Source organism: Nonomuraea sp. NPDC048881 (assembly GCF_040649795.1).
Lineage (GTDB): Bacteria > Actinomycetota > Actinomycetes > Streptosporangiales > Streptosporangiaceae > Nonomuraea.
In genome coordinates this window covers 845,179-902,306 of the sequence record NZ_JBEZGC010000001.1, presented here as the reverse complement: position 1 = coordinate 902,306, position 57,128 = coordinate 845,179, and the positions used below count along the sequence as shown (strand labels likewise).

51 protein-coding genes (2 of these 51 only partly in view) are annotated in these 57,128 nt (G+C 70.8%); 15 read left to right on the top strand and 36 right to left on the bottom strand.

Annotated features, from left to right (window positions below):
* The 3 genes in view from AB0C33_RS04240 to AB0C33_RS04230 are tightly spaced (each overlapping or abutting the next) and all read right to left on the bottom strand, a layout consistent with a single transcriptional unit that may run on beyond the window.
* Window positions 1–98: the start of a histidine kinase gene (locus AB0C33_RS04240; protein WP_358283453.1), read on the bottom strand. Its footprint begins 1,072 nt before the window's first position; 98 of the gene's 1,170 nt are visible here — the first part of the coding sequence; the start codon lies at window positions 96–98; its stop codon lies beyond the left edge, outside the window.
* Window positions 99–1,208, bottom strand: a complete 1,110-nt coding sequence (locus AB0C33_RS04235) for an ABC transporter permease (protein ID WP_358283451.1) — start codon at window positions 1,206–1,208, stop codon at window positions 99–101.
* A complete protein-coding gene (locus tag AB0C33_RS04230) occupies window positions 1,205–2,101 on the bottom strand; it encodes an ATP-binding cassette domain-containing protein (protein WP_358283449.1) in 897 nt (298 codons plus the stop codon). Before AB0C33_RS04230 ends, AB0C33_RS04235 begins: the two co-directional genes overlap by 4 nt.
* Window positions 2,102–2,228: 127 nt before the next feature.
* Between AB0C33_RS04230 and AB0C33_RS04225 the strand changes: the two genes are divergently transcribed.
* Complete coding sequence (locus AB0C33_RS04225) at window positions 2,229–2,819, top strand: cob(I)yrinic acid a,c-diamide adenosyltransferase (RefSeq protein WP_358283447.1); 591 nt, start codon at window positions 2,229–2,231, stop codon at window positions 2,817–2,819.
* Here the strand turns inward: AB0C33_RS04225 and AB0C33_RS04220 are convergent.
* The 19 genes from AB0C33_RS04220 to rpmE form a co-directional block, all read right to left on the bottom strand.
* Entirely contained in the window at window positions 2,816–3,196 is a 381-nt protein-coding gene (locus AB0C33_RS04220) for a DUF2550 domain-containing protein (protein ID WP_358283445.1), read from the bottom strand. The genes AB0C33_RS04225 and AB0C33_RS04220 overlap by 4 nt on opposite strands.
* Window positions 3,197–3,225: 29 nt before the next feature.
* Window positions 3,226–3,627, bottom strand: a complete 402-nt coding sequence (locus AB0C33_RS04215) for a F0F1 ATP synthase subunit epsilon (protein WP_080042501.1) — start codon at window positions 3,625–3,627, stop codon at window positions 3,226–3,228.
* A gap of 68 nt (window positions 3,628–3,695) precedes the next feature.
* On the bottom strand, window positions 3,696–5,144 hold the full coding sequence (gene atpD / locus AB0C33_RS04210) for a F0F1 ATP synthase subunit beta (RefSeq protein WP_358283443.1): 1,449 nt from the start codon (window positions 5,142–5,144) through the stop codon (window positions 3,696–3,698).
* A gap of 1 nt (window position 5,145) precedes the next feature.
* Entirely contained in the window at window positions 5,146–6,048 is a 903-nt protein-coding gene (locus AB0C33_RS04205) for a F0F1 ATP synthase subunit gamma (RefSeq protein ID WP_358283441.1), read from the bottom strand.
* Between the two features lie 3 nt (window positions 6,049–6,051).
* Window positions 6,052–7,701, bottom strand: coding sequence for a F0F1 ATP synthase subunit alpha (gene atpA / locus AB0C33_RS04200; RefSeq protein WP_358283439.1), 1,650 nt, complete (start codon window positions 7,699–7,701; stop codon window positions 6,052–6,054).
* Window positions 7,702–7,741: 40 nt separating this feature from the next.
* Window positions 7,742–8,551: a F0F1 ATP synthase subunit delta gene (locus AB0C33_RS04195; RefSeq protein ID WP_358283437.1), complete on the bottom strand. Its 810-nt coding sequence runs from the start codon at window positions 8,549–8,551 to the stop codon at window positions 7,742–7,744.
* Window positions 8,551–9,102 carry a F0F1 ATP synthase subunit B gene (locus AB0C33_RS04190; protein WP_352320415.1) on the bottom strand — a complete coding sequence of 184 codons (552 nt, stop codon included), beginning with the start codon at window positions 9,100–9,102 and terminating at the stop codon, window positions 8,551–8,553. Before AB0C33_RS04190 ends, AB0C33_RS04195 begins: the two co-directional genes overlap by 1 nt.
* 33 nt (window positions 9,103–9,135) lie before the next feature.
* On the bottom strand, window positions 9,136–9,366 hold the full coding sequence (gene atpE, locus AB0C33_RS04185; RefSeq protein WP_132595523.1) for an ATP synthase F0 subunit C: 231 nt from the start codon (window positions 9,364–9,366) through the stop codon (window positions 9,136–9,138).
* A gap of 69 nt (window positions 9,367–9,435) precedes the next feature.
* On the bottom strand, window positions 9,436–10,233 hold the full coding sequence (gene atpB, locus AB0C33_RS04180; RefSeq protein WP_358283435.1) for a F0F1 ATP synthase subunit A: 798 nt from the start codon (window positions 10,231–10,233) through the stop codon (window positions 9,436–9,438).
* Window positions 10,234–10,300: 67 nt separating this feature from the next.
* Window positions 10,301–10,516: an AtpZ/AtpI family protein gene (locus AB0C33_RS04175; protein WP_229824207.1), complete on the bottom strand. Its 216-nt coding sequence runs from the start codon at window positions 10,514–10,516 to the stop codon at window positions 10,301–10,303.
* A gap of 65 nt (window positions 10,517–10,581) precedes the next feature.
* Entirely contained in the window at window positions 10,582–11,004 is a 423-nt protein-coding gene (locus AB0C33_RS04170; RefSeq protein WP_352349999.1) for a hypothetical protein, read from the bottom strand.
* A gap of 131 nt (window positions 11,005–11,135) precedes the next feature.
* The gene (locus AB0C33_RS04165; RefSeq protein WP_358283433.1) at window positions 11,136–12,425 is read right to left on the bottom strand and encodes an MraY family glycosyltransferase; all 1,290 of its coding nucleotides are present in this window, start codon (window positions 12,423–12,425) and stop codon (window positions 11,136–11,138) included.
* A gap of 57 nt (window positions 12,426–12,482) precedes the next feature.
* A complete protein-coding gene (gene glyA, locus AB0C33_RS04160) occupies window positions 12,483–13,748 on the bottom strand; it encodes a serine hydroxymethyltransferase (RefSeq protein ID WP_358283430.1) in 1,266 nt (421 codons plus the stop codon).
* A 206-nt stretch (window positions 13,749–13,954) separates the two neighbouring features.
* On the bottom strand, window positions 13,955–14,329 hold the full coding sequence (locus AB0C33_RS04155; RefSeq protein WP_352349993.1) for a hypothetical protein: 375 nt from the start codon (window positions 14,327–14,329) through the stop codon (window positions 13,955–13,957).
* The gene (locus AB0C33_RS04150; protein WP_358283428.1) at window positions 14,329–16,779 is read right to left on the bottom strand and encodes a hypothetical protein; all 2,451 of its coding nucleotides are present in this window, start codon (window positions 16,777–16,779) and stop codon (window positions 14,329–14,331) included. Before AB0C33_RS04150 ends, AB0C33_RS04155 begins: the two co-directional genes overlap by 1 nt.
* A gap of 88 nt (window positions 16,780–16,867) precedes the next feature.
* On the bottom strand, window positions 16,868–17,524 hold the full coding sequence (locus AB0C33_RS04145; RefSeq protein ID WP_357971048.1) for an L-threonylcarbamoyladenylate synthase: 657 nt from the start codon (window positions 17,522–17,524) through the stop codon (window positions 16,868–16,870).
* Between the two features lies 1 nt (window position 17,525).
* Window positions 17,526–18,380, bottom strand: a complete 855-nt coding sequence (gene prmC, locus AB0C33_RS04140) for a peptide chain release factor N(5)-glutamine methyltransferase (protein ID WP_352320399.1) — start codon at window positions 18,378–18,380, stop codon at window positions 17,526–17,528.
* Entirely contained in the window at window positions 18,377–19,429 is a 1,053-nt protein-coding gene (gene prfA / locus AB0C33_RS04135; RefSeq protein ID WP_358283426.1) for a peptide chain release factor 1, read from the bottom strand. The genes prmC and prfA overlap by 4 nt, the downstream gene beginning before the upstream one ends.
* A gap of 85 nt (window positions 19,430–19,514) precedes the next feature.
* Window positions 19,515–19,733 carry a 50S ribosomal protein L31 gene (gene rpmE, locus AB0C33_RS04130; RefSeq protein ID WP_352320396.1) on the bottom strand — a complete coding sequence of 73 codons (219 nt, stop codon included), beginning with the start codon at window positions 19,731–19,733 and terminating at the stop codon, window positions 19,515–19,517.
* Window positions 19,734–19,953: 220 nt separating this feature from the next.
* Between rpmE and AB0C33_RS04125 the strand changes: the two genes are divergently transcribed.
* Window positions 19,954–21,027, top strand: a complete 1,074-nt coding sequence (locus AB0C33_RS04125; protein WP_358283424.1) for a hypothetical protein — start codon at window positions 19,954–19,956, stop codon at window positions 21,025–21,027.
* Window positions 21,028–21,067: 40 nt separating this feature from the next.
* Here AB0C33_RS04125 and AB0C33_RS04120 read toward each other — a convergent pair whose 3' ends face one another.
* The 5 genes from AB0C33_RS04120 to thrC all read right to left on the bottom strand — a co-directional run bounded on the left by AB0C33_RS04120 (window position 21,068) and on the right by thrC (window position 27,607).
* Complete coding sequence (locus AB0C33_RS04120; RefSeq protein WP_358283423.1) at window positions 21,068–21,703, bottom strand: response regulator transcription factor; 636 nt, start codon at window positions 21,701–21,703, stop codon at window positions 21,068–21,070.
* 10 nt (window positions 21,704–21,713) lie between these two features.
* The gene (locus tag AB0C33_RS04115; protein ID WP_358283422.1) at window positions 21,714–22,979 is read right to left on the bottom strand and encodes a sensor domain-containing protein; all 1,266 of its coding nucleotides are present in this window, start codon (window positions 22,977–22,979) and stop codon (window positions 21,714–21,716) included.
* 143 nt (window positions 22,980–23,122) lie between these two features.
* Entirely contained in the window at window positions 23,123–25,144 is a 2,022-nt protein-coding gene (rho, locus tag AB0C33_RS04110) for a transcription termination factor Rho (RefSeq protein WP_358283420.1), read from the bottom strand.
* Window positions 25,145–25,598: 454 nt separating this feature from the next.
* Window positions 25,599–26,504, bottom strand: a complete 906-nt coding sequence (gene thrB, locus AB0C33_RS04105) for a homoserine kinase (RefSeq protein WP_358283417.1) — start codon at window positions 26,502–26,504, stop codon at window positions 25,599–25,601.
* 44 nt (window positions 26,505–26,548) lie between these two features.
* A complete protein-coding gene (gene thrC, locus AB0C33_RS04100) occupies window positions 26,549–27,607 on the bottom strand; it encodes a threonine synthase (protein ID WP_358283415.1) in 1,059 nt (352 codons plus the stop codon).
* Between the two features lie 236 nt (window positions 27,608–27,843).
* On the opposite strand from thrC, the gene AB0C33_RS04095 reads away from it, so the two are divergent.
* Window positions 27,844–29,232 carry a glycosyltransferase gene (locus tag AB0C33_RS04095; protein ID WP_358283413.1) on the top strand — a complete coding sequence of 463 codons (1,389 nt, stop codon included), beginning with the start codon at window positions 27,844–27,846 and terminating at the stop codon, window positions 29,230–29,232.
* Window positions 29,233–29,310: 78 nt separating this feature from the next.
* Here AB0C33_RS04095 and AB0C33_RS04090 read toward each other — a convergent pair whose 3' ends face one another.
* Both AB0C33_RS04090 and AB0C33_RS04085 read right to left on the bottom strand, forming a co-directional pair.
* Window positions 29,311–30,966 (bottom strand): glycosyltransferase, encoded by a 1,656-nt coding sequence (locus AB0C33_RS04090; protein WP_358283411.1) that lies wholly within the window; start codon window positions 30,964–30,966, stop codon window positions 29,311–29,313.
* Complete coding sequence (locus tag AB0C33_RS04085) at window positions 30,963–32,033, bottom strand: family 2 glycosyl transferase (RefSeq protein ID WP_358283410.1); 1,071 nt, start codon at window positions 32,031–32,033, stop codon at window positions 30,963–30,965. The genes AB0C33_RS04090 and AB0C33_RS04085 overlap by 4 nt, the downstream gene beginning before the upstream one ends.
* A gap of 235 nt (window positions 32,034–32,268) precedes the next feature.
* On the opposite strand from AB0C33_RS04085, the gene AB0C33_RS04080 reads away from it, so the two are divergent.
* Genes AB0C33_RS04080 through AB0C33_RS04065 form a run of 4 tightly spaced genes read left to right on the top strand, consistent with a single transcriptional unit; the run spans window position 32,269 to window position 37,974 of the window.
* Window positions 32,269–32,706, top strand: a complete 438-nt coding sequence (locus AB0C33_RS04080) for a hypothetical protein (RefSeq protein ID WP_358283409.1) — start codon at window positions 32,269–32,271, stop codon at window positions 32,704–32,706.
* Window positions 32,703–34,199, top strand: coding sequence for a glycosyltransferase family 2 protein (locus AB0C33_RS04075; protein WP_358283407.1), 1,497 nt, complete (start codon window positions 32,703–32,705; stop codon window positions 34,197–34,199). The genes AB0C33_RS04080 and AB0C33_RS04075 overlap by 4 nt, the downstream gene beginning before the upstream one ends.
* Complete coding sequence (locus AB0C33_RS04070) at window positions 34,196–36,289, top strand: glycosyltransferase family 2 protein (RefSeq protein ID WP_358283405.1); 2,094 nt, start codon at window positions 34,196–34,198, stop codon at window positions 36,287–36,289. The genes AB0C33_RS04075 and AB0C33_RS04070 overlap by 4 nt, the downstream gene beginning before the upstream one ends.
* Complete coding sequence (locus AB0C33_RS04065) at window positions 36,286–37,974, top strand: glycosyltransferase (RefSeq protein ID WP_358283403.1); 1,689 nt, start codon at window positions 36,286–36,288, stop codon at window positions 37,972–37,974. Before AB0C33_RS04070 ends, AB0C33_RS04065 begins: the two co-directional genes overlap by 4 nt.
* Window positions 37,975–37,990: 16 nt before the next feature.
* Here AB0C33_RS04065 and AB0C33_RS04060 read toward each other — a convergent pair whose 3' ends face one another.
* The 4 genes from AB0C33_RS04060 to AB0C33_RS04045 form a co-directional block, all read right to left on the bottom strand.
* Window positions 37,991–39,280, bottom strand: coding sequence for a homoserine dehydrogenase (locus tag AB0C33_RS04060; protein ID WP_358283401.1), 1,290 nt, complete (start codon window positions 39,278–39,280; stop codon window positions 37,991–37,993).
* On the bottom strand, window positions 39,277–40,617 hold the full coding sequence (gene lysA / locus AB0C33_RS04055) for a diaminopimelate decarboxylase (protein ID WP_358283916.1): 1,341 nt from the start codon (window positions 40,615–40,617) through the stop codon (window positions 39,277–39,279). The genes AB0C33_RS04060 and lysA overlap by 4 nt, the downstream gene beginning before the upstream one ends.
* A 163-nt stretch (window positions 40,618–40,780) precedes the next feature.
* Window positions 40,781–41,413, bottom strand: a complete 633-nt coding sequence (locus tag AB0C33_RS04050) for an anticodon-binding protein (protein WP_358283399.1) — start codon at window positions 41,411–41,413, stop codon at window positions 40,781–40,783.
* 16 nt (window positions 41,414–41,429) lie between these two features.
* Window positions 41,430–43,241 carry a hypothetical protein gene (locus AB0C33_RS04045; protein WP_358283397.1) on the bottom strand — a complete coding sequence of 604 codons (1,812 nt, stop codon included), beginning with the start codon at window positions 43,239–43,241 and terminating at the stop codon, window positions 41,430–41,432.
* Window positions 43,242–43,357: 116 nt separating this feature from the next.
* On the opposite strand from AB0C33_RS04045, the gene AB0C33_RS04040 reads away from it, so the two are divergent.
* Both AB0C33_RS04040 and treS read left to right on the top strand, forming a co-directional pair.
* Window positions 43,358–44,980 carry an asparagine synthetase B family protein gene (locus AB0C33_RS04040; RefSeq protein WP_358283396.1) on the top strand — a complete coding sequence of 541 codons (1,623 nt, stop codon included), beginning with the start codon at window positions 43,358–43,360 and terminating at the stop codon, window positions 44,978–44,980.
* 264 nt (window positions 44,981–45,244) lie between these two features.
* Window positions 45,245–46,939, top strand: a complete 1,695-nt coding sequence (treS, locus tag AB0C33_RS04035; protein ID WP_358283394.1) for a maltose alpha-D-glucosyltransferase — start codon at window positions 45,245–45,247, stop codon at window positions 46,937–46,939.
* 18 nt (window positions 46,940–46,957) lie between these two features.
* Here the strand turns inward: treS and AB0C33_RS04030 are convergent, their stop codons facing one another.
* Genes AB0C33_RS04030 through AB0C33_RS04020 form a run of 3 tightly spaced genes read right to left on the bottom strand, consistent with a single transcriptional unit; the run spans window position 46,958 to window position 50,456 of the window.
* Window positions 46,958–49,228, bottom strand: coding sequence for an FtsX-like permease family protein (locus AB0C33_RS04030; protein ID WP_358283392.1), 2,271 nt, complete (start codon window positions 49,226–49,228; stop codon window positions 46,958–46,960).
* Window positions 49,225–49,953: an ABC transporter ATP-binding protein gene (locus AB0C33_RS04025; RefSeq protein WP_352349946.1), complete on the bottom strand. Its 729-nt coding sequence runs from the start codon at window positions 49,951–49,953 to the stop codon at window positions 49,225–49,227. Before AB0C33_RS04025 ends, AB0C33_RS04030 begins: the two co-directional genes overlap by 4 nt.
* Complete coding sequence (locus AB0C33_RS04020) at window positions 49,950–50,456, bottom strand: PadR family transcriptional regulator (RefSeq protein WP_358283390.1); 507 nt, start codon at window positions 50,454–50,456, stop codon at window positions 49,950–49,952. The genes AB0C33_RS04025 and AB0C33_RS04020 overlap by 4 nt, the downstream gene beginning before the upstream one ends.
* Window positions 50,457–50,586: 130 nt before the next feature.
* Between AB0C33_RS04020 and AB0C33_RS04015 the strand changes: the two genes are divergently transcribed.
* From AB0C33_RS04015 to AB0C33_RS03990, 6 genes are all read left to right on the top strand, one after another.
* A complete protein-coding gene (locus tag AB0C33_RS04015; RefSeq protein ID WP_358283388.1) occupies window positions 50,587–51,834 on the top strand; it encodes an ABC transporter substrate-binding protein in 1,248 nt (415 codons plus the stop codon).
* An 8-nt stretch (window positions 51,835–51,842) separates the two neighbouring features.
* On the top strand, window positions 51,843–53,171 hold the full coding sequence (locus tag AB0C33_RS04010; protein WP_358283386.1) for an ABC transporter substrate-binding protein: 1,329 nt from the start codon (window positions 51,843–51,845) through the stop codon (window positions 53,169–53,171).
* 12 nt (window positions 53,172–53,183) lie between these two features.
* Window positions 53,184–54,557: an ABC transporter permease subunit gene (locus AB0C33_RS04005; RefSeq protein WP_358283384.1), complete on the top strand. Its 1,374-nt coding sequence runs from the start codon at window positions 53,184–53,186 to the stop codon at window positions 54,555–54,557.
* On the top strand, window positions 54,554–55,453 hold the full coding sequence (locus AB0C33_RS04000; RefSeq protein WP_358283382.1) for a carbohydrate ABC transporter permease: 900 nt from the start codon (window positions 54,554–54,556) through the stop codon (window positions 55,451–55,453). Before AB0C33_RS04005 ends, AB0C33_RS04000 begins: the two co-directional genes overlap by 4 nt.
* A gap of 81 nt (window positions 55,454–55,534) precedes the next feature.
* Complete coding sequence (locus tag AB0C33_RS03995; RefSeq protein ID WP_358283380.1) at window positions 55,535–56,908, top strand: M1 family metallopeptidase; 1,374 nt, start codon at window positions 55,535–55,537, stop codon at window positions 56,906–56,908.
* Window positions 56,909–56,977: 69 nt separating this feature from the next.
* A protein-coding gene (locus tag AB0C33_RS03990; protein WP_352320349.1) for a uracil-DNA glycosylase crosses the window boundary here: on the top strand, window positions 56,978–57,128 show its start. The gene runs 527 nt beyond the window's last position; 151 of the gene's 678 nt are visible here — the first part of the coding sequence; its start codon is at window positions 56,978–56,980; its stop codon lies beyond the right edge, outside the window.

Genomic DNA, 57,128 nt, shown 5'->3' with positions numbered 1-57,128 from the left:
CTGAACACGGTCGACGCGATCAGGAAGATCCACATGATCACGAGCGTCGAGTTCAGCATCCGGCGGGCCAGCCGCCGCGCCCGCGTGATCGCGTCCATCTAGCCCGCGCGCAGCACGTCGCCGAGCTTCAGCCGGGCGCCCGTGCGCAGCACCGCCCGCTCGTAGACCTTGGCGCCGAACGACAACACCGCCAGCACGGCCACGGCCATCGCCGCCATGGACGCCGCCACCTGCCACATCGGCACGTCGGCCGCCGCCATCCGGACCGGCATGATCATCGAGGAGAACGGCGGGATGTAGGACATCACCGTGGCCAGCGTGCCCGTGGGATCGTTGGTGGCGTAGAAGGCCACGAAGTAGGTGACCATGATGAGCATGGTCAGCGGCGACATCACGCTGCTCACCTCCTCCTGGCGGGAGACCAGCGAGGCGAACGCGGCCGCGAGCGTGGCGAAGAACGCGTACCCGAGCACGAACCAGACCAGGACGGCGACCACCAGCCCCGGCACGCCCGGCGGGAAGTCCGCGGCGAACCCCGACACCGACGTGGCGACCAGGCCGACGGCGAGGATGGTGAGCAGATTGATCAGCCCGAGCACGCCCAGCCCGACGATCTTGCCGCCGAGCAGCTGCCACGGGCGCACCGCCGCGAGCAGGATCTCCACGATCCTGCTGCCCTTCTCCTCCACCACGCCCATCGCCACCATCATGACCTGGCCCATGAGCAGCATGAACAGGACGAGCACCAGCACCACGGCGATGCCGGTCTTGGCCGCCTGGTAGCGGGTGTCCACGCCCACGGAGACCATCTGCAGCGGCGGGATCGTCACCCCGGCCGCGCCGAGCCGCATCTCCCGGTTGGTGCTCTGCATGAGCACGCCGAGCTTGCTGTCGATCTCGCCGTCGGTGAGCACCTTGTCGCCGTTGACCAGCACCGCGTCCACGTCACCGGCCAGCACGGCCTTCTTGGCCGCGGCCTCGTCGGGGAAGGAGCGCCACTCGAACTCGGCGTCCGGCGCGGCGGCCTTCAGCGGGAGCTGCTGGGAGTTGACCGTGCCCAGCGTGTACGAGTCGTTCCCGCTCATGATCTTCGGCGCGAAGGAGACGGCCGCCACCAGCAGCGCGGTCACCAGCAGGCCGACCAGGAACGTCTTCGTGCGCACCTGCGTGACGATCTCGCGGCGGGCGACCAGCATCAGTCCGTTCACGCCACGGCCTCCTTGAAGATCTCGGTGAGGGTCGGCTGCTCGACCCCGAAGTGCTCGACGCGGCCCGCCTTCATCGCGCGGCGCAGGATCTCCTGGTCGTCGCCCTCGGTCGTCCGCAGGGTGTGCAGGTCGCCGTGGACGGTCACCGTGCCCGGCAGGCCGTCGGCCCAGCCCGGGGCGGGGTCGCGGACCTCCACGCGCAACGTGTCGCCCTCGGCGGCGCGCAGCTCGGCCACCGTGCCCGTCGCGACCATCCGGCCGCCGGAGACGATGCCCACCGAGTCGCACAGCCGCTCCACCAGGTCGAGCTGGTGGCTGGAGAAGATCACCGGCACGCCGCTCCTGCAGCGTTCCTGGAGCGCACCGGCCAGGGCGTCCACGGCGAGCGGGTCGAGCCCCGAGAACGGCTCGTCCAGGACCAGCGCCTCCGGGTCGTGCACCAGCGCCACGGCGAGCTGCACGCGCTGCTGGTTGCCCAGCGACAGCGTCTGCACCGCGTCGCCCCTGCGCTCGGTCAGCCCCAGCCGCTCGACGAGCTCGTCGGCGGCCTTCTTCGCCGCCGCCGGGGCGAGCCCGTGCAGCCGGCCGAAGTACTCGATCTGCTCGCTGACCCGCATCTTCTGGTACAGCCCGCGCTCCTCGGGCATGTAACCGAACCGCGTGCGGTCGTCGTAGCCCAGCGCGCGGTCCCGCCAGCGCACCGAGCCGGAGTCGGCCTGGAGCACGCCCATGACGATGCGCATCGTCGTCGTCTTGCCCGCACCGTTCGCGCCCACGAAGCCGTACATCTCGCCCGGACGTACCGTGAAGCTGATCCCGTCCAGGGCGACCTTGCCGCCGGGGTTGTCGGGACCGCCCGCGAAGCGCTTGCGCAGCTCGCTGATCTCGAGCATCAGGTCCTCTCTCTCGTCATGGGTAGATTGTGGCTTTGGCGGCGTTCGCCCTGGTAGTCGTGGAAATCATGGACGCGACATGGAAAGCGCGTCCCGTTCGGATGACATTTGTCATTACGCTGGGCTCATGACGCGTGCCGACAAGGACAAGCCCGTCGTCCTCTCCCGCATCTACACCCGTACGGGCGACGACGGCACCACGAACCTGAGCGACATGAGCCGCGCGGCCAAGACCGACACCCGGCTGGCCGCCTACGCCGACGTCGAGGAGGCCAACGCCTGCCTGGGCCTGGCCCTGTCCCACGGCACCCTGTCCGCCGACCTCGTGGCGCTCCTCGTGCGCATCCAGAACGAGCTGTTCGACGTGGGGGCCGACCTCGCCACACCGGTGGTGGACGAGCCGGAGTTCCCGCCGCTGCGGGTGGAGCAGTCCTACATCGACCGGCTGGAGGAGCAGTGCGACCGGCTCAACGCCGAGCTCCAGCCGCTGCGCAGCTTCATCCTGCCCGGCGGCGACCCGGCCACGGCCGCGCTGCACCTGGCCCGGGTGACGGTACGCCGGGCCGAGCGCACCACGTGGGCGGCGCTAGAGGCCCACGACGACGTCAACCCGCTGACCGCCAAATACCTCAACAGGCTCTCCGACCTGCTCTTCATCGCCTGCCGGATCGCCCACGGCGGCAACGAGATCCTCTGGAAGCCCGGCGGCACCCGCTAGGCGACGTCGAGGTACGCGCTGGGCGGCGCCGACTCCAGCCAGGCGAGGAAGCCGGTGAGGGCGTCGGCGCTCATCGCCAGCGACAACCCGCGCGTCGTGCCGCCGCAGTCGACGGCGTAGAGGCCGCCGTCGATCTCACGCCGGGCGGAAACGACGAGGCCGCGCCTCGCGATCGCGTGGCGCGGCCTCAGTCGGACGCCCATGAGCGGAATCCAGTGGAGCTCACCGTCGGCGTAGCGGGCCACCCCGCTCTGCCACCCTCGGCTGCCCACTTTCAGCCGGCAGGGTACGCTGCCGCGCGAACGGGCCAGCGTCACCCCTCGAAGGACCACGAGGGCGACCAGCAGCAACAACAACACCGAAACCGTCGCCACCATGGCCGCCCCCCTGAATCCCGTTGTATGTATTAAACCTCTTCGCCCGCCGCGCGCAGCCGGGCCCTGGCCCGCTTCGCCTCGATCGCCGCGTCGGCGTCCTCCTGGTTGGCCTCGATCGAGGCCTGAGCCCGGTCGAGAGCGTCTCGGGCGGCCGCGACGTCGACCTCGGAACCGAGCTCGGCGACCTCGGCGAGCACCGACACCTCATCATCGGCCACGGAGATGAACCCCCCGTGAACGGCCGCGACGAGCTCGGGCTCACCTTCCCGCTTGACGCGCAGCACGCCGCCCTCGACGAGGACGCCGAGCACGGGTGCGTGTTGCGGCATAATACCGATCTCGCCGTCAACGGTCTTGGCAATCACCATGTCGGCCTCGCCCGACCAGATCTCACGCTCGGGTGAGACAACCCCTACGCGTAGCTTCGCCACTTCGTCAGGTTCCTTTCCGATCAGGTAGCGGCACGGGTTCTCCCACCCGTGCCGCTACCGTAGGGCGATCAGCGACGCTCGAGTTCCTTGGCCTTGGCCACGGCCTGGTCGATGCCGCCGACCATGAAGAACGCCTGCTCGGGCAGGTGGTCGTACTCGCCGGCGCACAGGCCCTTGAAGGAGGCGATCGTCTCGTCCAGCGGGACGTTCTCGCCCGGCTGGCCGGTGAACGCCTCGGCGGCGTACATCGGGTGCGACAGGAACCGCTCGATGCGACGGGCCCGCTGCACGGTGACCTTGTCCTCTTCGGACAGCTCGTCGATACCGAGGATCGCGATGATGTCCTGGAGCTCGCGGTACTTCTGCAGGATCCGCTTGGTCTCCTGGGCCACCCGGTAGTGCTCCTCGCCCACGACCTGCGGGTCGAGGATCCGGGAGGTGGAGTCGAGCGGGTCCACCGCGGGGTAGATGCCCTTCTCCGAGATCGGCCGGGACAGAACGGTCTGCGCGTCGAGGTGCGCGAACGCGTTGTGCGGGGCCGGGTCGGTGATGTCGTCGGCGGGCACGTAGATCGCCTGCATGGAGGTGATCGAGTGACCGCGCGTCGAGGTGATGCGCTCCTGGAGCACACCCATCTCGTCGGCCAGCGTCGGCTGGTAACCCACCGCGGACGGCATGCGGCCGAGGAGGGTGGAGACCTCCGAGCCCGCCTGCGTGAAGCGGAAGATGTTGTCGATGAACAGCAGCACGTCCTGCTTCTGCACGTCGCGGAAGTACTCCGCCATCGTCAGCGCGGACAGGGCCACCCGCAGACGGGTGCCCGGCGGCTCGTCCATCTGGCCGAAGACGAGGGCGGTGTCCTTGAGGACGTCCGCCTCCTCCATCTCCAGCCAGAGGTCGTTGCCCTCACGGGTGCGCTCGCCGACGCCGGCGAACACCGAGGTGCCACCGAAGTTGCGGGCGACACGGCGGATCATCTCCTGGATGAGAACCGTCTTGCCCACACCGGCGCCACCGAACAGGCCGATCTTGCCACCCTGCACGTACGGGGTGAGCAGGTCGATGACCTTGATACCCGTGACCAGCATCTCGGTACGGGACTCGAGCTGGTCGAAGGGCGGGGACGGCCGGTGGATGCCCCACTTCTCGGTGACCTGGAGCGACGCGGTCGGCACGTCGAGCGCCTCGCCGAGCGCGTTCCACACGTGACCCTTGACGACGTCGCCGACGGGCACCGAGATCGGGTGGCCGGAGTCGGTGACGGCCGTACCGCGGACCAGGCCGTCGGTGGGCTGCATGGAGATGGCGCGGACCAGGTTGTCACCCAGGTGCTGGGCGACCTCCATGGTCAGGGTCTTGGTCTCGCCGCCGAGGGTCACCTCGACGTTGAGCGCGTTGTAGATGTCGGGCATCGCCTCGACGGGGAACTCCACGTCGACGACGGGCCCCTTGACGCTGGCCACACGACCGGCACCGGCCGACGTGGGCTCAACAGTCTCAACAGCCTCTGCAGTCATTTCACTCTTTCCCCGCTGCGGCGTCAGCCAGCGCGTTGGCGCCACCGACGATCTCGCTGATTTCCTGGGTGATCTCGGCCTGGCGAGCCTGGTTCATCTGCATGGTGAACACGCGGATCAGCTCGTTGGCGTTGTCCGTGGCGGACTTCATGGCGCGGCGGCGCGCGGCCTCCTCCGAAGCAGCCGACTGCAGCAGCGCCGTGAAGATGCGGGACTCCACATAGCGCGGCAGCAGCGATTCGAGGACATCGCCCGCGGTGGGCTCGAACTCGAAGTACGGCGGGATCGTCTCGCTGGCCGTCGCCTCGGTCTCCTCGACCTCCAGCGGCAGCACGCGCTTGACCACGACGTTCTGGGTCAGCATCGAGACGAACTCGGTCGAGACGATGTGGATCTCGTCGATCCCCGCCTCTTCCTTGAAGGAGTCGATCAGCGTCTGCGCGATCTCCTTGGCGTCGGCGTAGGCCGGCTTCCTGGAGAAGCCGACCCACTGGCCGCCCATCGTACGGTTGCGGAAGGTGTGCCAGGTGACACCCTTCCGGCCGGTGACGAACGGCACCACCGTCAGGCCACGGCTCTCCAGCAGCCCGCGCAGGGCCTCGGCCTCGCGCAGGACGTTGGCGTTGAAGCCGCCACAGAACCCGCTGTCGCTGGTGACGATGAGGACGCCCGCCTTGGCGGGGTTCTCCTTCGCCACGGTCAACGGATGGTCGACGCTGGCCGCGTTGCTGACGACGCCGGTGACGGCGCGAGTGATCTCACGCTCGTACGGCAGCGCCGCCTGCATCCGCATCTGCGCCTTCACGATCCGCGAGGAGGCGATGAGCTCCTGGGCACGCGTGATCTTGGCGGTCGACTTGACCGACTTGATCCGCCGCCGCAGCAGCCTTAGCTGGGCACCCATGAGCTACTTCTCCGTCGCCGGACGGACGACCTTCTTGATCTTCTCCTGGCCGACCTCGCCGGCTTCGAGCGGCGCCACCGGCTCGTCCTTGACCAGGAGCTCGCCCGAGGAGGTGGTGAAGCCCTTCTTGAACTCCGTGACGGCGTCCTTGAGGCTGGTCACCGCGTCGTCCGACAGCTCGTTGGTCTCACGGATGCTGTCGAAGATGCCCTTGTGGCTGCTCTGCAGGTAGTCGAGGAACTCCTGCTCGAAGCGGCGGATGTCCTCGACCGGAACCTCGTCGAGCTCACCCGTCGTGCCCGCCCACACCGACACGACCTGACGCTCCACGGGGAACGGCGAGTACTGCGGCTGGATGAGCAGCTCGGTCAGGCGCTGACCGCGCTCCAGCTGGGCGCGGGAGGCCGCGTCCAGGTCGGAGGCGAAGGCCGCGAAGGCCTCCAGGTCGCGGTACTGCGACAGCGACAGACGCAGCGTGCCGGCCACCTTGCGCATCGCCTTGATCTGCGCCGAGCCACCGACTCGGGAGACCGAGATACCGACGTTGATGGCGGGACGGATACCGGCGTTGAAGTAGTCGGTCTCCAGGAAGCACTGGCCGTCGGTGATGGAGATGACGTTGGTCGGGATGAACGCCGACACGTCGTTGCCCTTCGTCTCGATGATCGGAAGACCGGTCATCGAGCCGCCGCCCATGTCACTGGAGAGCTTGGCGCAGCGCTCCAACAGGCGGGAGTGGAGGTAGAAGACGTCACCGGGGAACGCCTCGCGGCCCGGCGGGCGGCGAAGCAGCAGCGAGACGGCGCGGTAGGCGTCGGCCTGCTTGGTGAGGTCGTCGAAGATGATGAGGACGTGCTTGCCCTGGTACATCCAGTGCTGGCCGATGGCCGAACCGGTGTACGGGGAGATGTACTTGTAACCAGCCGGGTCGGAGGCCGGGGCGGCGACGATCGTGGTGTACTCCAGGGCGCCGGCCTCTTCGAGACGGGAACGCACCTGGGCGATCGTCGAGCCCTTCTGGCCGACCGCGACGTAGACGCAGCGCACCTGCTTCTCGGGGTCGCCCGAGAGCCAGTTGTCGCGCTGGTTGATGATCGTGTCCACGGCGACGGCCGTCTTGCCCGTGCCACGGTCACCGATGATCAGCTGGCGCTGGCCACGGCCGATCGGCGTCATGGCGTCGATCGCCTTGATGCCGGTCTGCAGCGGCTGCTTCACCGGCTGCCGCTGGACGACCGAGGGGGCCTGCAGTTCGAGGGCGCGCAGGCCCTCGGCCTCGATCGCGCCCTTGCCGTCGAGGGGGTTGCCGAGCGGGTCGACCACGCGGCCGAGGAAGTTGTCGCCGACGGGCACGGACAGGACCTCGCCCGTCCGGCGGACCGTCTGGCCCTCCTCGATGTGGCTGAAGTCGCCCAGGACCACGACGCCGATCTCTCGGGGGTCGAGGTTCAGGGCCAGGCCGCGCGTGCCGTCCTCGAACTCGAGCAGCTCGTTCGCCATCGCCGAGGGAAGGCCGGAGACATGGGCAATGCCGTCGCCGGCGTCGACGACGGTCCCGATCTCCTCGCGCGCGGCGCCTTCCGGTTCGTACGCCTGGACGAAGCGCTCAAGCGCGTCCCGGATCTCGTCCGGCCGGATCGTAAGCTCCGCCATCTCTACTCTGTCTCCCTATTCATTCGGCGCTCACTGCGCCTCAGCCGGCCAACCGGCGGCGGACTTCTTCAATTCGTCCCACGATCGTGGTGTCGATCATCTCGTCGCCGATGCGGACCGAGAACCCACCGAGCACTCGCTTGTCCACCTCGACGTTCAGGTGCACGTCACGACCGTAGGAGGTGCGCAGCCAGTCGGCCAGTCGCTGCTTCTGCGCGTCGGACAGCTCGACCGCGCTGCGCACGACCGCCACCAGGCGCCGGCGCTGCTGGGCCACGAGCTGGCCGAACTCCTCCAAGCCCGCTTCCAGGCTACGCCCTCGCGGGTGCACCGCCAGCTGCGTGATCAGGCGCTGGCTGGTGGGGGCCACCTTGCCACCGAGCAGGTCGCTCAGCAGCTGTCGCTTGCCCTCCGCGGGCGCGGCCGCGTCGGCGAGCGCGCGTCGGAGGTCGGGGTTGGCGGCGACGATACGGCCGAAGCGGAAGAGCTCGTCCTCGACGTCGTCGAGCCTGGACTGGCCCTCCGCCTCGGCGGCGGCGGCGACGACGCCGAGCCGTTCGAGCGAGTCGGCCAGGTCACCCGCGCGCGACCACCGGACCGAGACCGCGGCCTCGGTCGTGGCGAGGGCCGCCTCGGAGACCTTGCCACCGAGCAGGGCGCGGACGGTGCCCGCCTTCTGCTCGGCGGCCCTGGCCGGGTCGGACAGCGCGCGGCGCAGGCCGTGCTCGCGGTCGAGCAGATCCGCGACGGCGAACAACTCGTCGGAGAGCGCGCCGAGGTCGGCGCTGCCCGCGACCGCGTTGAAGCGCTCCTCGACCTCTGCCAACGAGGTCCTGCTCAGACCTCGCATTAGCGCACCGCCTGCGCGTTGCTGCTCTCAAGCTCGTCGAGGAACCTGTCCACGATCCGGCTCTGGCGGACCTCGTCCTCCAGGGACTCGCCGACGATGCGGCCGGCCAGCTCGGTGGACAGACGGCCGATCTCCGTGCGGAGCTGCGCGAACGCGGCAGCGCGGTCGGCCTCGATCTGGGCGTGCGCGGCCTCGACGAGACGACGGGCCTCGGCCTGCGCCTCCTCGCGGAGCTCCGCCTTGATCTGCGCGGCCTGCTCGCGAGCCTCTTCACGGAGCCGGCCGGCCTCGCGGCGGGCCTCCTCAAGCTGCTGCGCGTACTGCCGCTGGAGGTTCTGCGCCTCGGCCTGGGCCTCCTCAGCCCTCTTGATGCCACCCTCGATCGCGTCGGTCCGCTCGGCCAGAGTCTTCTGGATGCGCGGAACGAGAATCTTGCCGACGACGAGGAGGACGACGAGGAACGAGAAGATACCGACGACGAGCTCGAACGTGTGCGGAAGGAGCGGGTTCGCACCCTCCTCCTGCGCGAGGAGCGTAGCTGCCTTAATCATGGGTGCAGCCTTTCGTCAGGGATTCTTCTGGTCTTAGATGGCCTGGAAGATGAACGGCGCGACCAGACCGATCAGGGCGAGGGCCTCGGTGAGGACGAAGCCGAGGAGCATGTTCTGGCGGATCAGGCCGTAAGCCTCGGGCTGACGCGCGATGGCCTGCACGCCCTGACCGAAGATGATGCCGACGCCGATGCCGGGGCCGATGGCGGCGAGACCGTAACCGATGGCGGTGACGTTGCCGGAGACCTCAGCGAGAACGCTCATTGCTATTTCCTTTACTGGACGGCCGGTGAAGGGAGTCCCACCGGTCATGGATATTCCGGTATGTGGTTCTCAGTGATCCGGGTGCAGCGCGCCGCCGATGTACATCGCCGCCAGCATCGCGAACAGGAACGCCTGCAGGAACTGGATGAACATCTCGAACCCGGTCAGGATGATCGTCATGAGCACGCCCACCACGCCGACGGGTGCGCCCAAGGGCGTCAGCTTCTCGAACAGGAACCAGAAGCCGACCATGCTGAAGAACGCGAGCAGCATGTGACCGGCGAACATGTTCGCGAACAGTCGGACAGCGTGCGTGAACGGCGCGATGATCATGTTCGACAGGAACTCGATCGGCGCCAGAAGGAAGTAGATCGGCTTGGGCAGGCCGGGCGGGAACATCATGTTCTTGAAGTAACCGATGCCGCCCTGGTGCTTGACGCCCAGGTAGACCTTGATCGCGTAGATCGAGAGCGCGAGCACGGCCGGGAACGCGATGTGCGAGGCGACCGGGAACTGCGCGAGCGGGATCACGCCGAGGATGTTCCAGAACAGGACCAGGAAGAAGAGCGTGACCAGCAGGCCCATCCACCGATCGGCGTCCTTGCCGAGGAACGGCCGGGCGATCTGGTCACGGACGAACATGTAGCCGTACTCGACGACGTTCTGGGTGCCCCTCGGCACGAGCTTCGGCTTGGCGAAGGCCACCCAGCACACGGCGATCACCACGAGCGCGCTGAGCATCGCCAGCAGCACCGGCTTGGTGAACCAGGTCACCCCAGGGATGATCGGCGTGAACGAATTGAACAGCTCATCGGGCGATGGCGCCCGGAAGTTGTCTTCGGGGGCGAGGACCGTCAGCGCAATCACGCGGCGTTCCCTTCAACGTCGTAGTGGATCACAAGGGTTTCCTCAGCGAGGCGATCGCTGCGTCGGGTTAGCGACCGAACTTCCGGTAGACCGCGTAGCCGCCGAGCACGACCCCAAGGACCACGCCTATGGGGAAGAACGCGGACATGTCGAGCCACCGGTCCAGCAACCACCCGAGACCGCCATAGACCGCCATCCCGGCGAGCAGATAGCTGGGGACTGACCACATGGCATCGGAGAAGTCGCGACCGTCGTGTTCCGGCCGGCGTTCCTGTGCGCTCATCGCGGCCCCGACGATAGCAGGCGAGTGGAGGACTAGTCATATCGGACCCCATCCCTTTACCTGCCTCATGAGTCGCCCTTTCCGGGGACCGAGGCTTCGGGGTCGACGTAGAGCATCTTGGTCTTCATGAACGCGCGGACCTCGAATCCGGTCCAGACGAGCGTGCATCCGACCACGGACCACGCGAAGGCCTGGGTGTTCCAGGCGGTGGTCTCACGGAAGGCGGACAGCACCACCATGATGGCGACGACTTTGACGAGGTAGCTGACCATCGCCGCGATCGCCATCATCTGCGGGGAGACGCGTGCGGCATAGGAGACCGCTACCACGCTGATGCTGAAGAAAACCCCGACGAGCAAGGTGCCGAGGGCCGCGCCGAGCGCTCCCTTGCCGCCCGCCAGGAGGAACGCCACGATGACCGCGACCACCCCGACCGCGAAGGTCGGAACAGCGGCGCTCTTGAGTACGCGCACGTCGTTGGCCTGCATCGGTGCTCCATCAGCATGTTGTCAAGCGAGCGTTTGCTACCTCCAGAACATGTGCGTCTGGAGGTCCCTGCTCGTGAAAGATATCACAAGCTCACGGAAGACCGCTTTTACCTGCCGTTTCTAGTTCCCGATCACGGACGGCTCGGAAATGCAGGAATGACCGGTTTGCCCTCGGCACTCGCGCGTTCCTGCGCCGAAGGGCCGCCCTGCGGCGGCATCTGCCGCCTGACCTGGGTGTCCGGGCCGATCGGCGGCATCGGGCCGGTGGGCGGGCCGTCGTCGTCGGGCTGCTTGTCGCGCGTGGCGGCGTGCGCGCCGCCCCTCCCCCGCCACCGCGGCGCGGCCATCAGGACGAGCACCGCCAGCGCCAGCACGATGACCACCACGAACAGCAGCACCGGCACGCCCTCGCGGGACATCGCCACCAGGCCGAAGGCGAACAGGAACGCCCACGCGTACATGATCAGCACCGAGCGGCGGTGCGAGTGGCCGATGTCCAGCAGCCGGTGGTGCAGGTGACCCCGGTCGGGCGCGAACGGCGACATGCCATGGGACGTGCGCCGGACCACGGCGGTGATCAGGTCGATCAGCGGCAGGACCAGCACCGCCGCCGGCAGCATCAGCGGCAGCAGCACCGGGACCTTGTTCATGTCCTCGATGGCGGCCGGGTCGAGCGGCGTCACCGTGACGATCGAGGAGGCGAGCACCAGCCCGATCAGCATCGCCCCGGTGTCGCCCATGAAGATCTTGGCCGGATGGAAGTTGTGCGGCAGGAAGCCCAGGCACGTGCCGATGAGGACGGCCGCGATGGCCGCCGTCGTGGTGATGTTCCCCACGCTCATGCTCTGGGCCAGCAGGATCGAGTACGCCCACGTGGCCATGGCGGCGATGCACACGATGCCGGCCGCGAGCCCGTCGAGGCCGTCGACGAAGTTCACGGCGTTGATGGTGACCACCACGATCATGATGGTGATGATCGTGCTCAGCGTGTAGTCGAGGCTGGTGGAGCCGCCCCAGTCCTTCGGCAGCGGGATGTAGAGCAGCCGCAGGTCGAAGTAGACCAGCACGCCCGCCGCCGCGATCTGCCCGCCGAGCTTGATGAAGGCGTCCATGCCCCACCAGTCGTCGAGGAAGCCGGTGAGCGTGATCAGGCCGCCGGCGACGATCAACGCGGTGACGGCTTTGCCGTCGTACTCCGACAGCGCCGCGCCCGTGTGTTTCAGCTGGCTGGCGACCAGCAGGCCGACCACCAGGCCGCCGTACATGGCCAGGCCGCCGAGCCTCGGCGTCGGCGTGGTGTGCACGTCGCGCTCGCGAACCTCGGGCATGGCGCCGATGCGGATGGCGAAGCGGCGCACCAGCGGGACCAGCAGATACGTCACCGCTGCCGAGATGAGCGCCATGAACAGGTATTCGCGCACGGACCTAGTTTCCCGGATGCTCCGGCCAGCTGTGACCGGAAACCGACACAGACCAGCTTAATATTCGCTGAGATATGGCTGATGGATGGCGAGAAGCGCCGCCACTCTTTCCCTGACCTCGGGCGCTACGTCCGGGTCGCGCACGGACATCGACAGCAGACTTCCCACCTCTTCCATCTCCCGCGGGCCCATGCCCTGCGTGGTCACGCACGCCGTGCCCACCCGGATCCCGGAGGTGACGGCCGCCGGCTCCGGATCGTAGGGGATGACGTTGCGGTTGAGCGTGATGCCGGCGGCCGCGCAGCGCCGTTCGGCCTCGGCGCCCGAGACGCCCAGCTCACGCAGGTCGATCAGGGCCAGGTGGGTGTCGGTGCCGCCGGTGACCGGACGCATGCCCGCCCCGTCCAGCGCGCCGGCGAGCGTGCGGGCGTTGGCGACGACGCGGCCCGCGTACTCGGCGAACTCCGGCCGCAGCGCCTCCCCGAACGCCACCGCCTTGGCCGCCACCGCGTGCATCAGCGGCCCGCCCTGCACGAACGGGAACACCGCCCGGTCGATCTTGCCGGCCAGCTCCTCCGTGCACAGGATCGCGCCGCCGCGCGGCCCGCGCAGCACCTTGTGCGTGGTCAGCGTCACGACGTCCGCGTACGGCACCGCCGACGGGATCACCCCGCCCGCCATCAGCCCGATCGGGTGCGCCACGTCGGCCAGCAACCACGCGCCCACCTCGTCGGCGATGCCGCGGAAGACCGAGAAGTCGATCAGCCTCGGGTACGCCGTCGCGCCGCACACGATCACCTTGGGCCGGCGTCGCAGCGCCAGGTCGCGCACCTCGTCGTAGTCGATGAGCTCGGTGTCGCGCCGCACGCCGTAGGAGGCGACGTCGAACCATCGTCCCGAGAAGTTCGCCTTCGAGCCGTGCGTGAGGTGGCCGCCGTGCGGGAGCGCCATGGCGAGCATGGTGTCGCCGGGCTGGAGCAGGGCGGCGTAGGCGGCCAGGTTGGCGCTCGCGCCGGAATGCGGCTGGACGTTGACGTGCTCGGCCCCGAACAGCCTGCGCGCCCGCTCCACCGCCAGCCGTTCGGCCCGGTCGACGACCTCGCAGCCGCCGTAGTAGCGCCTGCCGGGGTAGCCCTCGGCGTACTTGTTGGTGAGGGTGGAGCCCAGGGCGGCCATGACCGCGGGGGAGGTGAAGTTCTCGCCGGCGATCAGCTGGATGCCGGCGCGTTCGCGTTCGAGCTCGTCGAGCAGCACCTGCGCCAGCTCCGGATCCTGCCGCCGCAACCGCCCGAAGTCGGGCCCGTAGTACGGCTCCCCACCCATTTCTCCACTGTACGACCGCATGTCCGTTTTGCCCAGAAAGCCGCGCTGCGAGGGCGGTCGCTTGCGAGGGCATGGGATCCGTGCCGGTCAGGAGCCATGAGGGCGTTCACCTGCGAAGGCCAGAGGGCGGCGACCGCGAAGCTCCGAGAGCGCGAACCTCACTGACCGCGAAGCGCCGGAACCGCGAAGCGCCGGGAAGGCGGAGGTCAGGGGAAGGCGTGTGGTGCGCCGGTCTGGCTGGGGATCCACCTCGGGGTGTCGTCGGCCTGATCGCTGATCGCGGTGAGCACGGCGTGACGGTAGAGAGCCAGCTTCGACCGCCATTCCCGGATGTCCTGCACATATCGATCGCCGACCGGCGCGTCCCAGGTCTGCGGGCTCTTGGCCAGCGCGTACGCCTTGTCGAGGGCCGTGCTGAGCTTCTCCAGCATGGGCATGACGGTGTTCCAGGCGGTGACGAGACGTTCGTAGTCGGGGTTGAACTCGTAGGCCAGCGGCTGGTTGTCCAGCGGGCCCGCGGCGGTGACGGGCGGCATCTCGTCCCTGCTTCTGGGCCTGGGCGCGGGCGGGTCGACGTACATCACACGCTCCTTCCCGACGTCCCGGGATCGGCCTCACCCGATGGACCGTCCGGCCTGATGTCCCTGGGCGCCCAGTCACCCTCGCCGTACTCACCGGGCGGAACCTCCACGGACGGCATGTCGAGCGGCTGAATGTCGCGGACATCGTCGATCAAAGTCCTGATCGCCTCCGGCCCGGCCGCGGACACATCCACAGCCACCACCCCGTCCCCTTCATTCACCCACTTCCCACCGGCGCCCCCGCCGTCCAAGCCCTGCGCCCCGCCATCACCATGACCTCCGACACCATGCCCCCCGCCGCCGTAAACAGCCGCGCCATGACGCCCTGTATCGCCACCACCAGCCGATACGTCCCCTCCAGCAGAGACGTCCCCACCAGCAGATACGTCCCCACCAGCAGAGACGGCCGCCCCTCCCCCAGGCGCCGTAGGCGGAATCCGCACCCCAGCAGACCCGTCACCCCGCCCCGCCGCTCCACCGTCCGCACCGGCCCGACCGGCGTCCGCCACGCCACCATCAGCACGCCCGGCATCAGCGGCCCCACCGCCGGTCCCTACATCGGCACGCCCGTTACCCCCGCCCCCATCGGCACGTCCGTTACCCGCGCCGCCATCAGCACGCCCACCATCTCCGTACCCGCCATCGCCGTACCCGCCACCGACGTCACGACCACCGTTCACGGCACCGCCATCAGCCCGACCAGCATCAGCCGCGCCACCACCGGTCCCCACGCCGCCACGCCCGCCGTCCGCGCGCCCACCATCCGCGCGCCCACCGTCGGTGTTGCCGCCGGTGCCGCTGCCGGCGTCGCGGCTGCCGTTGGCGGTGTCCGCGTCGGTGCGGGTGCCGTTCGTGGCCTTGTCGTCGGCGCAGGCGGTGCCGTCAGTGCGGCCGGTGTCCGTGGTGCCGCCGTCGGAGCGGCCGGTGTCGCTGTTCGCGCCGCCGCTGGGGCCGTCGGCTCGGCCTGTGCCGGTGTCCGTGTGGCCATTTGCGCCGTCGGCCCGGCCGGTGTCGCCGATGGGCTGGGTGCCGGTGCCTGTGGTGGCGTCGGGGCGGGTCGGGGTGGAGGAGGCGCCGTCGGCGTGGGTGCCGTGGGTGTTGCCCGCGTCCCCTGGGGTGCCCTGGTGGGCGCCTGTGTCCCCGGTGGGGCCGCGGTAGGTGTCTCCGGTGGTGCCGGAGTGGGTGGCCGCATCGCCTTGGGTGCCGTTGTGGGAGGTCGTGTCGCCTGCGGTGCCGAAGTGTGCGCCCGTGCCTTCTGACGTGCCATAGGGGTGACCGGCGGCCGTTGCAGCGCCGTAGGGGTGACCGGTGGCGGTTGCGGTGCCGTACGGGTGGCCGGTGGCGGTTGTGGTGCCGGGGTGGTGGCCGGTGGTGTTGCCTGAGGTGGTCGTCGAGGGGTCGGTGCCGCCCTCTCCTGTCGGCACCGACAGCCCTTCGCCTCCGCCCGCCGTCGCCGCACCGCCGTCGGCGTGCACGGTCGGCATGTCGGCGGGCTGCACGTTGTCGACGTTCTTGAGCAGGGACTCCAGTTGTTCGGCCGTGGGCGGGTCGATGGGGACCTGGAGGACCTTCACGCCGTCGACCACCACGACCTGGGGCTTGTGCGGGTCGTCCGGCTGATCCTTCGCGGGGACGTCGGTCGTCCCGGTGTCGGCCTCCGCTCCCCGGTCGCGTCTGCTGTCCTGGTCGGGAGCCTTGGGGTCGTCGGTGCTGCCGTCGCTGCGGCCGTCTGTGCGGTCACCGGTCCGGTCGTCGGTCCGGTCGTCGGTACGGTCGTCGGTCCTGGTGTCGTTTCCGCTGGTCCCGGTGTCCTTGTCGGCGCCGTCGCACGCCTTCCCGTCGCCGTCGGCCTTGGCACCGTCGTCGCCGGTCTTGCTGTCGGGGTCCTTGGGCGTCGGCGGATCCGTCGGCTTGGGGTCGTGGTCCCTCGACGCGGGTGGGTCCGTCGGCTTGGGGTCGTGATCTTTCGACGCAGGCGGGTCCGTGGGCTTGGTATCGGGGGTTTTCGGGGGTGGGTCGGTGGGTTTCGGGTCGTGGTCCTTCGGGGTGGAGGGGTGGGTGGGCTTCGGGTCGGCGGGGTGTGCGGGGTGGGCGGGGTCGGTGTGCTTGGGCGGGTCGTCGGCGCGGGGGTTGCCGTACTTGTCGTCGCGGCTGCCCGGCGACTCCTTGGGCTCGTCGGCCGTGCCGCCGCCGCCCGTCTTCGACGTGTCGCCCAGCTTCCCGTCGGCGCGCTTCTCCAGAACGGCCAGTCGCGCGTTGACGTCCTTGACCATGTGATCGGCGGAGTCGGCCACCTGGACCGGACGGTGTGTGCTCCGCGCGGACAGCCCGGCACGGCTCAGCACCGCCCTGACCTGGTCCTCGGCCGTGCGCAGCGCCGAGGACGCGTGCTTGACCTCGGCCAGCAGGTCACGGACCAGCTGCGGATCCATGCCGTCGAACTTGCCCATGGGCCACTCCCGGACGTGTCGCCGTTCCGGGACTCACGGTAATCGCGGCCGTGGCGTCGCCGCAGCCGGGATGCAAAGACGGTATACGTCAGTCGTCGGTGGCGACGTAGCCGATGATGCCGCGCAGCTTCTCGACGGGGATCGCGCCGCGGCGCAACATCCGGGGCACCGCCGTGGTGAGGTCGAGGATGGTCGAGGGCGTGTTGTCGGTGGTCTTGCCGCCGTCGAGATAGACCGCGACCGAGTCGCCGAGCTGCTCCTCTGCCTCCTCCGCCGTCGTCGCCGCGGGGGCGCCGGAGCGGTTGGCGCTGGAGACGGCCATCGGGCCGGTCTCCTTGAGCAGGTCGAGGGCGACCGGGTGGAGCGGCATGCGGACGGCGACCGTGCCCTTGGTGTCGCCCAGGTCCCAGGAAAGGGCCCTGTTGGCCCTGCAGACCAGCGTGAGCGGCCCGGGCCAGAAGGCGTCGATGAGATCCTGCCCGTAGGGCCCGAGGTCGTCCACGAGCGCTGTGGCGGCTCTGACGGTGCCCACGAGCACGGGCGGCGGCATGTCGCGGCCGCGCCCCTTGGCGTCGAGCAGCGCGGTGACGGCCGGCGGCATGAACGCGTCGGCGCCGATGCCGTAGACGGTGTCGGTCGGCAGCACGACCAGCTCGCCGCGGCGCACGGCGGTGGCGGCCTCGATCAGGCCCTCGGCGCGCTGGTCGAGGTCGGAGCAGTCAAAGCGTCTTCCCACGGCGTGCATCCTAGTCCTGGCCGAGTCTGGCCGTGACGAAGCGGTCCCTTCGGGTGAGGTCCTGGCGCAGGCGGACGTCGCGCCAGCCGTTGTCCTCCGGGAAGGTCAGATAGACGGCCCTGCCCTGCTCGTCGGCGTGTTCGACGGCCACCCAGCCGCCGGGGCGCAGCAGGCGGCGGGCGGTGCGTTCGACCGCGCGCACCTCGCCGAGGCCGTCGTCGCCGGAGCCGTAGAGGGCCCGGGAGGGGTCGTAGTCGCGGACCTCGGGGTCGCGCGGGATGGCGCCGGGCGGGATGTACGGCGGGTTGGAGATCACCAGGTCGACCTTGCCGTTGAGCTCGGGAAGGGCTTCGGCGAGGTCTTCCGGATGCAGGTGCGTACGCCCCTGGCCCAGCTCGGAGATGTTGCGCTTGGCCCAGGTGTAGGCCGCGGGGTCGACCTCGACGGCGTGCACCTCGGCGAGCGCGACCTCCTGGGCGATCGACAGCGCGATGGCCCCCGAGCCGGTGCCGAGGTCGACGACGAGGGGCGCCGTCACGTCCATGGCGCGCAGGGTCTCGATCGCCCACCCGGCCATGACCTCGGTCTCCGGCCGCGGCACGAACACGCCTGGGCCGACCGCGAGCTCCAGGTAGCGGAAGTAGGCGTGGCCGGTGATGTGCTGCAGCGGCTCACGCGCCTCGCGCCGGGCGATGCCCTCCCAGAACAGCGCGTCGAAGTCGGAGTCCTTGACGGTGTGGAGCTCGCTCCTGCGCACGCCGTGGACGAACGCCGCGATCTCCTCCGCGTCGGTGCGCGGCGAAGGCACACCTGCCTCGGCGAGCCGGGCGGTGGCCAGAGCGATCTCGTCCAGCAGAAATGTCATGAGTGTTGTGCGAGCTTCTCCGCCATCTCGGCGTCGATGAGTGCCTGGGTGACGGCGTTGAGCTCGCCGTCGAGAACCTGGTCGAGGTTATACGCCTTGAAGCCTACGCGGTGGTCGGAAATCCGGTTCTCGGGAAAGTTGTACGTGCGGATGCGCTCGGAACGGTCGACCGTGCGGACCTGCGACTTGCGCTCGGCCTGCGCCGCGGCGTCGGCCTGCTCCTGGGCCACGGCCAGCAGGCGGGCACGCAGGATGCGCATCGCCGACTCCTTGTTCTGGAGCTGGCTCTTCTCGTTCTGGCAGGAGACGACCACGCCCGTGGGCAGGTGGGTGATGCGCACGGCCGAGTCGGTCGTGTTGACGCTCTGGCCACCGGGACCGCTGGAGCGGTAGACGTCGATGCGCAGGTCGTTGGGGTCGATCTGGACGTCGACCTCCTCCGCCTCCGGGTAGACCAGCACGCCCGCGGCGCTGGTGTGGATGCGGCCCTGGGACTCGGTGACGGGCACCCGCTGCACGCGGTGGACGCCGCCCTCGAACTTGAGCCTGGACCACACGCCCTCGTCGCCCTTGGCCTTGATGCCGACCGTGACGTCTTTGTAACCGCCGAGGTCGGAGGGCTGGGTGTCGATGATCTCGGTCTTCCAGCCGAGGCGCTCGGCGTAGCGCAGGTACATCCGCAGCAGGTCGCCGGCGAACAGCGCGGACTCCTCGCCGCCCTCGCCCGCCTTGATCTCCATGATGATGTCTTTGTCATCGTTGGGGTCGCGCGGGATGAGCAGGTGCTTGAGCTTCTCCTCAAGCTGCGGGATGCGCTCCTCGATCTCGGCCGCCTCGGCCGCGAACCCCTCGTCCTCGCCGGCCAGTTCCTTGGCCGCCGTCAGGTCCTCGCGGGCCGTGTCGAGCTCCCGGTAGGTGCTGACGATCGGGGTGAGCTGGCTGTAGCGCCGGCCGAGTGTGCGGGCCTTGTTCTGGTCGGCGTGCACGGCGGGGTCGGCAAGCTGCAGCTCCAGCTCGGAATACTCCTTGAGCAACTCGTCGAGGTTCACCGTGGGTCCTTCAGTGGTTTGAATGCCGTTTCACCAACAACGCCGACCCGGCGCACGTGGTGCGGCCGGGTCGGCGTCGGTGAAGCTACTTGCCCGTGGCCTTCTTGCCGAAGCGCTTCTCGAAGCGAGCCACCCGGCCGCCGGTGTCGAGGATCTTCTGCTTGCCCGTGTAGAACGGGTGGCAGGCCGAGCACACGTCGGCGTGGATGACGCCGTTCTTCGCGGTGCTGCGGGTCGTGAACGTGTTGCCGCAGGAGCAGGAGACCTGCGTCACGTGGTAATCGGGGTGGATGTCGGGCTTCATGGCTGTCCTTTCGGGCTGCGGCCGCCGGGTCGCCTTCACGCATGGCGTGAACCGGAACCGCAAAATGGTCAGCTACCAGTGTGCCAGATCGTGCAACCTGCCCAGGCCATGGGGCATTCCCGCGATCTTCATGACGCGGCCGCACGCGCCACACTAGGCTCCCTCGCACAAACCATCACTTTTCCCACAAATGGGACTTAGTCAAAGGATCATCCAACTGATGAAGAGAAGGGTGCGGCTGCTCCTCGCGGCCGCCACGGGGGCCGCCGTTCTCCTCGGAGGCGCCGGTCTCTCGGCCACCGGCGCGTCGGCCTCGGCGTACGCGCTGGCGGACGACTTCACGGGCGACGCGTCGGCGAGCGCGTACGTCCCGCTGGAGAAGGACGTCGACGCCACCGTCACGCTCAAGCTCAAGAACCCGGACACCGTCACCGGCGTGACCGGGTCCATCGAGCCGCCCGGCAAGTCGGCCAAGACGGTGTCGTTCGACTTCACGCCGAGCACCTCCACCTCCACCCCGACCGCCACCCCGTCGCCGGCTCCCGACAAGACGATCACCGGCAAGTGGACGATCACCAAGGACGACCCGGCGGGCGACTGGAAGCTCACCGTCAACGTCGCCCGCACGGGCGGGGGAAGCAGCCCGAGCACCTTCACCGTCAAGGTCTCCGGCAAGCAGGGCATCTCCGGCGCGAACGTCACCCCCGACCCCGTCCAGCTCGTCAAGGGCAGGGACACCAAGGTCACGGTCGAGGCGTCGGTGAAGGACGCGGGCACGGTCTCGGCCAAGCTCGTCAGCGACACCACCAGCGAGTACTACGACCTCGGTGAGCTGGCCAAGGAGTCGGACAGCTACTACCGCGGCGTCACGTACTTCACCGACGACACCACCGAGGGCGCCTGGACCCTGGAGGTGTACGCCACCCGCAGCGGCCAGACGCTCAAGGGCGAGGCGTCCTTCTCGGTCGTCGCCCCCACCGGCGGCGCGTCCAAGAAGGCCAAGACCAGGGTGACGATCTCGGCCCCGAACAAGGTCACCAAGGGCCGCGCGTTCAAGGTCTACGGCAAGGTCTACCGCGGCGCCAAGGCGTACAAGAACAAGATCGTCGAGGTGTACTTCAAGGCCAAGGGCACCAAGACGTACAAGTTCATGGGGTACGCCAAGGCCACTTCGACCGGCAAGTACAGCAAGACCTTCAAGGGCAAGAAGGACGGCTACTTCCAGGTCAAGGTGCCCGGCACGAGCAAGACGCGCACTTCCCTGTCGCCGCAGGAGTTCGTGGACGTGAGGTAGCGGGTACGGCCCGCATCCCCAACCCCGGGTGCAGGCCGTATCAGCGACCCAGATACGTCAAAACGGCGAGAACCCGCCGATGGTCCTCGGGCGCGGGCCCGAGGGCCAGCTTGGCGAAGATGCCGGACACGTGTTTCTCCACCGCCCCTTCGGTGACGACCAGCCTGGAGGCGATCGCGGTGTTGGAGCGGCCCTCGGCCATCAGCGCCAGGACCTCGCGCTCCCGGGGGGAGAGCAGGTCGAGCGGCGCACCCCTGCGCCTGCGGCTGAGCAGTTGCACGACGACCTCCGGATCGATCACCGTGCCGCCCGCCGCCACCTCGCGCACCGCCTCCATGAACTCGGCCACGTCGGCCACCCGCTCCTTCAGCAGGTAGCCGACGGCCTTGCCGATCAGCTCCCCCGCGTAACGCTCCTCGACGTACTGGGACAGGACCAGGATCGGGAAGTCGGGCCTGGCCTCGCGGACCCTCAGCGCCGCCTTCAGCCCCTCGTCGGTGTGGGTGGGCGGCATGCGCACGTCGACGATCGCCAGGTCGGGCTCGTGTTCCTGGACGGCGGCCACCAGCGCGGGCCCGTCGGAGACCGCCGCGACGGTCTCGAAACCGCCGTCGGCGAGCAACCGCGCCAGCCCCTCGCGCAACAGTACGGAATCCTCGGCGATGACCACGCGCATGTGCACATGACTACCATTCGCAGGGCAGCTCCGCACGCACGATCGTCGGCCCCCCGACGGGGCTGTGCAGCACGAGCACGCCGTCGATGGTCGCCGCCCGGTCGGCCAGGCCCGACAGCCCGCCGTCCGGCGTGACGACGGCGCCGCCGATGCCGTTGTCCCACACGTCCACGACCACGCCGCGGTCGCCTCCGAACACCGCCACCGACGCCTCCGTCGCGCCCGAGTGCTTGGCGAGGTTGGCCAGGGCCTCGGCGACGATGAAGTACGCGATGCTCTCCACCGCGGCGGGCGGCCGTTCGGCCAGTTCGACGGAGACGTCCACGTGCACCGGGGCCCGCGCGGCCAGCCCCGACAGCGCCGCGTCGAGCCCGCGGTCGGTGAGGATGGCCGGGTGGATGCCGCGGGCCAGGTCGCGCAGCTCGGCGATGGCCGCCTTGGTGCCCGCGTGGGCCTGGACGATCAGCGCCCTGGCCTCCTCCGGCTCGGTGTCGAACTTGGCCTGCGCCCGTCCGAGGTCCACCGCCACCGACAGCAGCCGCTGCTGCGCGCCGTCGTGCAGGTCGCGCTCGATCCTGCGGCGTTCGGCCTCGGCGGCGTCGATCCCCCTGGCCCGGCTGGCCCGCAGCCGCTCCTCCTCGCTGCCGCCGAGCAGCACCGTGGCCAGGGTGCCGTGCAGCCAGGCCATGCCCCGTACGAGATAGGCCGTCACGACGAGCAGCACCACGCCGGCCGCGCCCGCGACCAGCACGCCCGCCCAGTCGTCGATGATCAGGCCGATGCGCCCGTCGCTCAGGACGTACAGGACGCGGGCCAGGGGCGCGAGGAGCAGCACCGCCGTCGCCGTCCACAGCGCCAGCGACAACGCGGACTCCACCAGGCCCAGCGGGAGGAGCATGAGGAGGTAGCCGAGGTCCTGCCAGGTGGCCTTGTCGCCCAGCAGCCAGGTGAGGTGCGCGAGCAGCCCGCCCTCGGGCCTGCTCCGGTACGGGTCGGCGATCCGCACCCCGAACGCCGCCCCCATCAGCCGCCGCTCCAGCATCGCCCCGCCGCGCCACATCAGCACGGTCGCCATCGTCAGCGGCAGCCCCACCCACACGATCACCAGCGGCACCGCCACCGTCGTCGCCAGGGTCACCACGACGAACCAGACCATCCCGAACAACGCGCTGACCAGCAGGTACGGAGCCGCCCGCCAGGTCATCGGGTCGACCAGCACCCCTAACGGCCCCTTCGGCCCGAACCGCACCCTGTCCTTCAGCCTCACCGATCGCATGCCCCCAGCCTGCCCGGCGCCGCGGACGGGGTGAATGGAGCAGACGTCCGATCCACAGGTGGGGTTAACCCCACCCTCGGCGCCTTGGCACGCGAAAGGGGCGGCGGGAGAACCTCCCCGCCGCCCCTCAAGGCGCGTGGCCGCTAGTCGCGGTCGTTGCTCACCGTGGTCTTCTGCACCTGCAGAAGGAACTCGGCGTTGGACTTGGTCTCCTTCATCTTCTCCAGGAGAAGCTCCAGAGCCTGCTGCATGTCCAGGGCGTGCAGCACCCGGCGGAGCTTCCAGACGATCTGCAGCTCCTCCTTGGCCATGAGGATCTCTTCCTTACGCGTGCCGGACGCGTCGACGTCGACCGCGGGGAAGATGCGCTTGTCGGCCAGGGAGCGGTTGAGCTTGAGCTCCATGTTGCCGGTGCCCTTGAACTCCTCGAAGATGACCTCGTCCATCTTGGACCCGGTCTCGACCAGGGCCGTGGCGAGGATCGTCAGCGAGCCGCCGTTCTCGATGTTGCGCGCGGCGCCGAAGAAGCGCTTCGGCGGGTAGAGCGCCGTGGAGTCGACACCACCCGACAGGATACGACCGGAGGCCGGGGCCGCCAGGTTGTAGGCGCGGCCGAGTCGCGTGATCGAGTCGAGCAGGACGACCACGTCGTGGCCCAGCTCCACCAGGCGCTTGGCGCGCTCGATGGCCAGCTCGGCGACCGTGGTGTGGTCCTCGGCCGGACGGTCGAAGGTCGAGTGGATGACCTCGCCCTTGACCGACCGCTGCATGTCGGTGACCTCTTCGGGACGCTCGTCCACGAGCACGACCATCAGGTGGCACTCGGGGTTGTTGCGGGTGATCGCGTTGGCGATCGCCTGCAGCACCATCGTCTTGCCGGCCTTCGGCGGCGAGACGATCAGACCACGCTGGCCCTTGCCGATCGGCGAGACCAGGTCGATGATCCGCGTGGTGAGGATGTTGTGCTCGGTCTCCAGGCGCAGGCGCTCCTGCGGGTAGAGCGGCGTCAGCTTGTTGAAGTCGGGCCGGTTGCGGGCCTGCTCCGGGTCCATGCCGTTGACGGTGTCGAGGCGGACCAGGGCGTTGAACTTCTCGCGGCGCTCGCCGTCGCGCGGCTGGCGCACCGCGCCGGTGATGACGTCGCCCTTGCGCAGGCCGTTGCGGCGGATCTGGGCCAGCGAGACGTAGACGTCGTTGCTGCCCGGCAGGTAGCCGCTGGTCCTGACGAACGCGTAGTTGTCGAGGATGTCGAGGATGCCGGCGATCGGGATGAGCACGTCGTCGTCGCCGATGACGGGCTCGGTGCTGTCGAAGCGGTCACGGCCGCGGCCGCGGTTGCGCTCCCTGAAGCGGCCCCTACGGCCACGCCCGCGGTCGTCGTCGTCGCCGCCACGCTGGTCACCGCGCTGGTCGCCGCGCTGGTCGCCACGCTGGTCACTGCGCTGCTCGCCACGCTGGTCACTGCGCTGCTCGCCACGCTGGTCACCGCGCTGGTCGCCCCTGCCGCCGGCGTCCGTGGCGCGCTGGTCGCCGCGGCTGCTCTCGGCACGGCCGCCCTCACCGCGGTCGGCACGGTCGCCACGCTCACCGCGGTCGCTGCGCTCACCGCGCTCGCCGCGGTCGCTGCGCTCGCCACGCTCACGGCGCTCGCCGCGGCTGCGCCGCTCGCGCCGGCTCTCGCGCTCGCCCCGCGTGTCGGCCTGACCGGCGTCCACGACCTGGGCCTGCTGCTCGACGGCCGGCTCGGCCGGCGCGGCCACGGGCTCGGGGGCCGCGGCCACCGGCTCGGCTGCCTGCGGTGCGGCCTCGTCGGCGGGCTTGGTGCGGGAACGTTCCCTGCGCGTACGGGCGGGCCGCTCGGCCACGGGAGGCGCGGCCTCCGTCAGGACGGGCGCCGCCTCAACCGCGGCTGCCGCCGGAGCGCCGTCTCCGGAGGCGCCACCCTGCTTCTCCTGGATGGCCGCGATGAGCTGGCTCTTCCGCATGCGCCCGGTGCCGCTGATGCCCAGCTCAGCGGCCATCTTCTGCAGCTCGGGCAGCACCTTGGCGGACAGGCCGGTGCCGGAGCGACGCGCACGAGGCTTGGCCGCGGCGCGGGTGGGGGTGTCGCCGGACGCGGGCTGAGAGCCTGGTGCGTCGGAGAGGAGTTCGGTGGTGTCGCTCAACTAAAAGGTCCTTCCCAGGGGTCGGGCGCCGGTTTTGTTCTGCCGGGCGTCCCGGAGGTGCTTGCGACCCGGCGGGACAGACCGGGTCGGGGTGCACGTTGCGATCTTCGGCTGTCGCGGACGGCCGCCACTCTTGGGGAGGGGTTCGTCCAGGCCGCCACAGGACCGTGGCGCGTGGCTGACACCCCCCAGATTGCTGTCGCCAACCAGATGTCGATGTGCGTCGAACGCGCAGGTCCCCGTCGTCGCCGCCTCACGTTGGGCCAACCGGGTGTGGGCCAACCGGAGGCAACGGATTCCGGGGAGACAGCCGCGCTGCTCACGCCTCGCGACGTGAAGCATGATGCAGCGATGTATGGCTGACAAGCACGCACCCACCAAGGGGGCATCTGGTGCGGCTATCAGCCTAACATCACCAGCGCACACGGCTATTCCCTGAAGGTCTAAAGAGGCATCAGCGTGTCTCGGGGAACTGAACGTTCGCACCAACCGGGTCGACGTCCATTTGCTGGATGTGCCAGTCATTACCCACTTCTGGCGCGATCAAATCCTGCGTATCCGGTGACGAAAACGCAAGAACCGTGGGACCCGCCCCCGAAACGACCGCGGGCACGCCGACTGCACGCAGACGTTCTACCAGACGCGCGCTCTCCGGCATGGCAGGCGCGCGATAGGGCTGGTGGAGACGGTCTTCGGTGGCGGCGAGCAGCAGCTCTGGTTCCGGCCGCGAGGTCAGCGCGGCGATCAGCAACGCGGCCCTGCCGGCGTTGAAGGAGGCGTCCTTGTGGGGCACGTCCTTCGGCAACAACCCCCGAGCGGTCTCCGTGGCCAGCCGCGTCGTGGGAACGACGACGACCGGACGGACCCTCTCGTCGGGGGCCAGCTTCACCATACGCGCTGCTCCCGCGTGGTCGGTCCAGGCCACCGTCAGGCCCCCGGCCAGGCACGGAGCGACGTTGTCGGGGTGGCCCTCCATCTCGGTGGCCAGCGCGAAGACCTCGTCGTCGGACAGGCCGCCGTCGCTCAGCGCGCGGGCGGCCAGGATGCCGGCGCAGACGGCGGCCGAGGACGAGCCCAGGCCGCGGGCGTGCGGGATGCGGTTGACGCAGCGCAGGGCGATGCCGGCGGGCTGCGGCGCCCCCATGCGGGCGTACGCCTCGCGCATCGCCCGGACGACGAGGTGTCCCTCGCCGAGGTCGACCTCGCCCGCGCCTTCGCCCTCCACGCTCACGCGCACGCCGGGCTCGGCGGTGAGCGTGGCCTCCACGTCGTCGTAGAGGGTGAGCGCCAGGCCGAGCGCGTCGAAGCCCGGCCCCAGGTTGGCCGACGTGGCCGGCACGCGGATTCGCACCGTCGTCATCGATTCACGGTTCTCTCGTCGTTCGCTCACTCCCCGTGCGCCTCTCAGGCGAGGTTGAGCGCCGCGGCGGCGGCGTGCACGTCGATGGGGATGACCACCGGGGCGGGTGCGCCCGAGATGGCCCAGTCGGGGTCCTTCAGGCCGTTGCCGGTGACGGTGCAGACGATGCGCTGCCCGGCCTGCACGAGCCCCTGCGCGTGTGCCTGGAGCAGCCCCGCGACGCTCGCCGCCGAGGCCAGCTCCACGAACACGCCCTCCTCCTGGGCCAGCAGCTTGTACGCCGCCGCGATCTGCCGGTCGGTCACCGCCTGGATGACGCCGCCGGACTCGTCGCGGGCCGCGGTGGCCAGGTTCCAGGACGCCGGGTTGCCGATGCGGATGGCGGTGGCGATCGTGTGGGGGTGGGTCACCGGGGCGCCCTCGACGATCGGCGCGGCGCCGCTGGCCTGGAAGCCGAACATGCGCGGACGCTTCGTCGAGACGCCGTCGTCGGCGTACTCCTGGTAGCCCATCCAGTAGGCCGAGATGTTGCCCGCGTTGCCCACCGGGATGCAGTGGATGTCGGGGGCGTCGCCGAGCGTGTCGACGATCTCGAACGCCGCCGTCTTCTGACCCTGCAGCCGGAACGGGTTGACCGAGTTGACCAGCGCGATCGGGTAGCTGGAGGACAGTTTGCGGGTCATCTCCAGGCAGTCGTCGAACGACCCCTCGACCTGCAGCAGCGTGGCCCCGTGGACCAGCGCCTGCGCCAGCTTGCCCATCGCGATCTTGCCCTTCGGCACCAGCACGGCGCAGGTCAGCCCCGCGCGTACGGCGTAGGCCGCCGCGGAGGCCGAGGTGTTGCCGGTGGAGGCGCAGATGACCGCCTTGGCGCCCTCTTCGACCGCCTTGCTGATGGCCATGGTCATGCCGCGGTCCTTGAAGCTGCCGGTCGGGTTCGCCCCCTCGACCTTGAGATAGACCTCGCATCCCGTCAGCGCCGACAAGCGGTGCGCCGGGACGAGCGGGGTGCCGCCTTCGAGGAGCGTGACGACGGGCGTCTTCGTGGTGACCGGAAGACGCTCTCGGTACTCCTCGATGAGGCCACGCCACGACCTGCCCATGATGACTCCCTACCTGCGGTGTTGGCCACCGAGTGTACGGGGTGCGCGGCGCGGGCGCGGAGCCGAGTCCACTGAGTGGACAGGTCGTTGGACAGCGCCACTATTCAGGAAATTCTCAGCATCTCCCGATAAGGTCTCGGCAGGGGGTCACCATGAACGCGCGTCCTGCTTTGAGGCAGAACGACTATTCACCAGTAGTGCCGCCGGAGCTCGGGGCCTGGTCGCCGGGGTTGTCCGTGAGCGTGGTGATACCGACGCACGGCGGGCAGGACAAACTCGACCTGACGCTGGCCGCGCTGGCCGCGCAGACGTACCCGGGCCATCTCATGGAGGTCCTGGTCGTCGACGACGGAAGCGCGCCGCCCGTCCGGCTGCCGGAGATCCGGCCGGTCAACACCAGGATCGTCCCGGTACGCGACGGCTGGGGCATCTCCAACGCGGTCAACACCGGCGCCAAGGCCGCCGACGGGGAGATCATCCAGCGGCTCGACGCCGACATGGTCGCCTGCCGCGAGCACATCGAGGCCCTGGCCCGCTGGCACCACGTGACCGACTACCTGGTCACGATCGGGATGAAGAAGTTCGTCGAGGCGCCGCCGGTCACCGCGCGGCAGGTCTTCCGCGCCGAGCGCCTGGACGAGGTGTTCGACCTGGCCGGGGCCGTGTCGAGCTCGACCGAGGCGACGATCGAGAAGACCGACGGGCTGCGCAGCAGCCGCAACCCGTACCACGTGTGCACCGGGCCGACCTTCGCCCTCCCCCGCGAGGTCTTCGACGCCGTGGGCGGGCTCGACCCGACCGTGGTGCGCGGCGAGGACACCGAGTTCTCCTACCGGCTGGCCATGCACGGCGTGGTGTTCGTGCCCGACCGGGCCGCCCAGGCGGTGCACCTCGGGCTGCCGGCGCAGCACCGCGACCGGGAGCGGGCCGTGCGGGCGGTGGAGCCGTACCTGGCGCACCGGATCCCGCTCCGCCGGGACCTGCGCAAGGACCGGGGGCGGCGGTGGCTGGTGCCGTACGTGGAGATCGTGCTGGACGTCACCGACACCTCCGAGTCGGTGGTGCGGCGGGCGGTGACGGCGGCCCTGGACGGCAAGCTCCAGGACGTCGTGCTGACGCTGGTGGGCCCGTGGTCGCGGCTCGACGACGGGCGGCGCGCGGTGTTGTCGGACCCGTGCTTCGAGCTGCGGCTCATGCGCGACCTGTGCGCGCACGACGAACGCATCCGGCTCATCGACGAGGCCGCCCCGACACCCGCGCCCACGCCGTTCCGCTACCGGGGTCCGGTGGACGTGCCGCTGCACCGGGCGACGCTGGAGCGCATGGTCGAGTCGGTGCAGAAGGACCTGACCGGGGTGCTCGTCGTCGACCTGCCCGACGGGCGCACGGCCCGGCTCGAACGCACCTCGGCGCTGGGCCGGGCGCTGCTGCTCGCCGGTCCAGGCGCCGATCTCGACGAGGTCATCGACACCACGCACGGCGTGCGTCACGAGCCGCCGGACCGCTACTGGCCCGCGCCGCCGCAGCCGGAGCCGGTCACCATCCCCGCGACGGTCGCGGTCCCGGCCGAGTCCGCCGAGAACACCCTGTTCAGACGGCTCAAGTCGGCCCTGCGCCCGAACTGACCGCCGCCCGCGGGACGCGGTCGGCCGCGCAGGCGGCCCAGCGCCCGTTTCATCGCAGGCGGCGGCCCAGCGCTCGTCTCATCGCAGGCGGCGGCCCAGCGCTCGTTTCATCGTGGCCGACAGCAGGGTGCGCAGGCTCTGCTGGGCGCGGTTCGCGGCGGCGAGCTGGCGGCGCAGGGTGCTCACGTCGCGCCGCAGCTCGACGGCCGTCCTGCGCCACCGGGTGGCCTCGTCCCGCCACTTGGTCACCTGGGCGCGCAGGCGGTCGGCCTCCGCCGCCAGCCGCTCGGCCTCGGCCCGGGCCTCCAGCCGCGCCCGGTACGCCCCGCGCCGCCCGATCAGCGGCGCCGCCTCCGTGGTGAACCCGTAGGTCTCGCCCTCGACCCAGGACACGCCGGACACGGCGTCCACCACGTCGTCGAGGTCGCCGGGCTCACCGGGCTCACCGGGCTCGCCGCCGGCCACCATGCGGGCCCTGGCGAAGGCCGAGCGGCGTTCCAGGCGGGCCGCCACGACACCGTGCGACGACTCCCGCAGCAGCACGGCGACCAGGCCGAGGCCCTCGTCACGGGCCAGGTCGAGCAGGCGGGCGAGGGTGTCCTCGCCGGGGATCCAGCCGGGCGGCAGGCGCAGCACGAACGGCGTGGCCGGGTCCAGCTCCTCGGCCGTGGCCAGGCGCACCCGTCCTTCGTGCAGGTAGTGGCCGTGGACCAGGGCCAGGTCGAGGCCGGGGTCCTTGAGTGGGGCGCGGCGCTCGCGGCCCACCTCGTCCCAGGGGCCGAGCAGGAGCACCGACAGGTCGGGAACGGTCCCGGCGAGCAGGGCGTCCACGGTCGCGCGCACGCTGTCGTAGCCGGCCGTGCCGTCCACGACGGCGGTGACGTACGGGATCTTCCACTGGCGGGACGGATGGGAGCGCAACCACCGGTACGCCGGGATGCGGTCGGCCACGAACGCGTGGCTCACCCGGTCGATGGACTCCTTGTCGCGCATGCGCATGGTCGGGCCGAGATGGTAGGCGCGGGCGCGCGGCTCGGGCACGAACACCGCGCCCGCCTGGCCCAGCCGGTAGCCCATCTCGGTGTCCTGGCCGAGGATCAGCTCGTCGTCCATGGGGCCGGCGGCCTCGATCAGGCGGGCCCCGACCGAGGTCGCGCCGCCGACGTGCAGGCTGAAGGGACGCTGGGGGTTGGCGGTGAGGCCGTCGGTGCGTTCGACGAGGTCGACGATCCAGGCGTGCGGCTCGGCCGGCTCGAAGTGCTCCTCCAGGTCGGCGGGGAGCTCGGCGGGCAGCTCCGCGTCGGTGAACCTGATGTAGCCGGTCACGACCAGGTAGGGGGCCGTGTGGTGCCAGCGCATGTGGGCCTCGATCGCGCCCGGGGTGAGGACGACGTCGGAGTCGAGCCAGTGGATCACGTCGCCGGTGGCCTCGGCCAGCCCGGCGTTGCGGGCGTTCGCGCGGCCGGGCTGGTCGCAGACGATCAGACGGGCGCCCTCAGGACGGACGTCGGGCAGCCGCAGGGGCGGCACGCTGCCGTTGTCCACGACGATGACCTCGGTGAGCGCGGCCGGGTAGGTCTGGCGGGCGAGACCGGCCAGCACCAGGTCCAGCTTGTCCTGGCCGCCGTAGGCCGGGATGATCACGCTGACCGTGAGCGACGGGGTGAGATCCTCGGCGGGCCGCAGCACGCGGTAGTCGTTGCCGCGCACCGGCGGCGTCTGGCCGTTGTTCATGCGGCTTCCATCAGCAGGCTCGGCCGGAAGCCGTGCCATTGGTTCGTGGCGATTCTGACGAAATGGGCCAGGGGCAGCTGCCAGGTGTGCTCCTCGGTGAACCCCCTGCGCAGGACGTAGCCGAGGCCGTGCGTGCGATAGACGCGCGCGCCGATCTTTTGCGCCGCTTTCACGAACTCCAGATCGACCGCACGCGGAAGAGCGGGAAATCCTCCAATTTCCCGAAATTTCGCGCTTTGGAGCAAAATGGTGCCTCCGGCTACGTGATCCGCCCAAACCTCGCTAGGGTACGCCGCTCCGCTCGCGAACGTCGTCCGCCGGATCGTGGCGCGCAACGGCTCCAGGTAGAAGAACTCGGCCGTCGTGCCCACCACGTCGGCCCCCGCGTACGAGCGGGCCATGAGGAGGTCGGACAGGTGGCCGGGGCCGTACCAGTCGTCGTCGTCCCACTTGGCGAGGTAGTCGCCCGAGGCCAGGGCGGCGGCCCGGTTCAGCACCTCGCCGAACGGCACCGTCCTGGCCGCCTCGACCCACCTGACGGGCAGCGAGCACGCCTCGACGGCCGCGCGCACCTGCTCGAAGGCCACCCCGTGCAGCCCGAGCAGGACCTCGGCCTCGACGCCCCGCTGCCGCTCCATCTGCGCCAGCGCCGCGCCGACCAGGGCGGGCCGCTTGGTCGACATGACGATGCTGACCGTCGCGCGGGCGGGCCGGTGGACCAGGCGCCGCAGCCGTACGCTGTGCTCCTCCCGCCGCAGGTCGGCCAGGCAGCGCGCGGTGCCGTCAGCGGGCGCGGCGAGCCAGTCGCGGTCGGTGAGCAGCGCGGCCAGGTCGCCCGGCACCCACGCGGGGGCGTCCTGGGCGGTCAGCGGGATCCCGGCGCCGGCCAGCTCCGTCAGGCCGTCGAGCGGCACCGGCGCGGCGGGCCAGTCGATCTCCAGTCCGCGCCGGGAGCGCAGCGCGGGCACGTCGGGCGGCCCGCCGTCCACCTGCCATCCGTCCGACCAGTGCAGCCGGGCGAACCCCTTGCCCGGCGTACGCGTGAAGCCGCAGGGGGTGACGGACATGGACGATGCTCCTCGACCGGACGGGACTGGATCGGCGCCTACCTTACGCCCGTTTTTACACGTCAGTAGACAGACAGGCAGCTTTCGGGTGGCGGACGGCATGAGCCCCGAGGCCGGGTTCCCAGTTTTCCTCCAGGAACATATGGCACGGTAGTGGTCAGGGTTTATTAGGGTGGCAATAATCCCGCCCATCCTCCTATGCCCGACTAGTCGTGACTATGAAAGGTTTGCGCGGATGCTCTCGCCCCGCCGACTGGCAGCGGCCGCCGCACTTCTCGCAGTCGTCGCCGCCGGGGTGCTCGCCCTGCTCGTCCTGGCCGGCCTGCTCACCCTCGGCGCGGCGGCGGCCGTCGCCGCGTTCGCGGTCACGCTGGCCGCCCTCGCCCTGCTGCTGTTCACCGTCCGCCGCGTGGACGGCAAGGCGCACCGGATCGACCTGCGCATGAAGAAGCACGAGGCCGAGCTCGCCCGTGCGACGACCGCGGTCAAGAACCTCGAATCCCGGCTGGAACTGCTGGTCCAGGCGGTCGAGGAGTCGGCCGCGCGGCGGGCCGACGACATCGGGGCGATCCTCGCCTCGCTCGGCGAGGACCGCGTGAACGCCATGACCAGGGCCCGGGAGGTCGAGGAGCTGCGCGAGGAGGTTCGCGCGCTGGCCAAGGGCCTGGCATGACCCGCGTCCGGCACAACGACTACGGGGTGCTGCGCCCGCCCGCGATCGGGGACTGGACGCCCGAGCTGCGCGTGTCCGTGGTCATCCCGGCCTACGACTGCCAGGAGGCGCTGGAGCGCACGGCGTCCGCGCTGGCCGCGCAGACCTACCCGGCCGGGCTCGTCGAGATCGTGGTCGCCGACGACGGCAGCACGCCGCCGATCGAGCTGCCGGGGGCCCGCGTCGTACGGGTGACCGACGGCTGGGGGCGCGGCGCGGCCCGGCAGACCGGGCAGCTGGCCGCCACCGGCGAGGTGATCCACTGGCTGGACTCCGACATGATCCTGGCCCCCGACCACCTTGAGGCGCACATGCGCTGGCACCACCTGCTCGACCACGTGGTGGTGATCGGCGACATCCGGTTCGTGACGGCCCCGGGCGAGGAGGGCACGCGCCCGGAGTACACGCGCAGGACCCTGGAGTCGACCCGGATGCTGAAGGACGCGGGGACGAGCGCGTACCTGCTGCACACGGGGGCCTCCACGTCGGTGCGCGCCGAGCTGCTGCGCGCGGCGGGCGGCGTGGACGCCTCGCTCAACATGGCCGAGGACACCGAGCTGGGCTACCGGCTGGCCCAGGCGGGGGCGGTGTTCGTGCCCGATCCGCAGGCCAGGGCGTGGCACGTCGGGCCGTCCACGGTGATGCTGCGGGAGAAGGAGGTCCACCGGCACAACTGGTCCTACCTGGGCGATCTGGTGCCGGATCTGCGCTGGCTGCGCGGCCATCCCCGGCGCCACTGGCGGGTGCCGTACGTGCGGGTCGTGGTGAGCGCCACCACGTACGAGGAGACCCGGGCGAGCGTGGACGCGGCGCTGGCGGGCACGCTGCCCGACGCCGCCGTCACCGTCGTCGGCCCCTGGGGCCGGCTGACCGGCGAACGCCGGTCCAGCCTCGACGACCCGCTGCTGGACCTGCGGCTGCTGCACAACCTGTACGCCCACGAGCCGCGCGTCACTTTCGCGGAAAGCGAACCGGTCACCGCCGCCCCCACCCCGTTCCTGCTGCGGCTGCCCGTCGGCTGGGTCCTCGGGGCCGACACCCTCGCCCGGCTGGTGCGACTGGCCGACGAGGACGTGCTCGGCCTGCTCTGCGTGGCGCTGGCCGAGGACGCGGACGGGGTCGTGGCCGCCCGGCTGGAGCGCACGGCCGCCTTCGCCCGCGCCGCGCGCTTCGACGGCCCCGCCGACGACCTGGTGGACGAGCTGTTCGGCGTCCTGTGGGTCGAGGGCGGCGAGCACGGCTTCGGCGCCGCCGCCGACCCACCGCCGCTGGGCGGCGACCCGGCCAAATGGCGCGCCGTGGCGGACCGGCGGCTGGCGGAGACCAAGGAGCTGCGCGATCAGGTCGACCGGCTCTCCGCCGAGGTCGAGCGCCTGTCCCGCGCGCAGGAGCAGGAGGACCCCGCTCCCGGGCCGCTGAGCTCCCTGATCCGGCACCTGCGGAGCGCCGGATGAGCGCCGAGCGGCGGACGGTCACCGCGTTGCTGGCCGAGCTGCCGGACGCCCGGGTGTTCCTGGCCGGCATCGAGAGCCCCACCTTCCCGGCCGACGGCGAAGGCGGCGAGGGCGGCAAGGGCCGCGCCGGACTGCCCGCCGGCGCCGTGGACCTGGACCGGGACCTGCTGGAGCCGCCCGCCGAGCCGGAGTCGGCCGACCACGTCCTCGTGCTCGCCAGGACGCCCGCCGACCTGCGCAGGGTGGCGACCCTGCACAAGCTGCTCCCGCTGGCCGGGCGGGTGGTGGTGTGCGTGCTCGACACCCCCGCCTCGCACCCGGCCCCCGTGCCCACGCCGACCCCCGCGCACCGCTGGCGGTCGCTGACGGACCTGCGGGTCTACCAGCCCAGGAGCCGGGTGTGGGTGGTGGACGCCCGCTTCTCGGCCGCGACGCCCGCCGGCCGCACGGTGACCGCCACCGCCCGCGCCTTCGCCGGCCATCGCCTGGACGTGATCGCCGCGCCCGCCGCCGGCATCGCCGGGATCGGCTCGGCCGACTGGCGTCCCGGCGACCCGAACGCCACGCCCGCCGAGGTGAGCGGCCCGGTCCCCGAACGCGTCGGCGCCCCCGGCAGCGACGTCGTGCTCCGCACGCTGGGCGACGTCGCCCTCCGCGGCCTGGCCGGCGACGCCCTGCGCCCGCCGGGCGACGGCCGCGCCCCGGACGCGTCCCCGGCCCTGACGCCGGGCGGGTCCGCCGAGCCGGGCGGGAACGGCTGGGCGGGCGGGAACGGCTGGGCGGGCGGGATCGGCTGGGCCGGGGATCAGGCGCCCGTCGAGCGGCCCACGATCGTCGCCGCGAGCTGGGAGAGCATCGGGCGCCCCGGCGGGGCGGGGTCGCCGCTGGCCGATCCCGACGTGCTGGGCGAGCCGTCGATGGTCCCGCCCGTGGACGAGCGGCTGGTGAACCCCCAGGGGTTCGTGACCACGCCGTCCCGGGGCATGGCCGCGCTGGCCGAGCGCGACGGCCGCTGGTCGGTGCTGCTCGACGGCAAGGTCGTCACGACGTTCGCCGAGTCGGGCGGGGTCACCGACGCCGACGTGGCCAGGCTCCGGCAGATCCGCGGCGTCGAGGTGAGCTGGCAACATCCGCACAGCGGCCCGCTGGCGGCCGTCCGGGTGCTGGCCGGTCTGGCCGCCGCCGGGGTGCCGCTGGTCACCGGAGCCGTGCCGCGCTGGGCGGGCGCTCTGGGGGACGAGCTGGTCGCGCTGCTGCCCGCCGCCCCCGACCTGTCCGACGAGCTGCGGCGCGAGGAGCACAGCATCCGGCTGCGCCGGGCCGCCCTGCGCACCCATGGCGTGGCGGCGCGCTGGGAGCAGCTCGGCGCGCCCGCCCCCGCTCCCCCGCTCACCTCCGTCCTGCTGGCCACCCGGCGCGCCGACATGGTGCCGTTCGCGCTGCGGCAGATCGCCCGCCAGCGCGACGCCCAGCTCGAAGTGGTGCTCGCGCTGCACGGCGTGCCCCGGGAGCACCCGGACGTCGCCGCCGCCCTGGCCGACTTCGGCGGCCCGCTGACCGTGTACGAGGCCGACCCCGCGGCCGTCTTCGGCGAGGTGCTGAACGAGGCCGCCGCCAGGGCCTCCGGCTCGTTCCTGCTCAAGATGGACGACGACGACTGGTACGGCCCCGACTTCCTGGCCGACCTGCTGCTCGCCCACGCCTACTCGGGGGCGCAGGTGGTCGGCACGGTGCCCGAGTTCGTCTATCTGGCCTCGATCGACGTCACCGTGCACCGCAGCCAGGTCACCGAGCAGATCACCAGCTTCGTGGCGGGCGGCACGATCCTGGTGGAGCGTTCGGCGTTCCAGGCCGTGGGCGGCTTCCGGCCGCTGCGCCGCTCGGTGGACACCCAGTTCCAGGAGGCCCTCCAGGCGGCGGGCGGCCAGATCTACCGCACCCACGGCCTGGGCTACATCCTGCGCCGCGGCCCGGCCTCCGCCCACACCTGGCAGGAGCCCATCGGCACGTTCCTGCGCCGCAACCGGCGCCAGTGGCGCGGGTTCCGCCCGAACGCCCTGATGGAGCTGGAGGGGAGCAGCCGCCCATGACCGTCCCGCGCATCCGTGGCAACGACTTCGGCGTCCTCGACCCGCCCGAGCTGGGGGCCTGGGAGCCGGAGCTCGCCGTCACGGTCGTCATCCCGGCGCACGACCGCCAGGAGACCCTGGACCTGACGCTCGCCGCCCTGTCCGCGCAGAGCTACCCGGCGTACCTGCTCGACGTGATCGTGGTGGACGACGGCAGCGCCACCCCCATCCGCCTGCCCGCCCTCGCCCCTGACGGCACCAAGCTGATCTCCAGCCCGCCGGGCGGCTGGGGACGCGCCTGGGCCGTGCAGGCGGGCCTGGACGCCGCCGCCGGCGACGTCGTCCTCGTGCTGGACGCCGACATGGTCCCGCACCGGCGGCACGTCGAGGCCCAGCTCCGGTGGCACCACCTGGCCCCGTACGTGGTGGTGCTGGGCTGGATCGACTTCACCTCGGCCGGCGAGCCGCCCACGCCGGAGCAGGTCGTCCAGGCCCTGGACGCGGGCGCCGAGGACGACTTGTTCCCCCTGTCGCCGCACCGGCACGACTGGGCCGAGCAGATCATCCACGACCACGACGGCCTGCGTACGGCGTCCGGCGCGACGGCCGCCCGCGTGCACGTGGGGGCCACGGCGTCGTACCCGGCGGCACTGCTGCGCTCGATCGGCGGCCTGGACACCTCGCTGGTGCTGGCCGAGGACACCGAGCTGGGGTACCGGCTCGTCCAGGCGGGGGCGGTGTTCGTCCCGGACCCGCAGGCGCGGGCGTGGCACGTCGGCCTGCCGACCGCGATGCGCGACGTCGCCGCGTTGAAGCGGTACAACGACCCCTACGTGGCCGACCGGGTTCCCTACCGGCGGTATCTGCGGACGGATCCGGGGCGGCAGTGGCTGGTGCCGTACGTGGAGGCGGTGGTGACGGCGGGCGGCTACGAGGACACCCGCGCCACCGCGGACGCCCTGCTCGCCTCCTCCATCCCCGACGTGCGCCTCACCCTCACCGGCCCCTGGCCCGCGCTGCCCACCGGACGCCGCTCGCCCCTGCGCGACCCCGACCTGGACCTGCGCCTGCTCAAGGCCACCTTCGAACACGACCCGCGGGTCCGGCTGGCCACCGAACCACCTCCTGGGCCACCCACCGGCACGACGGCCCCCTTCCGACTGACCGTGCCGTCCGGCTGGACCCTCTCCCCCGGCACACTGGAACGCCTGATCGCCCACCTGGACGAGCACGACCTCGGCAGCCTGTGCCTGGCCCTGGACGAGACCCCGCAGGGCGTGGTCGCCGCCCGCCTCGACCGTACGGCCGCCCTGTCCAGAGCCGCCCTGGTCGCCGCCCCCGGCGACCACCCGGACGACCTGATCGACGCCCTGTACGGCCTGGAATGGGCGGACGGCGCGTCGTGGGGCCTGCGCCGCCGCCCCGACGTCTACCCGCCGCGCCGGCCGCCGGTCGCGGAGCTGGCCCTGCTCACCGCCCGCCACGAGAAGGAGCTGACCCTCCACCGCAAGCGCGTCGCCGCCCTGCGCGCCGAGATCGCCCAGCTGCGCCGGGAGGCCGCCAAGAACGGCAGGGACGCCTCCCGCTGGCGGGAGAAGGCCGAGAGCTGGCGGCGCGAGGCGGTGCGGCTGGCCCGCGAGCAGGACCGCACGGTCCTGAAACGGGCCGTGCGCCGCGTCCGCGACCTGGCCTTCCCCGCCCACTGACCGGGCGGGGCGGGCGTCAGTCGTCGCCCTCCACGCGCATCACGCCGGCGACCGCGCGGACGATGTCGAGCTCGCGCAGCCCCTCCATGGTCGCCGTGAGGGCCGCGTCGGTGGCGCGGTGGCTGACGATGACGAGCTGGGCGTCGTCGCCGTGCCCCTCCTGGCGGACGGTCTGGATGGACACGTCGTGCTTGGCGAACAGGTCGGCCACCCGCGCCAGCACGCCGGGCTTGTCGGCCACGTCGAGCGCCACGTGGCAGCGCGTGACCGTGTCGCCCATCGGGTGGACGGCCAGGTCGGCGTAGGTGGACTCCTCGGGCCCGCGGGTGCCGGCCAGCCGGTTGCGGCCGACGGCCACGAGGTCGCCGAGCACGGCCGAGGCCGTCGGCGCGCCGCCGGCGCCCTTGCCGTAGAACATGAGCTGCCCGGCCGACTCGGCCTCCACGAACACCGCGTTGTACGCCTCGCGCACCCCCGCCAGCGGGTGGGTGCGCGGGATCATCGCCGGGTGCACCCGCACGCCGAACGAGCGGCCGTCGTCGGAGCGCTGGCAGATGGCCAGCAGCTTGATGACGTAGCCCATGGCCTTGGCGGAGGCGACGTCGGTCGCGGTGATCTCGGTGATGCCCTCGCGGTGCACCTTGTCGGCGGTGACCCGGCTGTGGAAGGCCAGGCCGGCCAGGATCGCGGCCTTGGCGGCGGCGTCGAAGCCCTCGACGTCGGCCGTCGGGTCGGCCTCGGCGTAACCGAGCGTCTGGGCCTCCTCCAGGGCGTCGGTGAAGGACGCGCCCGAGGTGTCCATCTTGTCGAGGATGTAGTTGGTGGTGCCGTTGACGATGCCGAGCACGCGCTTGACGTGGTCGCCGGCCAGCGACTCGCGCAGCGGGCGCAGCAGCGGGATGGCGCCGGCGACGCTGGCCTCGAAGTAGAGGTCGCCGCCGCCCCGGCGGGCCGCCTCGTGCAGGGACGAGCCGTCCTCGGCCAGCAGCGCCTTGTTGGCGGTGACGACCGACTTGCCGCGTTCGAGGGCGGCCACCATGAGCGTGCGGGCCGGCTCGATGCCGCCGATCACCTCGACGACGATGTCGATGTCGTCGCGGGTGACCAGGGACTCGGCGTCGGTGGTCAGCAGCGCCGGGTCGACCTCGATGTCGCGCTTGCGCCCGAGCCTGCGCACGGCCACGCCGGCCAGCTCCAGCGGTGCGCCGATGCGCGCGGCCAGGTCGTCGGCCTGCTCGTGCAGGAGCCTGATGACCTGCGAGCCGACGACGCCGCAGCCCAGCAGAGCCACTTTCAGCGGTTTCACAGCTGCCCCCTCAACAGGTCGTCCTCGGTCTCGCCCGCCACGATCACCCGGGCCGCGCCGTCGGCGACGGCGACCACGGCGGGCCTGGGCAGGTAGTTGTAGTTGCTGGCCAGCGAACGGCAGTAGGCGCCGGTCGCGGCCACGGCGACCAGGTCGCCGGGCGCCAGGTCGGCGGGCAGGTGGAAGTCGCGCACGAGGATGTCGCCGCTCTCGCAGTGCTTGCCGACCAGGCGGCTGAGCATGGGCGCGGCGTCGCTGGCGCGGCTGGCGAGGGTGGCGGTGTACTCGGCGCCGTAGAGGGCGGTGCGCACGTTGTCGCTCATGCCGCCGTCGACGCTGACGTACGTGCGCAGCCCCTCGACGTCCTTGACCGTGCCGACCTCGTAGAGGGTGATGCCGCCCGGCCCCACGATGGTGCGGCCCGGCTCGACGGTCAGGCGCGGCACCGGCAGGCCGGCGTCGGCGCAGACCTTGGTGACGATCTCGCGCAGGCCGTCGGCCAGCTCCTTGATGTCGGGGGCCTCGTCGCCCTCGACGTAGGCGATGCCGTAGCCGCCGCCGAGGTCGAGCTCGGGCAGGACGACGCCGTGCTCGTCCTTGATCTGCACCAGCAGCGTGGCCAGCCGTCGCGCGGCCACCTCGAACCCGGCGGTGTCGACGATCTGCGACCCGATGTGGGAGTGGAGGCCGACCAGGTCGAGCTGCGGCAGCGCGAGGATGCGGCGCACGGCCTCGGCGGCGGCGCCGGTGTTGAGCGACAGGCCGAACTTCTGGTCGTCGTGGGCCGTGGCGATGAACTCGTGAGTGTGGGCCTCGACCCCGGTGGTCACCCGGATCATCACCTTGGGCCGCTTGCCGAGCTGCTCGGCGAGGTAGCCGAGGCGGGCGATCTCCTCGTAGGAGTCGACCACGATGTGCCCGACGCCGCACTCCAGGGCGCGGGTCAGCTCGGCCGTGGACTTGTTGTTGCCGTGGAGGGTGATGCGCTCGGGCGGGAAGCCGACGCTGAGCGCCACCGCCAGCTCGCCGCCGCTGGCGACGTCGAGGCCGAGGCCCTCGTCTGCCAGCCAGCGCACGATCTCCTTGCACAGGAACGCCTTGCCCGCGTAGTGGACCTCGGAGCCCTGGAAGGCCGTGGCGTAGTCGCGCATGCGTGAGCGTACGTCGGCCTCGTCGAGGACGTAGAGCGGCGTGCCGAACTCGCGGGCCAGGTCGCGCACGTCGACGCCGCCGACCGTGAGCGTGCCGTCGGTCCGGGTCGACGTTCGGGGCCAGATCGCGGGGTCGATCCTGTTGAGGTCGGCGGGCGCCATCGGGGGGCGCTCGTGGGGCAGCATCTCGGCGTGCCGGTCCCCGGCTGGATGGACGAAGCTCACCCGATCGAGGCTATCGGAACCGCCGCCCCTTCCAGGACCACCGCCCACGTATCGAGACGCGATCAAGGTCCACAAGCAACATTTTCACGATTTTTCGCGCTTTAGCCGGATATTTTACGATCCATCACAATCTTTCCGGCCCAACCAGTACCCCCCGGACGGCCTCCGCCAGCCGCAACCGCGCCGTGTGCACCGGCCGGACCGGCTCGTCCCCCATCGGGACGGCGGGGGCGTGCTCGTGGGCGTCGTGGTAGGCCAGCGCCAGCCGGACCGAGAAGGCTTCCCAGCCGGGGTCGCGGCTGAGGGCGCGTCCGGGCAGCTCGGCCAGCACCCGCAGCACCCGGCGGTCGTGGGGGTCGTCGAGCAGTTCGGGCCGGAAGCCGGTGAGCGGCACCCCCAGCTCCCCGGCCCACCGCCGCACCGCGCAGGCACGGACGTGGGCGTACCGGACGACGAAGCCCGGGTTGTCCCACGTGCGCGGGAAGTCGGGCCAGCCGGGCTCGGGCAGGGCGGGCGGGTCCAGGGACTCGACCAGCCGTCCCGGCGCGTCCACGACGATGCGCAGGAAGCCGTTCGGCCGCGCCCGCGCCTCGCTCACCCCGTCCACCGTCCGCACCCGCGCGGCCAGCTCGGCCGGCGGGACGCGGCGGCGCAGCGCGGCGGCCGTCACGTAGACGGCCTCCCGCTCCCAGGTGCCCTCGGGCGCCGGCGGCTCCCCCAGCACCTCCGCCAGCGACTGGGCGAGCAGGTCGGTCATCGACTCAGCGTAGGCGTCAGATCAGCGCGTGCGGCTCCGCCGAGCCGTACTCGACCAGGTGGGCCGCGCCGAGCAGCCAGCGGTCCTCGTCGCGCACCCGCACGTAGCCGAACCGGTCGGCGGAGAACACCTTGACGCCGTCGGTGCGGCACTGGCGCATCATGACCTCGTCCCAGCCCTCGGTGAGGTCGGCGAAGCCCACCTCGCGCAGGACGTTCCTGCGGGCGAGCAGGGTGGCCCCGGCGATCTCGGGGAGGTAGGCGTACTCGGCCTCGGGCTGCTTGAGCAGGGTCGCCTGGGGCTTGCGCAGGTGGGCGTAGAAGGCGGCCTTGCCGACGATGTCGGCCGTGCTGAACAGGAAGGCCCGGCGCAGGTCGGACAGGTAGTGCGGGCCGTAGACGTCGCGCGGGTCCATGACCGCGACCAGGTCGGCCTCGCACAGGTCGAGGCCCTTGGCCAGCATCGCGCCCTCGCTCATGGCCGGGTGGGGCCGCCGGTACAGCACCTCGGCGTCGGTCAGCACGTCACGGGCGCGCAGCTCGGCCTCGGGCGGCCCGATGACGATCACCTGGGCCACGCCGGACTGCCTGGCCACCTGGGCCAGCGCGTGCTCCATGAGCGACGGGTCGAGGATCGGCAGCAGCACGGAGGTGTCGAGGGTGGCGCGGGCGCTGGGCAGGCCGATGGCCTCCAGCAGCTCGTCCACGCGCTCGGTCATCGTCCCCGTGCCGTAGGCGCGGCGCAGGGCCACGTGCGCCCGCCGCGAGTCCGGCTCGGTGCCGATCGGCGTGCCGCAGGCGGCGATCTCGGCCAGCCGCCACTGCGGCGTGCCCGGCGGGCAGTCGGCCGCGGCCGGCCAGCGGTAGGAGGTGAGCACGTCGGGATAGGCCAGGTGCGGCGGCAGCAGCTGGTCGAGCGTGAGCACCCGGTCCACCCGCCCGCCGGCCAGCGGCAGCGGGTTGTGCACCCGGGGCTGCACGCCGAAGTGCAGGCGCGGCCACGGGACCGTCATGTCGGTGGTGAAGCGGTGCTCGAACAGCTCGGCCGCGGCGGCGTAGTCGGCCACGTCGCCCTGGGTGTGCCAGAAGACGGTGCGGATGCCGCGCTCGGCGCACCAGGCCAGCAGGGCCCTGAGCCCCTCGCCCGGCTCGCCGGTCAGCTCCTCCAGCCACGGCCCCTGCGTGACGGACTCCACCACGAGCAGGTGGGGCACCTCCAGCGGCAGCACGCGGGCGAAGTCGCGCGGCGTGAACCCGGTCGTCTGACGCCATTCGTAGCGCAGCAGCGCCTCGGCGTGCGGATCGGCGACGACGGCCGCGGTCAGGTGCGGGCGGGTGTTGGGCCCGGTGGGGATCCGGTACGGCTTGAGCTTGAACGAGGCCCCGCCCAGCGTCCTGGTCGTGCTGGTGGCCTGGAACGACGCCCCAGGACGCGCCTCCTTGGCCCCCTGGACGGCCACCGGCCGGCGCTTGGGCGCGCTGGGCCGCTTGACCGGCTTGGCCGCGCCCTTGAGCCCCTTGGCCAGGCGCATCGGGTTGTTCTTGCCGCTCTTGATGGCGTCGCCGAGCCGGTTCCAGCGGGCGACCTTGATCGAGGACAGCTTCCAGTTGGCCACCTCGGCCTGGAAGCGCTGCTCGGCCAGCTCCTTGCGCAGCCTGTCGGCCGCGGCCCGCTCGGCCTCCAGCCGCTCCTCGGTCTCGCTCAGCTGCTCGGCCAGCTTCCTGGCCTCCTCGGCGCTCTCCTCGGCGGCCGCCAGCCTGGACTGCGCGGCGTCCAGCAGCCTGGCCAGTTCGGCCGCGCGCTCGGCCTGCGCGACAGCTTCCCGCAACGCCCGACGCGTGCTTTCCAGCTCGGTAGACAACCGGACCTCCGCTCTCTCAGCCCGGCAAAGGATACTCTTCTGCAGGAAGCGTCTCGAAGGGATGAGATCCGGTGCAGTTCAACGTGCGACCCTACGTATGCGGCGCTCTCGGCCGGATCGACACCTCCATACTGGGCAAACTCACCGCCGCGGGCCCCAAGGTGCGGCCCGCGCTCCAGACGGACGAGGCCGCGCTGTTCAGCTCCGCGCCGCTGCCGCCGTACCACCGGGCGGGCGGCGCGTTCGCGTTCTCGTGGGGCGAGCGCAAGCCCGCCGCCGCCGAGGACTGGATGACGGTCGCGGAGACGTACGAGACGCCCGGCCTGATCGGCGACGGCGCGCGGGTGACGTTGCACGCGGGCGCGCTCGGCCTGGTCGACGTCTACTACGTGCGCCAGGGCGACGCGGTCTACTTCTCCTCGCTGATCCAGCCGCTGCTCAGCCTGGTGCCCATCGAGATCGACTGGGCCGCCTGGGCCTCGATCATCCAGGTGACGTTCCCGCTGGGCGAGGCGACCCCGTACCGGGAGGTCAGGCGGCTGCCGGGGTCGAGCGCGCTGGTGTTCGAGCACAGGCGCCTGGCCACCGAGCGCCAGTTGCCGCGCTGGCTGCGCACCGAGCCGTACGAGGCGTGGACCAGCCCCGAGGAGATCGTCGAGCTGCTGCACCATGTCTACGAGGACTACGACGGCCGCAAGCTGCTCGTGCCGGTCAGCGGCGGCTACGACTCGCGCCTGCTGGCCAGTGTGGCCATGGCCCGCGGCGCCGACGTCGAGTCGTGGACCACCAGCCCCGACGACGGCACCGACACCGACATCGCCTTCGCCAGGGCGATCACCCGCGAGCTGGGCATCCCGCACCGGGTCGTCACCCAGGACGCCGCCGCCTACCCCGGCGACGCCGCCGAGGTGGCCCGCCGGCTGGAGTACCTGACGCCGCACCACGCCTGGTACGCGCCGTTCGCCAAGGAGGTGCACGGCTCGGGCCGCATCCTGGTCGACGGCCTGGCCGGCGGCCCGCTGCTGAAGAACTTCATGGTCAGCGGCGCCGCGCTGGAGGCCAGGACGCAGGCCGAGCGGTCGGCGGCGCTGCTGGGCTCGCTGTCGCTGGGCGCGCCCGCGCAGCCGTTCCTGTCCAAGGCGGCCGCGCAGTGGATGGAGGAGACCGTGCGCGAGCAGTTCGCGGCGGCCACCTCGATGCTCCACGGCCACCGGGCCGAGCTGCCGCTGTCGGTGCTGCACACCAGGACCGTGCGCGGCATCGCGCGTTCGGCGGTCAACCTGGTGGGGCCGGAGGCGTCGTTCGCGGCGCCGTTCATCCACCCCGCCTTCTTCGACGCCGCGCTCAGCGTCGGCGTCGCGCGCAAGGACAAGGGCCGCTTCTACCGCGAGGTGCTGCACGCGGCCAACCCGAGGGTGGCCGCGCTGCCCTCCACGAACGTGGTCAAGCAGCCGCTCCAGCGGGTGCCCCTGCGTTCCACGGCCGCGCCGGCGCGGGCCTGGTCCCACGCCATGCTCGAAGTCGTGGCCCGGCGGGTGCCCGCGATGCTCTCCGACGAGCTGCACGAGGTGATCGCCGGCGGACCGGACGCGCTGACCCGGTTCAACGGCTGGAACGACCGTTTCTGGGTGCGCGGACTGGTGCTTTTCGGACTCTGGCTGAACGACTTCGAGAACGACCTCCCGGACGTCACCGCACCTTTTTAGTGAACTCTGGGTAACAGGGCGATTACATACGGATCTCGCGGGTATTACACGTCGCACAGCAGAAGCGGGTTCCGGAAAGCCACCGGGCTGGTAGTGTTCGGCCCGTAAGCGCCGCAACAAACGGGCACCAGATCACAAATCCGGTCTCGTTCGAGGGCATGGAGTTCGCAGGGATGACGACTCCACGCGGCGCGGTCACCAGCTAAGAACGCCGGGGTAACCGGTGACTTCGTCCTGCCCACATCTCTTCCTGTGAGCGACATCATGATCAACGCATCCCCATCACCTGAGTCGATCTCTGAGGCTTTCGTCTCGGAAGATCCGCGATGGTACAAGCGGGCGGTGTTCTACGAGGTTCTCGTCCGGGGGTTCAAGGACTCCAACGGTGACGGCACGGGCGACCTGCGCGGTCTCATCGAGAAGCTCGGGTACCTGGAATGGCTCGGCGTCGACTGCCTCTGGCTGCTGCCGCTGTACGAGTCCCCGCTGCGCGATGGCGGTTATGACATTTCGGACTATATGAAGATCCTTCCGGATTTTGGCGACCTGGGAGACTTCGTCCAGTTGATCGAGGCCGCGCACGAGCGGGGCCTGCGGATCATCACCGACCTGGTCATGAACCACACCAGCGACAGGCACCCGTGGTTCCAGGCCTCCAGGCACGATCCGGAGGGGCCCTACGGGGACTTCTACGTCTGGTCCGACGAGCCCACCGGCTATCCGGACGCGCCGATCATCTTCATCGGCGCCGAGGAGTCCAACTGGACGTACGACCCTGTGCGCAAGCAGTACTACTGGCACCGTTTCTTCCACCACCAGCCGGACCTGAACTATGACAACCCGGCGGTGCAGGAGGCCATGCTGGAGGTGCTGCGGTTCTGGCTCGACCTGGGGATCGACGGTTTCCGCCTCGACGCGGTGCCGTACCTGTTCGAGCGTGAGGGCACGGCGTGCTCCGGGCTGCCCGAGACGCACGCGTACCTGAAGAAGATCCGCTCGGAGGTCGACCGGCTCTACCCCGACCGGGTGCTGCTGGCCGAGGCCAACGGCTGGCCCGAGGACGTCGTGGAGTACTTCGGCGATCCCACCACCGGCGGCGACGAGTGCCACATGGCCTTCCACTTCCCGCTGATGCCGCGCATCTACATGGCGGTGAAGAAGGAGACCCGCGAGCCGATCTCCGAGATCATGTCCCGCACCCCCAAGCTGCCCGACACGGCACAGTGGGGCATCTTCCTGCGTAACCACGACGAGCTCACGCTCGAGACGGTGACCGAGGAAGAGCGCGACTACATGCACAAGGAGTATGCCAAGGACCCGCGCATGCGGGCCTACCTCGGCATCCGGCGTCGGCTGGCGCCCCTGCTGGACAACAACCGGGACCTGATCGAGCTGTTCACGGCGCTGTTGTTGTCGCTGCCTGGCTCGCCGGTCATGTACTACGGCGACGAGATCGGCATGGGCGACAACATCTGGCTGGAGGACCGCGACTCGGTCCGCACGCCGATGCAGTGGAGCCCCGACCGCAACGCCGGGTTCTCCTCGGCCGACCCGGGCCGCCTCTACCTGCCGGCCGTCATGGACCCGATCTACGGCTTCCAGGCGGTCAACGTGGAGGCACAGCAGCGCCACGCGGGCTCCCTGCTGCACTTCACCCGCAGCATGCTGGAGATCCGCAAGAACCACCCGGTGTTCGGCCTCGGCGCCTACACCGAAATGTGGTCCTCCAACCCGTGCGTGCTCACGTACGTGCGCGAGGACCGCGACGACGTGATGCTCTGCGTCAACAACCTGTCGAAGTTCCCGCAGCCCGTCGAGCTGGACCTGCGCAGGTTCGAGGGCATGGTGCCGGTCGAGGCCCGCGGCGGGGTGCGCTTCCCGAAGATCGGTGAGCTGCCCTACCTGCTGACCCTGCCGGGCCACGGCTTCTACTGGTTCGCGCTGAAGCCCGGGGACTGAGCACAGCCCCCGAGCGGATCAGCGTGACGTGACGGGCACCTGGGCACGGGCCGCGCGGCGGGCGGGAATGAGCGCCACCGCGAGGGCCGTGCCCACTGCCGTCACCACGGCCACTCCCAGCGTCACCGGCGAGGGCGCGCGGCCGATGCCCGCGCCCACGCCGCTCGTGTGACCCTGCAGGTCGATCAGCCCCACCACCACGGACGCCCCCACCGCCGTGCCGGCGCCGACGCCGAGCACGACCAGCAGGCCCGTGCCGGTCACCAGCGTGGCCATGACCTGACGTGGCGTCAGCCCCATGGCCTTGAGCACGGCCAGGTCGAAGGCGTGGTCGCGCAGGCCGATCGCGCTCGCGGTGAGCAGGTTGGCCAGGCCGATCAGGGCCAGCACGGCGATCAGCGCCACGATCACCACTCTGATGATCGACAGCCGGTCGGCCGGGTTGACCGCGGCCTGCACGTCGAGGTTCTCCCCCGACTCGGCCAGCAGCCTGGCGCGCACCTCCGCCTTGTCGGCGCCCGGCCGCAGGGCCAGCGCGTAGTACTGGGGCGGCACGGAGTCCTTGGCGGCCAGGCTGTCCAGGCCCACCGAGAGCACCTCGCCGTCCAGGTCGGGCTCGACGGTGCGGCCCACGATCCGGACGATCAGCGGCGAGCCGCCCACGGTCAGGCGCACCCGGTCGCCGATCCTGACCCCCAGCAGGTCGAGCAGCCCCTGCCCGGCGACCGCCTCGCCGCGCTCGGCGTAGCCCCTGCCCTCCATCACGGGGAACGGGTAGGGGTCGGTCGAGCTGCCGACCGCCCGCACCCGGACCGACCGGGCCTCGCCCGGGGCCAGGGCGTTCACGTCGCTGCCCGGGTAGACAGCGCGCACGTCGCGGTCGCGTTCGGCGATGCGCTGGGCCTCGGCCGACTCCATCTGCTTGCCGGGACGGACGTACAGGCCGGCGTGCTGGCCGACCTGTTCGGGGTGGCTGAGGAAGTTGTCGAGGGTGGCCCAGACGCCGAGACCGATCGTGATCATCATCATCGGCACGGCCAGGCCGAACGCCGTCAGGAACGCCGGCACGCGCCTGGTGAAGGCGTCGCGGGTGCCCAGGATCAGGGCGGGCGGGAGGCGTACGAGCAGGCCGAGCCGGGCCAGCCGGGACAGGTGGCCGCGCGGCGGCGAGGCCGGCACGGCGGGGATCGGCGGCGTGCGCGCCCCCCGCCAGGCGGGCACCCCCACCGCCCCCAGGACGACCAGCGCCGTGCCCGCCACGATGGCCAGCACCGGCACCGGCGCGGCCGAGTACGTGCCGAGCACCACGGCCGTCGCCCCCCAGCCCGCCAGCGCGCCGAGACCGACGCCGAGCAGGCCGAGCGCGCCGTGCTCGACCAGGAGCAGCAGGGCGACCTGGCCGCCGGTGAAGCCCATCGACTTGAGCGTGGCCAGGTCGCGGAGCTGGCCGAGCACCCGGCCGCCGGCGGCGTTGGCCAGCGCGAGCGCCGCCGCGACCATGCCCACCACGCCGAACAGCGCGAGCAGCGTGCCGAGCAGCCGGTTGTCCAGCTCCATCGCGGCCCTGACCTCGCGCCAGGTGTAGACGCGCTGGAGCTTGTCCTCCAGCATCACCACGACGCGCTGGGCCACGACCTGGCTGGCGTCGGGGTCGGACAGGCGCAGCCCGGTGACCCATTCGCTGCGGCCCAGCATGGGCTCGACGCGGTCGAGCGTGGCGGGCAGCACCCAGGCCAGCCCGGGGGTCCATTCGGGGTAGAAGCCCTGGTCGGCGGAGTCGGCGATGCCGCGCACGTACAGGGTGTGGCGCTCGCCGTTGAGCGCGATGACGGTGAACGGCGAGCCGATCGCCAGGCCCAGCGACCTGGCGAAGGAGTGTTCGACGACCACGCCGTCGGGCTGCGAGCCGTCGAGCCACCTGCCCTCGGCCAGCACGGGATGGGCCACCCGGGGCGGCGAGGCGGGCATCGCGCGCAGCGACGCGGGCTCCTTCTTGCCCTCCTGCGCCACGGTGACGGGCGCCGAGCGGTAGGGGCCCGCGGTGCCGGTGACGCCGTCGATGCCGCCCAGGGCGACTTGGGGGTCGTCGTCGGTGTAGACCCAGACGTGGGCGCCGTCGGTCTGGGCCGACAGGCTGCGCCACGGGTTGGTGCCGTCCTCCAGGAGGGTCGCCGCGGTGATCAGGGCGGCCACGATCCCGGCCACGACCAGCACGGTGAGCACCGCCTGGCCCTTCCTGGCCCGCAGGTCGGCCTTGATCCACCGGCTTCCGGCCAGGGTGGTGCTCATCGGAGGTCGATCACCTCGCCGGCGGTGCGGGTGCGGCGGCGGGCGATGCGGCCGTCGTCGACGATCTCGCCGTCGAACAGCGACACCAGCCGGTCGGCCAGGCCCGCCACCCGGGCGTCGTGGGTGACCATGACGATCGTCTGCCCCTCTTTGTGCACGTCGCTGAGCAGGCGCAGCACGTCGCGCGTGTTGCGGCTGTCGAGGTTGCCGGTGGGCTCGTCGGCCAGCAGCAGGCTGGGCTTGTTGGCCAGGGCCCTGGCCAGCGCGACGCGCTGCTGCTCGCCGCCGGAGAGCTGGGCGGGCGAGGCCCCGGCGCGGTCGGCCAGGTTGAGCGCGCCGAGCAGGCTCTCGCGCCGCTCTCGGGCCACTTTGGGCGAGGCCCCGGCCAGCAGCGCGGGCAGCTCGACGTTGTCGCCGACGGTCATGTTGGCGACCAGGTTGAAGAACTGGAAGACGAAGCCGACCTTCTTGCGCCGCAGCAGCGCCCAGGCGCTCTCGGAGAGGGTGTCGACCCGCTGCCCGTCGAGCCAGATCTCGCCGCTGGTGCGCGCGTCGAGGCCGCCGAGCATGTGCACGAGCGTGGACTTGCCCGAGCCGGACGGCCCCATCACCGCGACGAACTCGCCCGGCTCGACCTGGAGGTCCACCCCGCGCACGGCCGGCACCGGCACTGCGCCATCTTGGTAGATTTTGACCAGATTGACCGTTTTTAGGACCGAGCTCATGCCAGATCCTCCTGGCATCGCTCCAGCCAGTCAAGATCGGCCTGAAGGTGCAGCATGGCCCCTTCGATCAGCAGCAGGGCCACCCGGTCGGTGGGCTCGGTACGGGAGAGCAGGTCGTTGAGGTCGCCCATGAGCGACAGGTAGTGGCGGCGCTGGCGACTGATCAGCGCCATCCGGTCGGCGATGCCGGTGAGCGGCGCGAGCACGAGCTTCATGAAGAACTCGTCGCGCACCCGAGGCCCCTCGGTGGGCTCGTCGACCCAGATGGCGAGCAGGTCGCGGCCCTTGGCGGTCAGGTAGTAGACCTTCTTGTTCGGCCGGTTGGACTGTTCGACGTCGACGGCCTTGACCAGACCGTCCTTCTCCAGCCGGCCGAGCGTCACGTATATCTGCCCGATGTTCGGGGAGGGGTAGGCGCTGCCGAACGTCTGTTCAAGGGCCTGTTTGAGCTCGTAGCCGTGGGCCGGTTCCTTGGCCAGGAGCGCCAGCAGGTGAAGCCGCACGCCTCACCTCCCCGCTTTGTGTTACGTGAGCGTTACGTAGGTATCCGTTGACCATCAGATTACAGGTGTGCATAACATGAATGCATCTACCTAACACGTATGTAACCCCGCTGATTGTGGAGGAAACAGAGTGCTGCGCCCGCTTTCGTTCGCTCTGGTCGTCGTGCTGGCGGCCGGATGCACGGTGGCGGGCGACGAGGGCGGCGGCGAGAAGGGGACGGGCGGCACAGGCCCGATCACCTTCGCCACCGGACGCGACACCACGGCGTACCTGCAACCCCTGCTGGACCGCTGGAACCAGGCCCACCCGGCCGAGAAGGTGACGCTGCTGGAGCTGCCCGAGGCCGCCGACGAGCAACGCGCCCAGATGGTGGCCAACCTCCAGGCCCAGAGCAACCGCTACGACGTGCTGGGGCTCGACGTGGTGTGGACCGCCGAGTTCGCGGAGAACGGCTGGATCATCCCCCTGGAGCGCGGGTTGTTCCCGCTCGACAGGTTCCTGCCGCCCGTCGTGGACACGGCCGTCTACAAGGGCAAGCTCTGGGCCGTCCCGTACACCAGCAACGCGGGACTGCTCTACTACCGGACCGATCTCATCAAGAAGCCGCCGCAGACCTGGGCGGAACTTCGCGATAAAGCGCGAGAAGTAACGAAAAAGCGGGACATCGGAGGCTATGCGGCCCAACTCCTGGCCTACGAAGGCTTGACCGTGAACTTCTCCGAGGCAGTGCAGTCGGCGGGCGGGCAGATTCTCAACCACGACGGCACGGAAGTGACCCTCGATCCGGCCAAGGGGAAGATCGCGCTCGACTTCCTGATGCAAGGGCTGCGGGAGCGCTGGATCACCGGCGACTCCCTGACCTTCAAGGAGGAGGAGACCCGGCTGGCCTTCCAGGACGGGAAGCTGGCCTTCGCCCGCAACTGGCCGCACGCCTACGGCCCGGCCAGGGCCAAGCTGGGCGACCGCTTCGCGGTGACCCGGCTGCCCGGACTCAACGGTCAGGGATCCAGCTCCCTCGGCGGGATCAACCTGGCCGTCAGCGCCTACTCCAAGCACCAGCAGACCGCACAGCAGTTCATCCGCTACTTCACCAGCCTGGAGAACGAACGCCGCGTCCTCACCGAGGGCTCCTTCCCGCCCGTGTGGACCGAGCTGTACGACGACCCGGCCCTGATCAAGCGGTTCCCGTACCTGCCGGTGCTCAAGGAGAGCATCCTCGCCGCCAAACCACGGCCGGTGAGCGCCAACTACAACCAGGTGAGCCTGGTGATCGCCAGCTCGGTCGCCAAGGCCCTGGCCGACCCCGAGAACGAGTCCGCCGACGACGTCGCGGCCTCCATGAAGTCAGAACTCGAAGAGATCATCAGAACCCAGTGAGGCAAGCCATGCGTAAAGCCAGTGCAGCAGTAGTCCTGGCAGGGCTCGCGGTAGCCGTCGCCGCCTGCGGCAACGCCCCGACGACGACGACCCCCACCGCCTCGGAGTCGGCGCCGGCCAGTTCCGCCGCCGGCGCCAAGACGCTCGAAGGCGTCAAGCTGGAGGTCGCGGCCAAGTGGACCGGCGCGGAGCAGAAGAACTTCGAGCAGGTGCTCAAGGCCTTCTCCGACAAGACCGGCGCCACCGTCACCTACGCCTCCACGGGTGAGGACACCGGCGCCTACCTCGGCCCGCGCATCCAGGGCAAGAACCCGCCGGACGTCGCGATCCTGCCGCAGCCGGGTCTGGTGCAGCAGTACGCCAAGCAGGACGCGCTCAAGCCGCTGTCCGCCGAGGTCACCCAGGAGATCGACACCAACTACACGCCGTACTGGAAGGAGCTCGGCTCCGCCGACGGCAAGGTGTACGGCGTGCTGATCAAGGCCGCGCACAAGTCGCTGGTCTGGTACCGCTCCGAGGCGTTCGAGGAGGCCGGCGTCCAGGTGCCGACGACCTGGGACGAGCTGATCAAGGCCGGGCAGACCATCGCCGACTCCGGCACCCCGCCCTTCTCCCTCTGCGGCGCCTCCGGCTGGACGCTGACCGACCTGTTCGAGAACGTCTACCTGTCCAGCGCCGGCCCGGAGAACTACGACAAGCTCTCCAAGCACGAGATCCCCTGGACCGACGCCAGCGTCGCCACCGCCCTGGAGAAGATCGCGCAGATCGCGGGCAAGAAGGAGTTCGTGCTCGACGGCGCCTCCGGCGCGCTGCAGACCGACTTCCCGACCTGCGTGACCAAGGTCTACGGCAACAAGAAGGCCGCCATGGTCATCGAGGCCGACTTCGTCGCCACCCAGGCCACCCAGGACGGCGCCAAGGTCGGCGAGGGCGCCAAGTACTTCCCGTTCCCGAAGGCCGGCGACACCGCCCCCGTCGTGCTCGGCGGCGACGTGGCCGTGGTCATGAAGGACTCCCCCGGCGCGATGGCCCTGGTGCAGTTCCTGGCCTCCAAGGAGGGCGGCGAGATCTGGGCCAAGCTCCCCGGCTACCTGTCGCCCAACAAGAACGTCTCCCCCGACAACTACCCCGACGAGCTGACCAAGCAGCTCGGCCAGACGATCGTCTCCGCCGGCGACGCCGTCCGCTACGACATGTCGGACCTGGCCCCGAGCGCCTTCGGCGGCACCGACGGCAAGGGCGAGTGGAAGGTCCTCCAGGACTTCCTGCGCAACCCGAGCGACGTCAAGGGCGCCCAGGAGGCGCTCGAGGCCGAGGCCAAGAAGGCCTGGAAGTAAAGAGGTAAGGCCGTGACCGAACGGTTGGACGGCCCGGCGGCCCCGCCCGCGAAGATCGCGGGCGGGCCCTCCGCAGGACCGGCTGAAACCCCCCGTACGAGACGACGCCTCGGCCCATCGCCGGCGGTCGCCATCGCCTTCCTCCTGCCGGCGGCCCTGCTGCTCGGCGTCTGGGTGGTCTACCCCATCGTCTACTCCATCTTCCGCAGCCTGTTCGACGCCTCGGGCAGCGGGTTCGTGGGGCTGGGCAACTACGCCACGATCTTCAGCGACCAGGGCATGCTGGTCACGATCCGCAACAACCTCATCTGGGTGGTCGTGGCGCCGATCGTGGTCACCACGATCGGCCTGATCTTCGCGGTGCTGACCGAGCGCATCAAGTGGGCGACGGCGTTCAAGCTGATCGTGTTCATGCCGATGGCGGTCTCGCTGATGGCCGCGGGCGTCATCTTCCGCCTGGTGTACGAGGAGAGCCCCGACAAGGGCCTGGCCAACGCCGTGCTCACCACCGTGCACGACACGTTCTCCTCCTCCAAGGGCTACCCCGAGGCCCGGCCGCGCGGCGGCGACGAGTCTCCCGTGACCGAGCAGAACGGCGCGGTCGTCACCAAGGAGCCCGCCCAGGCGGGCAAGCCGGTGCTGATCCCGATCGTCGGCGTCAAGCCGCAGACCATGCCGTCCAACGCCCAGACCGCTCGCGCCCCCTCGGGCGACGGCCTGTCGGGGACCGTCTGGTTCGACTTCACCCAGGGCGGCGGCGGCCAGAGCGGCGCGGTCGACCCGACGGAGAAGGGCCTGCCCGGCATCACCGTCGAGGCGGTCCAGAACGGCAAGGTGGCGGGCACCGCCACCACCGCCGACGACGGCACGTTCCGCTTCGACGGCCTGCCCGCGGGCTCCTACGTCGTGCGGCTGCCGGAGTCGAACTTCCAGGCCAGCTACGGCGGCCTGACCTGGCTCGGCCAGACGCTCATCACGCCGGCGATCATCGGCGCGTTCGTCTGGGTGTGGGCCGGGTTCGCGATGGTGCTGATCGCCGCCGGCCTCGCCGCCATCCCGCGGGACGCCCTGGAGGCCGCCCGCATCGACGGCGCGACCGAGTGGCAGGTGTTCCGGCGGATCACCGTGCCGCTGCTGTCGCCGGTGCTGCTCGTCGTCTTCGTGACGATGATCATCAATACGCTGAAGGTCTTCGACCTGGTCTACATCATCGCGCCGGCCTCGGTTCAGCCGCAGTCGAACGTGGTCGCGCTGGAGATGTGGCGCGTGTCGTTCGGCGGCGGGAACAACCAGGGGCTCGGCAGCGCACTCGCGGTGTTCCTGCTCATCCTGGTCCTCCCCTTCATGATCATGAACATCCGCCGGTTCAGAAGGGAAGACACATGACGACCGCGACCGTGAAGGCGTCTCACCGACTGGAGTCGGGCGCGCCGCGCAGGGGCGTGGCGAGCAGGATCGTGGACCGCCTCGGCGGCGGGGCCGTCCAGGTGATCATGATCGTGCTCGGCCTGTTCTGGCTGGTGCCGACGCTCGGCCTGCTGGTCGTCTCCCTGCGCACGGTGAAGGTGAACAACGCCGAGGGCTGGTGGACGATCTTCACCAAGCCCGCCGAGCTGACCCTGGCCAACTACAAGAACCTGCTGGCCAGCGGCTTCACCTCGTCGTTCTGGAACACGGTGGCCATCACCGTGCCGACCACGATCCTGGTGATCGGCATCGCGGCCATGGCGGCGTACGCGTTCGCGTGGATGGACTTCCGCGGCCGGGACACGGCGTTCCTGGTCGTGGTGGGCCTGCTGATCGTGCCGATCCAGATCGCGCTGATCCCCGTCGCCGCCTTCTACGGCGGTGTCGGGATCTTCGGCACGATCCCCGGCGTGGTGCTGTTCCACACGGCGTTCGGCCTGCCGTTCGCCATCTTCCTGCTGCGCAACTTCTTCGTCGGCATCCCGGCCTCGCTCCTGGAGGCGGCCAGGATGGACGGCGCACCCGAGTGGAAGATCTTCGCCCAGGTCGTGTTCCCGCTGGGCAAGCCGGCCATCGCCTCGCTGGGGATCTTCCAGTTCCTGTGGGTGTGGAACGACATGCTCATCGCGCTCGTGTTCGCCAACACCGACAACCAGCCGATGACCAAGGCCCTGCAGTCCCAGATGCGGCAGTTCGGATCGAACGTCGACATCCTCTCCTCCGGGGCGTTCCTGTCACTGATCATCCCGCTGGTGCTGTTCTTCGCCTTCCAGCGGTACTTCGTCCAGGGCATGATGGCCGGTTCCGTCAAGTAGCCATTCCCGGCGGGCGCCCGCCTCCCGAGGGGGGCAGGCGGGCGCCCGTAACATGTCCTTCCGGACCTCCGATGATTGTTCATGAAGCGTCTTCTCGCCCTCGCCGCAGCAGCCTTCATCTCCCTCCCCCTCACCCCCGCCGCCGCGCTCGGCGGCGCCCCGGGCTCGCCCGGGGCGGGCGACCCGTACTTCCCCGGCCAGGGGAACGGCGGCTACGACGCCGGCCACTACGACCTCGCCCTCGACTACGAGCCCTCCTCCAACGTCCTGACCGGCGTCGCCACCGTCAACGCCCGCGCCACCCAGGCGCTCAGCCGCTTCGACCTCGACCTGTCCGGCTCGCTGTCCGTACGCTCGGTCACCGTGGACGGCCGGCCCGCCGCCTTCACCCGCAGCGGCGACGAACTGGTCGTCACCCCCGCCGCCGCGCTCGCCTCCGGGCAGGGCTTCTCCGTCGTCGTCCGGTACGACGGCAGACCCACCCACGTCCTCGACCCCGACGGCTCCAGGGACGGCTGGATCAGGACCAGCGACGGCGTCTTCAACGCCAATGAGCCGCAGGGCGCGATGACCTGGTACCCCGGCAACCATCACCTGTCGGACAAGGCGACGTACCGCTTCTCGGTCACCGTGCCCAGCACCAGGGTCGCGGTGGCCAACGGCGACCTGGTGGCCAGGACGTCGGCCGGCGGCCGGACCACGTACGTGTGGGACGCCCGCGAGCCCATGGCCGGCTATCTGACCACCGTGTCGATCGGCAAGTTCCAGCTCACCGACACCAGGTCCGGCGGCTACCGGGTGATCACCGCCGTGGACCCCAAGCTCGCCGGCACGGCGACGGACTTCGCCGCCCGTCACGCCCCCGTCCTGGACTACTTCAGCTCGCTCTTCGGCCCGTACCCCTTCTCCTCCACCGGCGGGATCGTGGATCACGAGCCGAACGTCGGCTACGCCCTGGAGACCCAGACCCGGCCCATCTACCCCGTGGTGCCCGGCGAGTCGCTGCTCGCGCACGAGCTGGCCCACCAGTGGTTCGGCGACTCGGTGACACCCACCTTATGGCGGGACATCTGGCTGAACGAGGGCTTCGCGACGTACGCGGAATGGCTCTGGCTGGAGAAGATCGGCAGCCGTCCCGTGCAGACGTCCTTCGACGGCGTCTACGCCAGGCCCGCCGACGACGAGTTCTGGCAGACGCCCACCGCCGACCCCGGCGGCGCCGCCGCGCTCTTCCACGACCCCGTCTACGACCGCGGCGCGGCGACCTTGCACGTCCTGCGCCGGACCGTCGGTGACAACGCGTTCTTCACGATCCTGCGCACCTGGGCGAACGACCACAAGTACGGCAACGCCGACACCGCCGCCTTCGTGGCCCTGTCCGAACGCGTGTCCGGCAGGCAGCTCGACGCCCTCTTCGACGCCTGGCTCTTCCAGCCCGGCAAGCCGTCGTTGTGATCATTCCGGTACGGCCTGCGCGTCCGTTTGGGCGGCAAGCCGTACCAGACCTAGATAAGCTTCACGGCCATGGCCGGTCGTCCTTTGCATGAAGTCGTCGAAGCCGGATGGGCTCAGGCTCTTGAGCCCGTATCCGAGCAGATCTCCTTGATGGGTGAGTTCCTGCGCAACGAGATCGCCGAGGGCAGGCAGTACCTGCCCGCGGGCCCCAACGTCCTGC

Bases quoted from the DNA above. Each gene is read 5' to 3' on its own strand.
- AB0C33_RS04150 (WP_358283428.1), bottom strand. From the start codon at position 16,779: ATGGGCAAGTTCGACGGCATGGATCCGCAGCTGGTCCGTGACCTGCTG.
- atpD (WP_358283443.1), bottom strand. From the start codon at position 5,144: ATGACTGCAGAGGCTGTTGAGACTGTTGAGCCCACGTCGGCCGGTGCC.
- AB0C33_RS04170 (WP_352349999.1), bottom strand. From the start codon at position 11,004: ATGCAGGCCAACGACGTGCGCGTACTCAAGAGCGCCGCTGTTCCGACC.
- AB0C33_RS04125 (WP_358283424.1), top strand. From the start codon at position 19,954: ATGAAGAGAAGGGTGCGGCTGCTCCTCGCGGCCGCCACGGGGGCCGCC.
- AB0C33_RS04175 (WP_229824207.1), bottom strand. From the start codon at position 10,516: ATGAGCGCACAGGAACGCCGGCCGGAACACGACGGTCGCGACTTCTCC.
- AB0C33_RS04155 (WP_352349993.1), bottom strand. From the start codon at position 14,329: ATGTACGTCGACCCGCCCGCGCCCAGGCCCAGAAGCAGGGACGAGATG.
- thrC (WP_358283415.1), bottom strand. From the start codon at position 27,607: ATGGGCAGGTCGTGGCGTGGCCTCATCGAGGAGTACCGAGAGCGTCTT.
- AB0C33_RS04190 (WP_352320415.1), bottom strand. From the start codon at position 9,102: ATGATTAAGGCAGCTACGCTCCTCGCGCAGGAGGAGGGTGCGAACCCG.
- AB0C33_RS03995 (WP_358283380.1), top strand. From the start codon at position 55,535: ATGAAGCGTCTTCTCGCCCTCGCCGCAGCAGCCTTCATCTCCCTCCCC.
- AB0C33_RS04205 (WP_358283441.1), bottom strand. From the start codon at position 6,048: ATGGGTGCCCAGCTAAGGCTGCTGCGGCGGCGGATCAAGTCGGTCAAG.
- AB0C33_RS04010 (WP_358283386.1), top strand. From the start codon at position 51,843: ATGCGTAAAGCCAGTGCAGCAGTAGTCCTGGCAGGGCTCGCGGTAGCC.
- AB0C33_RS04030 (WP_358283392.1), bottom strand. From the start codon at position 49,228: ATGAGCACCACCCTGGCCGGAAGCCGGTGGATCAAGGCCGACCTGCGG.
- AB0C33_RS04075 (WP_358283407.1), top strand. From the start codon at position 32,703: ATGACCCGCGTCCGGCACAACGACTACGGGGTGCTGCGCCCGCCCGCG.
- AB0C33_RS04115 (WP_358283422.1), bottom strand. From the start codon at position 22,979: ATGCGATCGGTGAGGCTGAAGGACAGGGTGCGGTTCGGGCCGAAGGGG.
- prmC (WP_352320399.1), bottom strand. From the start codon at position 18,380: ATGACATTTCTGCTGGACGAGATCGCTCTGGCCACCGCCCGGCTCGCC.
- lysA (WP_358283916.1), bottom strand. From the start codon at position 40,617: ATGCTGCCCCACGAGCGCCCCCCGATGGCGCCCGCCGACCTCAACAGG.
- AB0C33_RS04195 (WP_358283437.1), bottom strand. From the start codon at position 8,551: ATGCGAGGTCTGAGCAGGACCTCGTTGGCAGAGGTCGAGGAGCGCTTC.
- thrB (WP_358283417.1), bottom strand. From the start codon at position 26,504: ATGACGACGGTGCGAATCCGCGTGCCGGCCACGTCGGCCAACCTGGGG.
- AB0C33_RS04025 (WP_352349946.1), bottom strand. From the start codon at position 49,953: ATGAGCTCGGTCCTAAAAACGGTCAATCTGGTCAAAATCTACCAAGAT.
- AB0C33_RS04080 (WP_358283409.1), top strand. From the start codon at position 32,269: ATGCTCTCGCCCCGCCGACTGGCAGCGGCCGCCGCACTTCTCGCAGTC.
- rpmE (WP_352320396.1), bottom strand. From the start codon at position 19,733: ATGAAGCCCGACATCCACCCCGATTACCACGTGACGCAGGTCTCCTGC.
- AB0C33_RS04230 (WP_358283449.1), bottom strand. From the start codon at position 2,101: ATGCTCGAGATCAGCGAGCTGCGCAAGCGCTTCGCGGGCGGTCCCGAC.
- glyA (WP_358283430.1), bottom strand. From the start codon at position 13,748: ATGGGTGGGGAGCCGTACTACGGGCCCGACTTCGGGCGGTTGCGGCGG.
- atpE (WP_132595523.1), bottom strand. From the start codon at position 9,366: ATGAGCGTTCTCGCTGAGGTCTCCGGCAACGTCACCGCCATCGGTTAC.
- AB0C33_RS04145 (WP_357971048.1), bottom strand. From the start codon at position 17,524: ATGCACGCCGTGGGAAGACGCTTTGACTGCTCCGACCTCGACCAGCGC.
- atpA (WP_358283439.1), bottom strand. From the start codon at position 7,701: ATGGCGGAGCTTACGATCCGGCCGGACGAGATCCGGGACGCGCTTGAG.
- AB0C33_RS04050 (WP_358283399.1), bottom strand. From the start codon at position 41,413: ATGACCGACCTGCTCGCCCAGTCGCTGGCGGAGGTGCTGGGGGAGCCG.
- treS (WP_358283394.1), top strand. From the start codon at position 45,245: ATGATCAACGCATCCCCATCACCTGAGTCGATCTCTGAGGCTTTCGTC.
- AB0C33_RS04225 (WP_358283447.1), top strand. From the start codon at position 2,229: ATGACGCGTGCCGACAAGGACAAGCCCGTCGTCCTCTCCCGCATCTAC.
- AB0C33_RS04000 (WP_358283382.1), top strand. From the start codon at position 54,554: ATGACGACCGCGACCGTGAAGGCGTCTCACCGACTGGAGTCGGGCGCG.
- AB0C33_RS04120 (WP_358283423.1), bottom strand. From the start codon at position 21,703: ATGCGCGTGGTCATCGCCGAGGATTCCGTACTGTTGCGCGAGGGGCTG.
- AB0C33_RS04085 (WP_358283410.1), bottom strand. From the start codon at position 32,033: ATGTCCGTCACCCCCTGCGGCTTCACGCGTACGCCGGGCAAGGGGTTC.
- AB0C33_RS04090 (WP_358283411.1), bottom strand. From the start codon at position 30,966: ATGAACAACGGCCAGACGCCGCCGGTGCGCGGCAACGACTACCGCGTG.
- AB0C33_RS04070 (WP_358283405.1), top strand. From the start codon at position 34,196: ATGAGCGCCGAGCGGCGGACGGTCACCGCGTTGCTGGCCGAGCTGCCG.
- AB0C33_RS04065 (WP_358283403.1), top strand. From the start codon at position 36,286: ATGACCGTCCCGCGCATCCGTGGCAACGACTTCGGCGTCCTCGACCCG.
- AB0C33_RS04220 (WP_358283445.1), bottom strand. From the start codon at position 3,196: ATGGTGGCGACGGTTTCGGTGTTGTTGTTGCTGCTGGTCGCCCTCGTG.